At 42.8% G+C, this 57,671-nt stretch carries 54 protein-coding genes; 14 read left to right on the top strand and 40 right to left on the bottom strand.

The window, feature by feature from the left end:
* Window positions 1-345: 345 nt before the first annotated feature.
* Both L2I46_RS24380 and L2I46_RS24375 read left to right on the top strand, forming a co-directional pair.
* Window positions 346-951, top strand: a complete 606-nt coding sequence (locus L2I46_RS24380; RefSeq protein WP_017900953.1) for a hypothetical protein — start codon at window positions 346-348, stop codon at window positions 949-951.
* A 571-nt stretch (window positions 952-1,522) separates the two neighbouring features.
* Entirely contained in the window at window positions 1,523-2,407 is an 885-nt protein-coding gene (locus L2I46_RS24375) for a RepB family plasmid replication initiator protein (RefSeq protein ID WP_014839932.1), read from the top strand.
* A gap of 896 nt (window positions 2,408-3,303) precedes the next feature.
* Here the strand turns inward: L2I46_RS24375 and L2I46_RS24370 are convergent.
* Both L2I46_RS24370 and L2I46_RS24365 read right to left on the bottom strand, forming a co-directional pair.
* On the bottom strand, window positions 3,304-4,365 hold the full coding sequence (locus tag L2I46_RS24370; protein WP_049593898.1) for a hypothetical protein: 1,062 nt from the start codon (window positions 4,363-4,365) through the stop codon (window positions 3,304-3,306).
* 86 nt (window positions 4,366-4,451) lie between these two features.
* Entirely contained in the window at window positions 4,452-4,706 is a 255-nt protein-coding gene (locus tag L2I46_RS24365) for an Hha/YmoA family nucleoid-associated regulatory protein (protein WP_017900677.1), read from the bottom strand.
* Window positions 4,707-4,879: 173 nt separating this feature from the next.
* Here L2I46_RS24365 and L2I46_RS24360 point away from each other — a divergent pair, with 173 nt between their 5' ends.
* A complete protein-coding gene (locus L2I46_RS24360; RefSeq protein WP_014839933.1) occupies window positions 4,880-6,013 on the top strand; it encodes a tyrosine-type recombinase/integrase in 1,134 nt (377 codons plus the stop codon).
* Window positions 6,014-6,073: 60 nt separating this feature from the next.
* Here the strand turns inward: L2I46_RS24360 and L2I46_RS24355 are convergent, their stop codons facing one another.
* The 19 genes from L2I46_RS24355 to L2I46_RS24265 all read right to left on the bottom strand — a co-directional run bounded on the left by L2I46_RS24355 (window position 6,074) and on the right by L2I46_RS24265 (window position 22,598).
* Window positions 6,074-6,391 (bottom strand): hypothetical protein, encoded by a 318-nt coding sequence (locus tag L2I46_RS24355; protein WP_024266348.1) that lies wholly within the window; start codon window positions 6,389-6,391, stop codon window positions 6,074-6,076.
* A gap of 35 nt (window positions 6,392-6,426) precedes the next feature.
* Window positions 6,427-7,485: a hypothetical protein gene (locus L2I46_RS24350; protein WP_024266349.1), complete on the bottom strand. Its 1,059-nt coding sequence runs from the start codon at window positions 7,483-7,485 to the stop codon at window positions 6,427-6,429.
* Between the two features lie 3 nt (window positions 7,486-7,488).
* The gene (locus L2I46_RS24345) at window positions 7,489-7,812 is read right to left on the bottom strand and encodes a hypothetical protein (RefSeq protein ID WP_014839934.1); all 324 of its coding nucleotides are present in this window, start codon (window positions 7,810-7,812) and stop codon (window positions 7,489-7,491) included.
* On the bottom strand, window positions 7,812-8,567 hold the full coding sequence (locus tag L2I46_RS24340; RefSeq protein ID WP_014839935.1) for a hypothetical protein: 756 nt from the start codon (window positions 8,565-8,567) through the stop codon (window positions 7,812-7,814). The genes L2I46_RS24345 and L2I46_RS24340 overlap by 1 nt, the downstream gene beginning before the upstream one ends.
* On the bottom strand, window positions 8,564-9,523 hold the full coding sequence (locus L2I46_RS24335) for a DNA replication terminus site-binding protein (protein WP_014839936.1): 960 nt from the start codon (window positions 9,521-9,523) through the stop codon (window positions 8,564-8,566). Before L2I46_RS24335 ends, L2I46_RS24340 begins: the two co-directional genes overlap by 4 nt.
* 458 nt (window positions 9,524-9,981) lie before the next feature.
* Window positions 9,982-10,425 (bottom strand): hypothetical protein, encoded by a 444-nt coding sequence (locus L2I46_RS24330; protein WP_017901130.1) that lies wholly within the window; start codon window positions 10,423-10,425, stop codon window positions 9,982-9,984.
* A gap of 68 nt (window positions 10,426-10,493) precedes the next feature.
* Window positions 10,494-10,736, bottom strand: a complete 243-nt coding sequence (locus tag L2I46_RS24325; protein ID WP_017901131.1) for a hypothetical protein — start codon at window positions 10,734-10,736, stop codon at window positions 10,494-10,496.
* The gene (locus tag L2I46_RS24320) at window positions 10,723-11,331 is read right to left on the bottom strand and encodes a hypothetical protein (protein ID WP_017901132.1); all 609 of its coding nucleotides are present in this window, start codon (window positions 11,329-11,331) and stop codon (window positions 10,723-10,725) included. The genes L2I46_RS24325 and L2I46_RS24320 overlap by 14 nt, the downstream gene beginning before the upstream one ends.
* Window positions 11,324-11,545, bottom strand: a complete 222-nt coding sequence (locus L2I46_RS24315; RefSeq protein ID WP_223226682.1) for a hypothetical protein — start codon at window positions 11,543-11,545, stop codon at window positions 11,324-11,326. Before L2I46_RS24315 ends, L2I46_RS24320 begins: the two co-directional genes overlap by 8 nt.
* Before the next feature lie 139 nt (window positions 11,546-11,684).
* Window positions 11,685-12,224: a hypothetical protein gene (locus L2I46_RS24310; protein WP_017901134.1), complete on the bottom strand. Its 540-nt coding sequence runs from the start codon at window positions 12,222-12,224 to the stop codon at window positions 11,685-11,687.
* Window positions 12,225-12,294: 70 nt separating this feature from the next.
* Window positions 12,295-13,539 (bottom strand): DUF7146 domain-containing protein, encoded by a 1,245-nt coding sequence (locus tag L2I46_RS24305; protein ID WP_024266351.1) that lies wholly within the window; start codon window positions 13,537-13,539, stop codon window positions 12,295-12,297.
* Between the two features lie 109 nt (window positions 13,540-13,648).
* Window positions 13,649-13,879: a hypothetical protein gene (locus L2I46_RS24300; protein ID WP_017901136.1), complete on the bottom strand. Its 231-nt coding sequence runs from the start codon at window positions 13,877-13,879 to the stop codon at window positions 13,649-13,651.
* Between the two features lie 72 nt (window positions 13,880-13,951).
* Window positions 13,952-15,763, bottom strand: coding sequence for a VWA domain-containing protein (locus tag L2I46_RS24295; protein WP_236948283.1), 1,812 nt, complete (start codon window positions 15,761-15,763; stop codon window positions 13,952-13,954).
* 63 nt (window positions 15,764-15,826) lie between these two features.
* On the bottom strand, window positions 15,827-16,903 hold the full coding sequence (locus tag L2I46_RS24290; RefSeq protein WP_014839940.1) for a DUF3150 domain-containing protein: 1,077 nt from the start codon (window positions 16,901-16,903) through the stop codon (window positions 15,827-15,829).
* A gap of 96 nt (window positions 16,904-16,999) precedes the next feature.
* Window positions 17,000-18,052: an ATP-binding protein gene (locus L2I46_RS24285; RefSeq protein WP_017901140.1), complete on the bottom strand. Its 1,053-nt coding sequence runs from the start codon at window positions 18,050-18,052 to the stop codon at window positions 17,000-17,002.
* 27 nt (window positions 18,053-18,079) lie between these two features.
* Window positions 18,080-18,901 (bottom strand): hypothetical protein, encoded by an 822-nt coding sequence (locus tag L2I46_RS24280; RefSeq protein WP_017901141.1) that lies wholly within the window; start codon window positions 18,899-18,901, stop codon window positions 18,080-18,082.
* Between the two features lie 61 nt (window positions 18,902-18,962).
* Window positions 18,963-19,316: a hypothetical protein gene (locus L2I46_RS24275; protein WP_017901142.1), complete on the bottom strand. Its 354-nt coding sequence runs from the start codon at window positions 19,314-19,316 to the stop codon at window positions 18,963-18,965.
* A gap of 129 nt (window positions 19,317-19,445) precedes the next feature.
* A complete protein-coding gene (locus tag L2I46_RS24270) occupies window positions 19,446-20,465 on the bottom strand; it encodes a hypothetical protein (RefSeq protein ID WP_100250026.1) in 1,020 nt (339 codons plus the stop codon).
* Between the two features lie 333 nt (window positions 20,466-20,798).
* Window positions 20,799-22,598: a UvrD-helicase domain-containing protein gene (locus L2I46_RS24265; RefSeq protein ID WP_024266356.1), complete on the bottom strand. Its 1,800-nt coding sequence runs from the start codon at window positions 22,596-22,598 to the stop codon at window positions 20,799-20,801.
* Window positions 22,599-22,869: 271 nt separating this feature from the next.
* Between L2I46_RS24265 and L2I46_RS24260 the strand changes: the two genes are divergently transcribed.
* On the top strand, window positions 22,870-23,721 hold the full coding sequence (locus tag L2I46_RS24260; RefSeq protein WP_024266357.1) for a hypothetical protein: 852 nt from the start codon (window positions 22,870-22,872) through the stop codon (window positions 23,719-23,721).
* Between the two features lie 39 nt (window positions 23,722-23,760).
* Here the strand turns inward: L2I46_RS24260 and traN are convergent, their stop codons facing one another.
* The 8 genes from traN to L2I46_RS24220 all read right to left on the bottom strand — a co-directional run bounded on the left by traN (window position 23,761) and on the right by L2I46_RS24220 (window position 35,727).
* Window positions 23,761-26,937 carry a conjugal transfer protein TraN gene (traN, locus tag L2I46_RS24255; RefSeq protein ID WP_024266358.1) on the bottom strand — a complete coding sequence of 1,059 codons (3,177 nt, stop codon included), beginning with the start codon at window positions 26,935-26,937 and terminating at the stop codon, window positions 23,761-23,763.
* A gap of 14 nt (window positions 26,938-26,951) precedes the next feature.
* Window positions 26,952-27,989 (bottom strand): IncHI-type conjugal transfer protein TrhU, encoded by a 1,038-nt coding sequence (gene trhU / locus L2I46_RS24250; RefSeq protein ID WP_014839942.1) that lies wholly within the window; start codon window positions 27,987-27,989, stop codon window positions 26,952-26,954.
* A complete protein-coding gene (locus L2I46_RS24245) occupies window positions 27,986-29,347 on the bottom strand; it encodes a TrbC family F-type conjugative pilus assembly protein (RefSeq protein ID WP_014839943.1) in 1,362 nt (453 codons plus the stop codon). The genes trhU and L2I46_RS24245 overlap by 4 nt, the downstream gene beginning before the upstream one ends.
* A complete protein-coding gene (gene lepB, locus L2I46_RS24240) occupies window positions 29,334-29,858 on the bottom strand; it encodes a signal peptidase I (protein ID WP_014839944.1) in 525 nt (174 codons plus the stop codon). The genes L2I46_RS24245 and lepB overlap by 14 nt, the downstream gene beginning before the upstream one ends.
* 138 nt (window positions 29,859-29,996) lie before the next feature.
* Window positions 29,997-34,238 (bottom strand): Ig-like domain-containing protein, encoded by a 4,242-nt coding sequence (locus L2I46_RS24235; protein WP_014839945.1) that lies wholly within the window; start codon window positions 34,236-34,238, stop codon window positions 29,997-29,999.
* A 127-nt stretch (window positions 34,239-34,365) separates the two neighbouring features.
* Window positions 34,366-34,902, bottom strand: a complete 537-nt coding sequence (locus tag L2I46_RS24230) for a hypothetical protein (protein WP_017901053.1) — start codon at window positions 34,900-34,902, stop codon at window positions 34,366-34,368.
* Window positions 34,890-35,288: a hypothetical protein gene (locus L2I46_RS24225; protein ID WP_125316040.1), complete on the bottom strand. Its 399-nt coding sequence runs from the start codon at window positions 35,286-35,288 to the stop codon at window positions 34,890-34,892. Before L2I46_RS24225 ends, L2I46_RS24230 begins: the two co-directional genes overlap by 13 nt.
* Complete coding sequence (locus L2I46_RS24220; protein WP_014839947.1) at window positions 35,269-35,727, bottom strand: hypothetical protein; 459 nt, start codon at window positions 35,725-35,727, stop codon at window positions 35,269-35,271. Before L2I46_RS24220 ends, L2I46_RS24225 begins: the two co-directional genes overlap by 20 nt.
* A 717-nt stretch (window positions 35,728-36,444) precedes the next feature.
* On the opposite strand from L2I46_RS24220, the gene L2I46_RS24215 reads away from it, so the two are divergent.
* From L2I46_RS24215 to L2I46_RS24200, 4 genes are read left to right on the top strand one after another with little or no spacing between them, the layout of a single operon-like run.
* A complete protein-coding gene (locus tag L2I46_RS24215) occupies window positions 36,445-37,248 on the top strand; it encodes a metallophosphoesterase (RefSeq protein WP_014839949.1) in 804 nt (267 codons plus the stop codon).
* Complete coding sequence (locus L2I46_RS24210) at window positions 37,238-37,954, top strand: hypothetical protein (protein WP_025999326.1); 717 nt, start codon at window positions 37,238-37,240, stop codon at window positions 37,952-37,954. Before L2I46_RS24215 ends, L2I46_RS24210 begins: the two co-directional genes overlap by 11 nt.
* Window positions 37,941-38,441 carry a hypothetical protein gene (locus tag L2I46_RS24205; protein WP_014839950.1) on the top strand — a complete coding sequence of 167 codons (501 nt, stop codon included), beginning with the start codon at window positions 37,941-37,943 and terminating at the stop codon, window positions 38,439-38,441. Before L2I46_RS24210 ends, L2I46_RS24205 begins: the two co-directional genes overlap by 14 nt.
* Complete coding sequence (locus L2I46_RS24200) at window positions 38,413-38,829, top strand: hypothetical protein (protein WP_014839951.1); 417 nt, start codon at window positions 38,413-38,415, stop codon at window positions 38,827-38,829. The genes L2I46_RS24205 and L2I46_RS24200 overlap by 29 nt, the downstream gene beginning before the upstream one ends.
* A 28-nt stretch (window positions 38,830-38,857) precedes the next feature.
* Here L2I46_RS24200 and L2I46_RS24195 read toward each other — a convergent pair whose 3' ends face one another.
* From L2I46_RS24195 to L2I46_RS24150, 10 genes are all read right to left on the bottom strand, one after another.
* Window positions 38,858-41,575 carry a TraC family protein gene (locus tag L2I46_RS24195; protein ID WP_017901057.1) on the bottom strand — a complete coding sequence of 906 codons (2,718 nt, stop codon included), beginning with the start codon at window positions 41,573-41,575 and terminating at the stop codon, window positions 38,858-38,860.
* Window positions 41,576-41,623: 48 nt separating this feature from the next.
* Complete coding sequence (locus L2I46_RS24190) at window positions 41,624-42,361, bottom strand: TraV family lipoprotein (RefSeq protein WP_014839952.1); 738 nt, start codon at window positions 42,359-42,361, stop codon at window positions 41,624-41,626.
* Window positions 42,362-42,370: 9 nt separating this feature from the next.
* Window positions 42,371-43,222, bottom strand: a complete 852-nt coding sequence (locus tag L2I46_RS24185) for a protein DsbC (RefSeq protein WP_024266363.1) — start codon at window positions 43,220-43,222, stop codon at window positions 42,371-42,373.
* 2 nt (window positions 43,223-43,224) lie between these two features.
* Window positions 43,225-43,695 carry a hypothetical protein gene (locus L2I46_RS24180; RefSeq protein ID WP_014839953.1) on the bottom strand — a complete coding sequence of 157 codons (471 nt, stop codon included), beginning with the start codon at window positions 43,693-43,695 and terminating at the stop codon, window positions 43,225-43,227.
* Window positions 43,696-43,697: 2 nt separating this feature from the next.
* A complete protein-coding gene (locus L2I46_RS24175; protein WP_169516757.1) occupies window positions 43,698-45,065 on the bottom strand; it encodes a TrbI/VirB10 family protein in 1,368 nt (455 codons plus the stop codon).
* Complete coding sequence (locus L2I46_RS24170; RefSeq protein ID WP_017901061.1) at window positions 45,025-45,552, bottom strand: hypothetical protein; 528 nt, start codon at window positions 45,550-45,552, stop codon at window positions 45,025-45,027. The genes L2I46_RS24175 and L2I46_RS24170 overlap by 41 nt, the downstream gene beginning before the upstream one ends.
* Window positions 45,549-46,718 carry a TraK domain-containing protein gene (locus tag L2I46_RS24165; protein WP_014839954.1) on the bottom strand — a complete coding sequence of 390 codons (1,170 nt, stop codon included), beginning with the start codon at window positions 46,716-46,718 and terminating at the stop codon, window positions 45,549-45,551. The genes L2I46_RS24170 and L2I46_RS24165 overlap by 4 nt, the downstream gene beginning before the upstream one ends.
* Window position 46,719: 1 nt before the next feature.
* Window positions 46,720-47,580, bottom strand: a complete 861-nt coding sequence (locus L2I46_RS24160) for a TraE/TraK family type IV conjugative transfer system protein (RefSeq protein ID WP_087549161.1) — start codon at window positions 47,578-47,580, stop codon at window positions 46,720-46,722.
* Window positions 47,581-47,598: 18 nt separating this feature from the next.
* Window positions 47,599-47,901: a type IV conjugative transfer system protein TraL gene (locus L2I46_RS24155; protein WP_017901064.1), complete on the bottom strand. Its 303-nt coding sequence runs from the start codon at window positions 47,899-47,901 to the stop codon at window positions 47,599-47,601.
* A gap of 101 nt (window positions 47,902-48,002) precedes the next feature.
* Window positions 48,003-48,368: a hypothetical protein gene (locus L2I46_RS24150; protein WP_017901065.1), complete on the bottom strand. Its 366-nt coding sequence runs from the start codon at window positions 48,366-48,368 to the stop codon at window positions 48,003-48,005.
* Between the two features lie 820 nt (window positions 48,369-49,188).
* On the opposite strand from L2I46_RS24150, the gene L2I46_RS24145 reads away from it, so the two are divergent.
* From L2I46_RS24145 to L2I46_RS24130, 4 genes are all read left to right on the top strand, one after another.
* Window positions 49,189-49,503: a hypothetical protein gene (locus L2I46_RS24145; RefSeq protein WP_017901066.1), complete on the top strand. Its 315-nt coding sequence runs from the start codon at window positions 49,189-49,191 to the stop codon at window positions 49,501-49,503.
* 141 nt (window positions 49,504-49,644) lie between these two features.
* Window positions 49,645-50,316 carry a hypothetical protein gene (locus tag L2I46_RS24140; RefSeq protein ID WP_024266371.1) on the top strand — a complete coding sequence of 224 codons (672 nt, stop codon included), beginning with the start codon at window positions 49,645-49,647 and terminating at the stop codon, window positions 50,314-50,316.
* A 52-nt stretch (window positions 50,317-50,368) separates the two neighbouring features.
* The gene (locus L2I46_RS24135) at window positions 50,369-51,133 is read left to right on the top strand and encodes a hypothetical protein (protein ID WP_024266372.1); all 765 of its coding nucleotides are present in this window, start codon (window positions 50,369-50,371) and stop codon (window positions 51,131-51,133) included.
* A gap of 131 nt (window positions 51,134-51,264) precedes the next feature.
* On the top strand, window positions 51,265-52,452 hold the full coding sequence (locus tag L2I46_RS24130) for a DNA-binding protein (RefSeq protein ID WP_014839955.1): 1,188 nt from the start codon (window positions 51,265-51,267) through the stop codon (window positions 52,450-52,452).
* A 156-nt stretch (window positions 52,453-52,608) separates the two neighbouring features.
* On the opposite strand, the gene L2I46_RS24125 is transcribed toward L2I46_RS24130, so the two are convergent.
* Window positions 52,609-53,556 (bottom strand): IS30 family transposase, encoded by a 948-nt coding sequence (locus L2I46_RS24125; RefSeq protein WP_031285326.1) that lies wholly within the window; start codon window positions 53,554-53,556, stop codon window positions 52,609-52,611.
* A gap of 414 nt (window positions 53,557-53,970) precedes the next feature.
* On the opposite strand from L2I46_RS24125, the gene L2I46_RS24120 reads away from it, so the two are divergent.
* Together L2I46_RS24120 and L2I46_RS24115 are read left to right on the top strand one after the other, a co-directional pair.
* Entirely contained in the window at window positions 53,971-54,429 is a 459-nt protein-coding gene (locus L2I46_RS24120; RefSeq protein ID WP_024266375.1) for a YuiA family protein, read from the top strand.
* 160 nt (window positions 54,430-54,589) lie between these two features.
* Complete coding sequence (locus tag L2I46_RS24115; RefSeq protein WP_024266376.1) at window positions 54,590-57,022, top strand: Ig-like domain-containing protein; 2,433 nt, start codon at window positions 54,590-54,592, stop codon at window positions 57,020-57,022.
* The last annotated feature ends 649 nt before the right edge of the window (window positions 57,023-57,671 follow it).

The following is a 57,671-nucleotide window of genomic DNA, read 5'->3' as shown; positions in this document are numbered from 1 at the left end:
AGCGCCACGCTCTGCGTGGGTCACGACTGTGCACATTATCGACATATTCTTTTTTTCTTTTTTTTTATTTTTTCTCTTTTTTTCACCCGCGCGGGGAGGGCGGCCTGGCACCGTAAAGGGCCTAAGGCCTAGAGGCATGTTGTCTTACGATTGGGTGCGGTTGTCGGCCACTCCCTTTTCGATGATTGTTTCGCCTGAACTCACGCTTTAACATCCATCGCTGGTGGCCCGCCGTCACGGCGAAATTTCTAACTGAGCGAGGTTTGTGTGAGCAACAGAGGCAGAGAAGACAGCGTTACCGATGTGTTTAAATCTCAGGTGCGGAATGCATGCCGTGAACACGGAATGAGTGATCTCATTGCCTCACTGAACGGCCGCGACCGGGATTTTAATGCCGATACCCTGTTCGGAGTATGCGACCGGTTCTTCCTGGTCGAGATGAAATCGTACAACCGTAATGTTCGTGATGAGGCCAAAAAACCTGCTGTCTGCCTTCTCTGCAATGGATTACAGAGAAACTCTCAGGTCCGTCGCTGGCACAAAGCATGTCACTTCATCATGTGGGGGCGTGTTGTTAAGGATTCGCTTGAAACCCGTTTCACCATCTACCAGGACAGTGTATGTCGGGATTCTGTCCTTCCGAACTGCAGTGGTCTCGGGGAGCCTCCTGAACCAACCATCTATCGGGGGGAAGACCTGGCAAGGGGAGCAGCTTTAGGTACAGCAGGCTTATCAAAACCAGATTTTTTCCATTACCTGTGGTGGCTGTTAAATGGCAGGGCTGTAGATGTAGACGAATTTAAAATCGCGCCCGGTAGCAGGTTAGGTTTCAGTTTGTTTGGTACATCGGATACAACTGGTTCGGTAATCAGTAAAACGTTCAGCACTTACGGTGAACTTGAAATGTGGGCTGACGAGGCATTAAGACGATTACTCAGCACCAGGAGATAACCATCTGAAGATATTGCGCCGGTGTGATCCACGTTTTTGCTGTCGGATACAGTAGACCTTATCCGTGCTTCAGCCAGCTCACGCGATTTAGCGTCAGATTCATTAAACCCGGGTCTGCGGTACCACCGGTTATTTTGCGTCTGATGCCACAACAGCGTCTCCTTTGGTCCTGGACATTATACCTGCTTCACCCTCCCCCCCATTTTCAGTCAGCATGATATCTGCAGACTGTACTTCTCTACCGGCGATGCGTGGTTTAAACATTTCTGCGATCCCCTGATTATTTTGGAGTTATCCACCGGATAGAATAATTAATTAAGATTAATGAGGTTTATACAAAGAACAACAAAGGATAAAAAAGATTAGCGATCGGCTTAGCCCTTTATTCATGCGGCTTTCAGGGGTTCTGTATCATCGCTGGCGGGTAGCTCATCAACGCTGGAGGGCAAATGCTCAACGCTGGAGGGTCAGTAATCAACGCTGGCGGGTTGTTTATCAACGCTGGCGGGTTGTAACTATCAACGCTAGCGGGTATTCTCCATAAGTATCCACAAGCGGGGCTTTTCTCACAATGAACAGTGAAAACAATCAATTACCGTTAATTATCACTGAAATGGAAAAAAGTACGGGCGAAGTTATACAGCTGATCCCCAACTCGAAACAAAGCATCCAACCTAAATCGCTTCTGCGACTGGGTGTATTTGTTCCGACCCTGAAAGATGGCTCTGATTCCATGTCCAGAGGACATCACATCGACGCCACCAGGGAGTTGTGCAGAATGTCCTCTCTCTCCGGAGAAGGTTACGAGAAGATCAGCATTTTCGGCCCGCGCCTTGATATGGATACTGATTTTAAGGTCTGGTTAGGGATTGTGGATTCACTGACCAATAAGTACCTGGAAAAGGACGGCACTGTACGAATGAATTTCATTGATTTTGCATGCAGCTGCGGACTGGCGACAAAGCGTGTCGACTCCCGGTTACGCAAGCGATTCAGTGACTCTCTGACGCGAATTCAGCATACGCATTTCCAGTTTATAAAGCCGTCTTCGGTTGAAGGCAAAAAAATCAAAATTGATATGAGTCTGGTCTCTACCTCTTACTATGATGAGGGAACCGATGAGGTCATCATCAGGCCAAACCCGGACCTGAACACCCTCTACCAGGTCGATGGTAAAACCAGGCTATACCTTAAAATTCTGAAAACCCTGGCACGAAAAGAGTCAGCACAGGCGCTGTACCTGTACCTTGTGGAGTTACCGGATAACTTCTATCGCATTGGCTTTGACCGACTAAGGGAACGGCTGCAACTCACTGCACACAAAGGCTCTCAGAATGCCACCATCAAACGGGCACTGGAGCAACTGGAAGAAGCTGGCTTCCTGAAGTATTCGATCGAGAAATCCCGTGGCGATTATGTGCTTGTCATTCTAAACAGAAATAAGAAAATAGCCTGACTACTCCCGCTCTTAGCTGGCTACCACATACATCCCTTCTTCTCGTGCCCCCCGCACAGATCTGATATCAGGTGGCAATCAGCCACCAGCGTTGATACCCGTGGGCGTTACAGGCCCCGTTTACCCGCCAGCGATGATATCTGTGGTCGCTTCAGGCCCGGTTTACCCGCCAGCGATGATACCCGTGGCCGCTTCAGGCCCCGTTTACCCACCAGCGATGATATCTGTGGTCGCTTCAGTACCCGCCAGCGTTGATACCCGTGGGCGTTACAGGCCCCGTTTACCCGCCAGCGATGATATCTGTGGTCGCTTCAGGCCCGGTTTACCCGCCAGCGATGATACCCGTGGCCGCTTCAGGCCCCGTTTACCCACCAGCGATGATACCCGTGGGCGTTACAGGCCTCGTTTACCCGCCAGCGGTGATACCCGTGGGCGTTACAGGCCCGGTTTACCCGCCAGCGATGATACCCGTGGCCGCTTCAGGCCCCGTTTACCCGCCAGCGATGATACCCGTGGGCGATGCAGAACCGGTTTACCCGCCAGCGGTGATACCCGTGGGCGTTACAGGCCCGGTTTACCCGCCAGCGATGATATCCGTGGCCGCTGCAGAGCCGGTTTACCCGCCAGCGATGATATCCGTGGCCGCTGCAGAGCCGGTTTACCCGTCAACGATGATATCTGCGGCCGATGCAGAACCGGTTTACCCGCCAGCGGTGATATCCATGGGTGTTACAGGCCCCGTTTACCCGCCAGCGGTGATACCCGTGGGCGTTACAGGCCCCGTTTACCCGCCAGCGGTGATACCCGTGGGCGTTACAGGCCCCATTTACCCGCCAGCGGTGATAACTTTAGGTTAAGTACTTGACAGAAAGGGGGGAAATGTCTGAGCGACCGTTTTACTTGTTCCGGTCATTGAGGAGAAACCAGTCATGAAAAGCCTGTTTGTCATCAAAGCCAGGCATGTTATGGATAGACATGTTCCAGTTGATTATTTTGACGATGAACCCTATGAATGCCAGTTCAGCATCATTCAGTTCACCATCACCTCTTTTACGTAAAAAAAAGTCGTACCAACGTTCGTAAGCCGGGACATTGATAGATTCTGAAGCCTCAAGCAGGCGTGGGATAAAATATACCAGCTCATCAAACGCTTTACTTCCTGGAGGTATATCGGCACGGCTTAAGCTACAGAGAAGGTTTATAGTGCACCTTAAATGATGCCACTGCAGAGACGGTGACGACGGTAATACATTCATGCTTATCGGCAATTCATGCGGGATCAGCGCAAGAAGCTGATTACCGCTGCTGGTGAACTCCCTCTTGTACTGGTGTAAGGCTTCAGGCTTAACCCTTTTCATCATTGGATGGTAGATCCATTTTTTCGCTTCCTCAGAAACGAAAAGTAACTTTTCTACCGCATCCATCAGCTTTATGCCTTCTCCCTTCTCCCGGTATGGAGCGACGATGCTTTCTATTCGAACCGCGTCTATCTCAACCAGCGCCAGCTGGCCGGTCTGGGCTAACAGGTCTGGATTTGGCTGGATGTCCTCAGCGGTATCATTGATGAAGATCCCGATAGTTGTGTCATTACACTGTCCGATAAGGTCAGCATTCAGCCCGCATACAATCCCACCAGCGGTGATGTTTTTCAGTGTGACAACACCTTTTTCCTTACCGTGCAAAAGGTGTGGAAGAGCCAGGAATTTTTTCTCCTGTATCTTCATCTGAATGTATTTTTTGAAATGTTGTAAGGTCAGTTCACTGCAAACGCCTTTAACATCCGTGGAGTGGCTGAAATGCCATTTTTTACTTTGTCCCTGTCTGGCTATCAGTGACGTGCCACAGATGAGGCAAATACAGTTGCACGAAAGACCATTTTCAACACTGGCAATATCAACAATTTGATTGGTGTCCTTATCAAAACCAAATGGGATCCACTTTCGTGCATTGCGTTTCATGTTGGCTCCTCGTTTTATGCAGATAAAATATTCTACATCAACTGGTTTACTCAAACCGGAGATAACATGATTAACTAAAGAATTATTTAAATATCATCAGGGATTAGACTCCATACAGAAGCAGGTATTTTGTCATATATTTTTTTCATATAAATTTCAGCTCTTCGGTGGTCATACGCACCATTCAGACTGGTAATTTCGTTTATTGCGCCGCCTTCATCATTTAATTTATCCAGGATACGTTCGAAAACTTTATCAAGGGTTTCTGTTGTGCTGCATTTTCTGAACTTCAGAAGATAAACTTCTCTGAGGTTGCTTTCAGCTTTAGGGCTTTTCAACAACGTTGCTCCAGGACATGTTTAGAACTCTCAATATGCTCGAAACAATAAATGAATCCCCACAGACTGGCAAGTCAGGTATTTATGGTTTTTTGTGATTGTTCCTGGCTTTGAACAAAAATACTGTTAGTATACTGTTTATAAAACCAGTACTGTTAAAAGACATGAGATCTTCCATGACAGATAAAACTAAGCTGATAGCCCTTTCTCGTCCCGATGACATGAGCGCACTGGATGCGCTTAAGCTGTTACGTTTCCGACGCTACAACACGGCAAGAAGCCAGTTAAGGACCACCCGTGTCTGGTCGTCATGGTGTGCCAAAAATGGCCTGACGCCCTTCCCTGTGACGGCTGTTGATGTTGAGCGTTATATCAACGGGCTGAATGGTTCCGTCAAAATGGCGACCATTTCTCATTTCATTGCGTGCCTTTCGAGTGTTAACGGGAGCCTCGGGTTCCCTGACTTCCGCAACGTTCTTATTAAGGCGCTTGTCCAGGTCTGGCGGGCGCGGGAAAATGAGAAAAAAGTGATTACCGGTCAGGCGCTCCCCTTTATGGTTGCAGACCTTAATATACTCCGTCGGGCCCTTCAGAAGAGCGACGACATCAGGGATATCCGCGATCTGGCTATGATCTGGGTTGGTTTTGAAACGCTGCTGCGCAACGTGGAAATCCGGAGGATTAAAACCGGTGACCTCAAATGGCAAAATGACAATGACTGTTACCTTCTGGATGTAATGCGGACCAAAACAAGCCTGTCGAGCAACCTGACGTTTCAACTTTCGCCACAGTGCAGCCGACACGTCAGGCGACTGATTGAAACGGTGGAGTATACGGATACAGAAACCTTCGGGAACCGTTACCTGTTTCAACCTGTCAACGTCCATACAAACCGGTATTTTCCGGCCACCAGCAGTAAGCTGTCCAGAGGCAAATCTATAGATAACATGCTCCTGAAGGCTGGCTTCAATCAGTCGTTGCTCACTCAGCTGCAGAAGGACTCACAGGTCACACGAGAGGATGTCGGTATTCTGTCCTCCAATTCACTGAACCAGGCATTTTCGCGCCTGTGGGATATAGCCGGTAAAGTGGGTGATAACCGGCAGTCTGGCCGGTACATTAAGTGGACAGGGCACAGTGTGCGAGTCGGGGGGGCTATTGAACTGTTCAGGGACGGATACACTCTGGAGAAAATTACGGAGATGGGGAACTGGTCTGATCCGAAAATGGTTTTCCGGTATATCAGGGCATACCTTGCCAGTGAAAAAGCCATGGTGAGCTTTATGCGCAATCATCTTGACGATATATAACCATAGCCCGGGGATGCCTGTAAACAGGTGTTAACGTGCTATGGGGTTAATGAAACGTCGTTAAATATTAATCTCCTTTAAACCGGTTAATACAAAATTACCTTTTTCAGATAGAGTGTCGAAGTCATTCAGACTGAACTCATGGGTATGAAACCAGACAACACGACACGTAGGACAGGTAACCGGTAATTCATCTTCGCCTATTTTCTCGCAATTATGGATAATTTCACCCTGCTCATTCCTGTCGATATTATAACCACTTGTGCAGAGTGTTTCATACCCATGTGCACCTGTGACAATATGAGTGGCTGTTCTTTCTTTAACCTCTCCATTTATTTTTATCTGTTCGCGGGTGGTAATTGTTCGTTTATTGTTCACTGTGCCTCCTGAACGAATGTGGTAATATTATGATACTAATCTTGTATTAACTCTTTCTTCGGTCGGGGAAACGCCTCAGGAAGGACCACGCGATCAAGAAATTTAAAAAGCTCATCACCTTTCAGAAACGTTCTTGAACGGAGTTCATTTACCATATCGTTGTGTACCGAGCGATTAATGTCAAAAAAAAGATCAAGCATTAACTGCTGCTCCGCTTTGAGAGCTATCAATTTACTCTCATTATGCTCTACCTGTTCTTTCGTTTTTGGATGCATGTGATATATGCCACGGGTAAGGTTAGACAGATAAGAGTCTGCTGTTTTCAACCATCGGGCATGATCATTGGAGCTCCCTAATGATTCATGACCGGTATGTGAGCGTTCCCCGGCATTCCCGGCCAACAGTAACAGCATGAACCATTCAGCCATTGTTTTTTCATCAAGGTTATGAGGCTTTAAGCCATCCTGTACATAACCCAGTGAGCCCGAATTATCCGCTTTAGCCTTAGCCACGACCAAAAGATTTGATGGGTACTCATCAAAAGCAGCGTATACCATCGCATGACCCGCTTCATGTGCGGCGATAAATAACCGGTCCTGAACCGTAACCCTGGTCGTTACAGGAGTGCCGTAAGAATAGTTGCCATGATCATGCCGCAAGGGATTGCAATATGATATGCCGGTTTTCGAACAGGTTAAAATAAATTGAGTGAGAGCAATGACAAATAACACACTAATAGCCAGGTTCGGTGTATCGATGAGCTTGTCACCGAAAATGCCAATGGCAGACAGAACAGCAATATACGCGGTAGACCCGTATAACAATGAGGGGTATGTGTTCGGGGAAAGATATAATGGATAAATAAGTATACAGAAAAGTCCACTAATCATAACAAATTTCTGGACTAACACCGCGTCATAGTGTTCTGGGGTGCGGAATAAATGCAGAGACACCCACATTATTAAGCTGCATGCTCCCAGCCGTCCTGTTTCCTTCAGTATGCGGCCGTAAGGAAGAAAGACAAAGAAATGCCTTAACTGTCTCCAGAATCGCTTCTGGCGAGTTTCACGAAGAAAATTTTCAAATAATTTCATTATTTATCGCTTTTGCTCTGCCTTTTCGGTTTTCCGTTGTTTTTTCATTCTCCGTTTTTCCTTGATACCCGCCAGGGTGTAAAGAACAACTGAAGCAATGAAATTTACCAGCGCAGCAAATTCTACCCCCAGATGAATCACTGCCGGTGTGATGGGTAAGAATAAAGCCACAAGAAGCAGAATAAATGAAATGATACACCGTAAGGCCTTCCCTTCCCTACCGTCACCCTGATTATTATGGTTCGCACCGGCACCGATTTTGCTTGTCAAAAAATTCAGGCCGTACGCACACAGGGCGGTTACGACCATGAAAATTGCATAATTCATTATTCCTCCTGGGGTTTTAATCTCAGCCTGACCACATTGACCAGTTTCTTAATGCCGTCCTCGCCTGGAACAAACACATAGCGATACCTCGGCCATGTAGTGTGAGTAAAAACCTCACCAGCTGTTTTCATATCAAGTGGCAAGAATCTTTCTGTCATGCTCTCTGGTAATTTATCTACGGAGATCATCCCTTTCCTGAAACTTTTAACCATCAGAGCAAGCGGGGTTTTGCAATTTTTATTACTCATGGTTTCTGTGTAACGGATCATCCCTCCCATCGTGACCTGAACTTTACCGAGTTCACAATCAAACAATGGCATCACAGGCCAGAAAGGAATTTCAAGACTCGTGCTGGTCAGAGCTTGTTCGTAGCCCTGCTCACTGGTTTCCACCGTTGTGTTAAGTCCCGGGAACAGAGCATGCATAAACCGGATGACCTTGACCACCCCGGGTGTACTGGCTTTGCGCTGATAGATATCAGGCAACCACGGCGATGTACTGGCCCATAAGGTAGTTGAGGCATAGACCTGTTTCTCCATATGCCACAGAAGGGAGGGATCCGACAGAAAATGATGGACTGTAAGCAACTCAGCCAGGAATCTGTCTTCACTCGGTTGTGTCATGGCATGTTTAAAACTGATCTGAACCCGGAAACGTTCCTTAGCGTTCAGAAACGATATTCCGCGACTGACCGCAACCTCGTATCGCCTGTTGGCCGGGTCCGCATGACAAATACCGGTTAAAATCCGGTTCATGCCAACTCCTTAATCACTTCTACCAGCCCGATGCGGGGCAGGACAGAACGATATTTTTCTTCAAAATTCCCGCGCTTCTGCCTTTCACCTTTTTCGTAATCTTTTAACGGGTTAAAGCGGCCCGGTTCACTGAACAAAATTAAAGGTAAAGGTGCCCGGAAGTTAAGTTTGTACGGTCCGGACAGGTCATCAGGATCATCAGGGCTGGTGTACCGGATATTGACGTTAACAGCAGGAAAGTTACTTTCCCGAATGAAACGAAACTTCCTCAGCTGCTCATCTTCATGACAGGCCTCTTCATTGAGCGCTGACAACATCATGATTTCCTCAATGCGCTCCTGCTTCAGTCGCTTAACATCCTGTAATGTCAGACTGATATCGGGCTTTAATTCCGTTAGTTCCCTGCGTAAGCGATCAATAACCGTTTCCAGACGAGTGAACTTATGAACGACCGGAATTTGCCAGGTGAAACCGAGAGTGCGAATTTTCTGAGTCACTATGCGGATGTTACGTGATACCTGCAGGGTTACCAGCCACGGGCAGACCTGATGCAGTATTTCTGACCGGGTGTCCTTATATTGAGTGATACCTTTGACCACATCAGCGAAGTTGTCACGAAGGCGGTTGATTTCACCCACCAGCTCAGTCACCAGGTCATGGTTGTTGTTGACTACAATATACCCGGGATATTTACGGGTGATTTTAGTTGAATAAGGTTCATTTTTGGCCTGGCTTTTATCAACCCGCTGCTGCCGGTAGATATCTACCAGGGTATCGAGATCGGGCTCCGAGTGAGACACTTTAATATACTGTGGCGGGTCATATTCCTCCACGCTACGTGGCTCCGGGAGCGAAGCAAGGTAAGTTGACCCGATATCGCTGTCCCGGAGCAAACTGTGCAGATCATCGAGTTTGCGTAGTTGCTCTTCATTGTAATGTGCGAAGTCAGTATTCATATCTTCTCCCGTTTCAGGTGACCAACGTTGGACGGTAGACGCTAAATGAACTCAGGTAAAGTCTTAAACGTGAGCCACACCGGAAGCCGACGTCCGTCCTGACACACCCGAATCAACCGGTATCGAGTTTTCTCCATTGACACAAGCCAGTAACCAGCAGGGACAGGCCGGTTAATCGTTATCAGCTTCAGTCCGTAAAACCCACACGAAATTAACATGCGCCCGTCGTGCTCCCTGAAAATGAAACTGAAGGAGGGATAAAGCAGCCAGAATGCCGTCAGGTAAATGTACCAGGTATAAGGGACCGTTAGCTGCAGGATTTCATAGTTACGCACCGTCGCTGTAATGAGTCCAAGGCTTAATATTGCCCCTATACCTGCATAGAGTTTAAACGATGGACTTTCGTAGTTCTTCCAGGTAATGCTTCCAATACGGTGCACTTTACACATCGTCTTGCCTCACTGAAATTGTATTTGGCCTTTCATACGGGGAATAATTTCCTTCTCCCACAAAGACCTGGAATTGCCATGCCCCCCCTGAAGTTGCATAGCACAGACTCTGTTAAAAACGGATATCTCTTTCCTGATTGCCTGGGTTTGACGATCCGTGAGTACAATGTATTCCGGTACCAGTTGCATGACACCGTTCATCATTTCAGCCTTCATTATTCCTGGGCCATCTTTTTTGTCAGCCTCATCGGTTTCCTTCACATTGAATCCAAATGAACAAAGAAGCTGACCCTGGGCCTTAGGCCCCATCTGGACACCCCGGCTGTCGACCGTAAAACGAACGATCGCGTGGTCCCCCCCTTCATCACTGGTTATGTTTCTTACCAACATGCTGATTGGAGTCATATGTAACCAGCTGTAGATTCCCAAAACAATTTCTTCTTTTAAAATCATATTCAATTTGTCGGTTCTCTTTTTCTCATTAATGAATATGAAAACATAAAAAACGGCTCTGTAAAGCCCTAATCTGTCGAAAGCAGAGGTTTTGTATTTTTTAATTTGTACTCAATAAAAATTCCGGCCGCATCAGCTGTTGTTATTTCAGACAATATGGCGTCAATGATTTCAGGCTCAGTGATGTTATTAAATCCCAGCTTACGGACCATTTCTTTGACGCGCTCAAAACGTCGAGCCGTGACGGTATCGATGACAAAACTATTTACTGGTACGTCATCAGATACGACAGGCATCTCAGTTAGTTTCATGTTCTTTCTCCAGATCCGGGATGTAAGCAAAATTGAACGCAATGGCTTTTTCCGGGGAATCACCCGCAATGAGCTTTAACCATGAGTAAGAGTCGTGCTGGCTCAGAAAAATAACAAGATAACCTTTGTCTGCACCGTTGCGCTCTTTGATAAACTTTATCTCTTTATCCATTCCGAAGCCCATTGGTCCGTGTATGACACACGATTGCTCAGGAAGCATCGAACTGAACATGGATATAACGACATCTCTTAGCTCTAAATTTTCGTGGGCAATGAAAGCTACCTTTTTACCTTCGTTAACCGAAGCTACAATGCTTTTCACACTTGATTTCACGTTATAGCGATAGACAATCAAGCGGAGGCGAGTCATGCAGAGGCAAATAATACCCGCGCAGCTGACCAGAGCGCCGTACACTGACCCCTCTATAAACCAGTTTAGGCCCCCAACAACCAGTAGCCCCAAAAAAGTAACTATGCTCAGAATGAAAATAAAAAAGTTAATTTTGTGGTCTTTAGGGTACCAGGTAGATGCAACGGCCATGATAGCCATTGCGCCGACTAATGCATACATTGAAAGGTCATACGGGTTACTCATCAACAGTCTCGCAATCGTGACCAGGGCAACCCCTGATAGTTGAAAAATTAGGACATTCCTGGGGAGTTATAAGTCGCTCACCGGCCTCATAACGCTTTTGTAAGTCCATACGTAAAGCTTCTGCGTTGTCACTCCCCAGGAGATAGAGAAGTAACTCGTCATCGGCCAAAAGTAACTTTTCCAGGTCGTAGCATTCGTGTTTGTAGTCCATCATCCCTCCTTGAAACTATTAAATCACAGAGAAAAGGTTAACTTTCTGGACTAAAGACCTAAAATTGCGCATTAGCGATAAATTTTTGATAAAAAAAAAGCGCATAAAATATGCGCTCTTTTTTATAGACAACAATGGGTAATTAATTCATACAGAGCATGTGATTCTTAACTCTTTCTATGAAGTTACTCATTGAGGGAAGGTTTAACTCGTCCCCTATGCGTTGACAGTCAAAAAGCGACTGTGCAGGGGAATAGTTAAATCCTTTATTATTGACAAACTCTAAAATCTCTTTCAGATAGGAGTTTTTGCTACCGGCACTGAAGGAGTTGAGTAAAGGCCCGCGATCTAAAAGTTCACCAGCTGCTTTTTTCGACAAGCTAATGCTTTGCTTGCTTATGATCTTACAATGATAGTAATCAAAGTTATCACTTCCTTCCCAGTCAAGATACTTAGAAGAGTGAAACTCCGAAAGCAAAAGCAACATTGTGCCATGATCGCGAACAACATATAAAAATTCGAAATTACCATTCATCAACGCTTGTTTAACTAAGCGCAAATCAATCTCTATGTCGTAGTCATACCACGGATTGTTAACGAGGGAAGCTGAATGCTTCAGAATGAAGTCTTCTTTTACCCAGTTAAAAACCGCTTCGATATCAAAATCATAATAAAAGTTCATAGTGGGCTCTCCTTAATAAAAAAGAGAGAGAGCCCCCACAGGGAGAACTCTCCCTGTATGGGTTATGAAATTAGTTAATCAGGTCAAAAAATCTTTCTTCCAGTCTGGCCGGGAAAGCTTCATGACCCTTGAGCATCAATACATCATTCCAGTCGACACCTTTTGCACCATCAGGAATGTCCAGTTCAGGTAAATGAACATTAACGCAGACTTTCGCATCAGGATACCGTTCAGCAAGTAAGGGCTCCATACGGCTCTTAAGAACACGTGCAGCGAACTCACCAGCTTGCTTACCGGTTTTGGGGTTAAGCCGATCTTTATCTGCCCAAATCGATAACTCAATGAATTGGCAATCAGAAGGTGGCATTAAATGCTCTGGTATTTCCAGCATTTCCATAAACGTTGAACTTGAAGATGCCCAGCACGGAATTGAGGTCGCCTCTGTGACAGATAACGCATTCTCAATACCTTCACTAATACCCAAAAACCATGACTTTGATTCTTCACAGTAAGTAGGCTTAAATAACTGCATCGAACCACCATTCATCTGGTAGACCGGTTTCATTATTAATTTAGGAAATTGAACATCAGCTTTTTTATGTCCATCATCAGTTAGATGGGTTTTATGGATGGTGCAGTTGCGACCATACTTGTCGTTAAAGATAGTAACCATCGTTGGGTGAAAACTAGCTGGTTTATTATCACCAGGCCAGTAACGCATTTTAGCATTTACCCCCAAACTGGCTGGTAGTTTTGTGAGCATCCTTTTTATTCCGCGCCCTGATAGATAACGAGCAACTAATGAATCGGGTGTCACAAATTTCGTGTACTTATAAACAGCTTCTAACTTGTTTATGCGACTAAGTCTTTCTTCCTCTCCAATATCTGAAAAGGATTGAGCCTTTTTCTCATAAAGAACAATGTTAACACGGTCGGCTTCATTTAACTTTCTATCCTTGGAAACTCCAATCATATCTAGAATGTCTTTTGCAGCCTGCGTTTTACTAAAGTTTTTAAGTTCAGCAATTAAATCGATGCCATCAATGAAAGCATTATGTGGATAATCCTCATGAATAGCATGAACACTTTCTAGGGTCCTATCTTTAAATCTGAATTTCGTTTTGCCACCACCAGTAAACGGGCATTTGACAGAACGCGGTGCTTTTTCCAAAGCCTCCTGAAACTCAGGATAGTACGTTAATACATTACGCCAACCACCCAGCTGCTGCACATGAGATTTGACTAGGTCAAAGGTATCTTGTGCGTGCTGCATAGGGGATTTAGCCGATGAATTATAATTTGTAGAATGACTCATAATACTCTCCTAGCTGACATTGTGGGTTTCACAATGCCTACTGCAATGCAGATAACATTGAGAAACCCACAACGCAGAATGAAGATGTGCCACGAGGTGGCACAATCATTTATAAGACTTCGAAACCATTAGAACGATATTTATTCACCAGTCTTTCAACCGCTGAATCCATCGCTTCGGAGTTAGCTTCTGAAAATTTAGTATCACGTACTAAACGTTCTACTGGCATAATTCCATCAACAACTTCACCTTCAGTGATGTATACCTTGGTTCCAAACATCCCACTGTCTAATTGACGAGAGTCAACACGTACACGTTTAATATATTTATTACCTTTCATATGTTTGCTCCTTAAAAGGCGAGCAAACATACCCAGGCGGGTATATAAGCCCGCAGGGGAAGATAATTAAATTTAAATAAGGCTTCTGATTAGATCTCGATACAAAGAGTTCAATTCAGAAATATCGTTTATTTTTTGAAAATAAACTCCATCAAAGCCTTGAGGTTTACTTATGCCATAACCGACACAAACGATTTCTATGCCATGTTTTTTAGCATTTTTAACAGCTGCACAAACTTCCTCTACTGTGTCTGATGGATCACCATCAGTAGCAATAAAGATAACTTTTCGCGAAAAATTCAAACGATTGAAATATTCAACACACGAATTAATCGCTTTGGCAGTTGGTGTATATAATCCGCTAGAGACATTTTCATAATTAGAAAAGCTTGCAGATACTGTTTTATTAAAAGATTTAATAACATCAATACAATCTACTTGTTGAACTGGATACACAATATCAGCAACATCAATATTGTTTACCGTTTCACAAGCCAGGGTAAAAGCAAGGTTTGCGTTTAAAGCTAAAACAGATACATCACACATAGATGCAGAGATATCACGAAGGTTAATTACACCGACATCAGACCTCTTGTATCCTTCCCCGCTTTTCCTAAACACAGATGTGGCACCCATTGGGACTTCAACAAGCTTTCTATCATGAAGACGAACTCCGCGATCGCTTAGCCTGTTGTTACGCCGTACATTCTGTTTATTCAAAGAAGAAAGTAACTTTCTTAGCTCACGAGAGTTATCCCGTGCGTTGTTATAGTCCTCTTCGGTGAGCGAGATAAAACCAAATCGAAAACCGAAGTGTTTTACATCAGCATCGCTGAAACTAGATGCCATTTGGCAAATAGCTCGTTTAATAGATTCATGAAAATCATGGGAATTATCCTGTTCAAAATCTGTATCCAGGTAATTATCAAGATCTTCAATAGCCTTTCTTAGCTGTGCCGGTGAGAAACTTGGTGTTGAACGTGAAGAAGAATCAGAGTCATCAGAGTCGTCTGACTTATCAGAGTCATCAGAGTCATCAGAGTCGTCAGAATCATCAGAGTCGCCAGAATCATCAGAGTCAACAGAGTCATCAGAGTCATCAGAGTCATCAGATTTGTTCTGCTCCTCTTTATCTTTTAGATCATCACGTAACTTTTCAAATTCTTCATGTAGTTTTAATCCTAACTCGCACGCCATAAGAGTTGAATTAACTCCAGTAGCTTCGAGAATTAAAGAATCAAACCTGTCTTTCATGTCGAACAGAACAGTATCAGCAAGTGCAAAAAAATCATTCAGAATCTCAGGAATACCATCTTGCCCAAGTTGATTAACACGAAGTTTGTTTAAGATATACATTTCAATGTATGAAACGATATTTGAACCATCACCAGTCATACATCCGTCACTAACCATAAATGAATACATTTCTGCCAGCATGGTTTTTGAAAGCCGAAAGAAATTTCCAGTTTTCTCTTCCATCTGAATGTCTTCAAAAAGATTAATGCAGCGATGAAGTCTTTTAAGCTTAATTAGCGCTATTCTTTCATCATTTTTTGATGAAAAACTAGGGTTGCCATCAGGTAGAATACTTTCGAAACCAGGTTGTTTTGATAAATATTCATTTCTAAAATTTTCATACGTTTCAAGTTCAGTATAACGATTATGACCACCTTCATGACATATCCAGCCGCTACATAACTTCCAGTATTTGTCATTACTAAAGTCACCATTTGGTAAAAAAATAGCCTTTGTCTTCATGTTAATGCGTGGTGTTGTATTTGGCCCAAGAAAATGAACATTGAGATCAGGATCAGCACCAATAACACGAGCCATATTATCTACAGCTAACTTACTACGAACTGAGTTGTTAAGTTTAATCGTCATATAGCACCCATAAAAGTTAATGGGCGCACCCATGTGGGTTTGCCCACAAGGGATTAGAAGGAATCAAAAATTCAATGGAGTAGAGAAAGTTACTTTTTTCTGTACCGCATCAGTATTCGAGACCGGGGGTAAAGTAGAAGCCGGGGTATTAGCCTGGGTTACTTTTGTAGCAAAAGGATCAACAAATTTGGATCCAGTTTTATTAGCTAATTGGTCATCTAAATCGTTAAAACGATTTTTGATTTCGCTGATAAAACTAGTCACAAGATCGTCACCATCCATGATTTTGTTCAAACGATTAGTATCACTTAACAGTAACAACCATTCGCGGAACAAACTCATATGAAGTGGTGAATCCAGATTACCAGAAGGAAGATGGTTTAGTACGCTTTGGATAGAATCCGCAATTTTAGTTGCACGATTATCCAGAAACATAAAACTCACAACCTTATCTTTTAAATTAGACAACTTTTCTACAAAAGCCTGGTCAATCTTAGGCTTGGTGCAGGAAGCATAAATAGATTCAGCAGTCAGAGCAATATCTTGAATTAATCCGACTGAATAGCGATCACCTAAATCGTTTCCATCAATTGACATTGGTGTAAATGGAATTGGGTGACTAATCTGGAAAAGAAATGAATTTTCGAAATCCGTTCTTGTCATTCTTAATTTCTCAATTAAGTCTGCGAGTTTTGGACTTCTATCTTTTTCCATCTGAATGTAATATTCATAGTTATCTAGAGCATTCTGAATTCCTTCCTTGAAATATTCGCGGACGGCTTCAACTTCAATTAAATACTCTTCCAGCTTAGAAGTTGGGAGTATATTCATAGAGCTGAACGGAATGCAGTATTTACGTTTGAGTGTACTCAATCGCGTGTGAACAGCGCTTTTAAAGTTCAACGCTTTAGTTGAAATCCATTGGACTTCGACCTTGCTCACACTCGACTGGTCTGATACTTCATCTTCATCAAGAAACTGTCGTATTTCATCGGTTCTACGACGACCCTGACAACCTTCGACATCTACCTTAATAATAACGGCACCATCTTGTAACTCAGGATTACGGTCGATAAAATCTTGAACAGATTTACTGATTTCAGAGGTATCAGCAATAGCAGTGATTTTGACTTTAGCCATGATATTTCTCCAGTATAAACCGGAAAAATATCTCCCAGAGGGAAATATATTTCCCGGTGGGGGTAGGTTAAATTGTTTGTTTAAAATAGGTATCTATTACAATTGCGAAACTGAACGTGATACTTCTTCCGGGTACAGTTGTTCAAGCAAAATTTCAGCTCTACTACATGCTTCAGAAGATAACTTAGAAGTGAATGCAATTTTAAACCCAACAGAAATTTCTTCATCAAGGACTTTGGAGGTAGAAATCCATGAAATCAATTCACGAATATCCATCACCAGTTCGTCATCTTTGAGATTGTTAAGTTCAAAAGCAACTTTTGCAAACATTCTTAAACATGAAGGTTTTAAATCAGGAAAATGGGCTTCGGCTGCACAATACATAGTTTGTTCATCAGGTCGAATCATCGGCAATATTAAAAAACGCTTAATAAATGCAGAGTCCTGGGACTGTGATGAAGCGAAACGCATATCCTCTCCACTCATGTTGGTATTAGCGGTACCGATAAAACGGGTAAAGCGATTTGCATAAATCAACTCGCCACCTTCTTTACCAGTTGCCCACGGTTTACGTTCAAGCGGCATATGAAGCTTAGCGGCCGTATCTGGGTTTATTTTATCAATCTCATCAAGAAGAATGATATGCCCATCACGATAGCCTTGCACAAGGTCACTATAGACATAATGTGTATTGCCATTTTCTAACGTTCTCATACCTTCAAGGTCATCAACAGATAATTCATTATTAATTTGCTTGATGGTGATAGGCCAGTTCAGCATATGGCTGATATATAATGCTAACTCCGTTTTACCAGAACCAGACTCTCCTTGCAGGCAGATACCAGCAGTTACCTCATTATTTAAAAGTAACTTCACCGTACGGCGTAGGGTGATCGGGTTCGGACGATATTTAATGTTTAACGGAGCACGATAAGGCGTAACTTTTTTGAAAATGGGTATAAAATCATTTTCGTTAAAGCAGTCTACATTAAAATGTTCGTTTGCACGGACAACAATATATTCCTCCTCATCCATGTATTCCTTTGCTTTGGTTAACTCATGAGCTTTGAAATATTTAATTTCTAAATCAGAGTTTGCGTTCAAAGTCAGAACATTAGCATTGGTGTTAGCAGCAGTAGCGTGTGTCATATATAACTCCATTAGATATGTATAAAATTAAATGTTTTTGATAATAGCTTTGGAAGTGCTGAAAAGTAATCCGTAGTCAAAACCGTATGCATGAGATATGACCTTACAAGCATCAGAATGTAACCACAGAATATAATCAACAGCTTCTGTTTTGAGAACGTATGAATCGGTACTTTGATCCAGTGTCCAAGCGCCATTTTCACTTAAATAATCAAGGATAAGCATTTGCTCGTCGAAAATCTTTTTTAAGATTTTCAATCTGTCAGCTATTGACCATCGGATTATCAATGATCTCCTTGTGTCACAATATCTTTCATCCAGGAAATATGTCCATTTAATCGGCCCTTTGATGGGATGAGAAAATGTTAAGTTATCAGTTTCCAATGATTTAATAAGATTTTGCATTGACTCTCTTGTTCGTATCTCAAGTAAAAGTCGCGACTTAATAAAACTAATAATTTCATCAGGGTCATATCCAAAACGATGACACACAATTTGAAATTGTTTTGTACAATACCAATCTAACTCAATTTTTAATTTGGGAGTTAAATATCGAAACCCATGGGCATCAATTTTATAAACCATAGACTGGTCTATATGGTACTGAACAGTTACAAACGATGATTCCATTATTTTGTAGAAGAACGTGGAGATATGTTCATCGGACCAACTGAAATCATCGAGCTCTTGGTAGTTATGGTACGATACGTTGTTACCATCATCTTCATCGATTGAGCTTGACTCCACAGGTATATATACCTTTTCCTTAACCTCTTCATCTTCAAATAAGAATCTGAAACTAAGTTGGTTTTCATTCACAATCTTTTTAAATTTACTACTTAAATGCATGATAGGGTTCTCCAAAGGAGAAACCCAAATGGGATTTCTCCCAGTAGGGGGTAAAAAATTATTAACGTGTTAAGAACCGGGAACCGCCGAAACCTTCAATAGGCTTAGGAGCTCTGTGAATCAATTTCTGGGCCTGGACTCTTACAACAGTCAATTCACCAGAGTGAACTTTATCCGTCACCAGACAACCAGATATCATCAGGTTATCGCCTCGTATAATCTCTTTAAACTCCTTATCATACAGGTCTTGAGGTATTTTCACCTGAATCGATGAAACTACCATTTCTATTTTACCATTTCTATCCATTTCCTGTTTGTTATCCAGTATTAGCATAATAGTGTCATATTCAGGACGAATAATAACCTTATTAACTTCACCGGATACGCAAACGGTATTAATGTGATTTGTATACATATTAGGTCTCTTTTAAAAAAGTAAAAAGAGACCCAGAAGGAGTCTCTTTTCTCCTTACGGAAATGAAATAACAAAACTAAATATTAATGCAATCATCTTTAATCACCTTCCCTTGAAACAAGAAAGGAATTAAAAAAAACCAGAATAACTAAAAAAATTATAAAGACTAACAGAGATACCATATGCAATAAGAGCACAAGCAGAACCTTTCAGTACTCTTGAAACTGTTACATCATAGAGTTTACCTGAGTCTTTAAGATCGTCTTTCTTAGCTTCGATCATAACTTCATTATCTTGATTCTTTTCCATTGCTGCTCGGGCTTTCAATTCATCATCTTTCAATGATGCTTCAAGCTTAAGCAGGCGAGGCATTAAATCAGCAACAACAAAATCAAAACCATTTACTTTGTGGATCATCATTTCTTTGAAAGATAAGTCATAATGCTTATCCTTAAGGCCAAACTCCTGCATCAAAGGCTTCAATTTACCATAAAGGTTATTGAGGTCCTGATGAGGGGATTCAACAGTCTCAATAAAGTGCTGACGTTTATAAAAAACATGCACCTCATCTAAGACCATTTCAAGCCATTGACCCACTTTAACAGCTCCAAGCTTAATCAGTTTTTCTTTACCGAAGTTAAGATTTTCTGATGTGATGATAGAGCTAATATTCAACTCAACAAATTTTTTATCTAGAGATGACAAAAAATCTTCGAGGTTTTTTTCACGCGGAATATCAGGAAACTCTTCAAGAAGTTGCTCAGCCTCATCGAGGTCGATCTCCTTAATGAATGCATCACCAACATTAACGCTATAGATTACAGAACGTTCACAACCAACTAAATGCTTCAGTTTAGAACTTTCTTCAAGCGCTTTTAACTCGATTACGCGGCTGACAGATTCTGTCATGTACCAGACGTATGTCTTATCGTTATCAGAGCCCTTTTCTAATTTAGATATATCACTACCAGTATTTGATGGTGGGATTTCTTCACCATAAAATGCTTTAGCATGAGCCATCAAAATTGAGTCTTTATCAATTTTGTTAGCAGCCGGTCGTGAAGTTCTAGCAGTAGTGGAGCTTTTAGCACGAGTAGCAGCTGTAGCATTAGATTTAGCAGTAGATTTAGCAGTAGTAGAAGTAGTCATTTTATATACCTTTAAATTTAGTGTTAATTCAATTGAACCGTGTTTACAGTTTTGTTGAAATTGGCGAATGCCGTCGTTTATCACCCGGAAGCAACAAACCGCCTGAATTTATACTTTTCTGGCATTAAAAAGTCCGTAGAAAGTCACTTTTAAAAAAGTAATTAAGCTACGAGTTGTGGAAATACAGATGTGAGAAATCGCACCAGCGCCACTTTTTTTTGGAAGAGGCTCTGGTGTCGAAACTCAAAATTGAGCTATCCATTTATGGATATCTTAGAAGAGATAAAGGTATTAAAAGTAAATCTATTGAGAAGTTTATACATCATTCGTGTTTCATTGTAAACACAAATCTTCATTACCCTCGATAACTGCATTTTCTTCTGATAACTCAACAACTTTAGGGAACGACTCAGTTATAAATTCTGATGGTTTGCCATTCCAGGTAATGTAAAGCTCTAGCTCTGCCCTGGTCATCCCAACAAAAAACAAACGTCTCTCCTCTTCTATTCCTTCCTCACCAATAACCTTCGGTGAAGGTATTTGATCATGGTTACAGTTAATGATGATTACTTTTTTCCATTCGAGTCCTTTTGAGCCATGAAGCGTACAGAGGCAGATCCCGTTTTGCTCTGTTTCACTGGTTTCCTTTTTACTTCCCATGGTCATTCCAGCTGCAATATTCAGCATCTTGAGCCATCCATCTTTTATGGCCCATCGGTAACAGGACATTAAAGAGATACGGGTTACAGACGGGTCTCCTTTTGTATTCGACATCTTGTAACCGGCCATCCCCAGCCAATCTTTGATTTTTTTAAAACGGTCTTCAATTTCTTCTTTTATCAGTGTATCTGTCATCATCGATACCATGTGCTTATGAAGCGTTTTTGTAAGAACAGATACATCATGAGGGAGGTCAATTTGTTGAAAAGTTACTTTTCTGGTGCTCATGGTTTTCCAGACCATATCCAGAATTTGCTCATCCTCATTGAAAAAGGACAGCACTCTTTTCATCAGCCCAATGTTGCCAGGCTGTCGGAAAAAGGAGAACAGGTGAAGGATGTTACTTGGCTCTAACCCTTCCCAGAATGATTTACCCCCTATCCTTGTTACAGGCATTTCAAGGTAGCTTTCCATCTTGTCTAGGGTTGTGTTGTTTCGGCTGAGGATTGCCCAGTCATGAGGGTTTCGCTCCACCAGCTCCTTAATCACATCGAATTGGTCCTCAGCGTTAGCTGACCGTATAAAAGTTACTTTCCCCTTATCACCTTTTCTGCCAGAAACGAGGCTCTTCTCATAACGGGCCTTGTTCTTCCTGATAACGGTATCTGCATACTTGAGGATCAGCGGAGCGCACCTGAAACATTTTGTCAGGTGAAAAACGTTAGGGTTGTATGCTTTGTCAAACTGACGAAAAATCTTTACACCACCGGCATCTCTGAAACTGTAGATGGTCTGGTCATCATCTCCAACAATCGTTGTGTTGATTCCCCTCTTTGCATGCTCAGATATCCAGGTAAATTGAATACTATCGGTGTCCTGCACTTCATCAACAATCAGATGCGTGATGCTTAATGGTCTCATCTTGTCGGCACTCAACATGCCCACTACATACTTTGATAGTGAGTTGAAGTCAGCAACATTATCCTTTTTGCAAAAGTTCATGTACTCGTTGTAGAAGGCCACCTGTTCGCGTGTATATTTAATCCTGATAATGTCTGGGTTCAGCTCACGACCAATCCCGTCAATGAATGGCATAATGTCGTAGACACCTTCATGGTAGTTAAGGTGTTTTTGAACTCGGGAAACCATTGCCATTTGCTTGTGACCAATCAGCAGCCCACCGTTCCAGCCTGACTGGTTAACCATTTTTTTTATAAACCCGTGGAAAGTATCTACCTCTATCCTACTCATAAACTTAGGCTCTATCATTTTCTGGAGGCTATTTTTTAATGAGTCTGTCGCTGCCCGGGTAAAGGTGACTAGAGAAACCCTTGCCAAAGGATGGCGCTGAAAAATGGACTTTGTACCTTCTTTCATCGTGAATGATTTCCCACTTCCTGGGCAGGCTATAACCATAGTGTTTTTATCCATGTTTCGTATAACACGGTCTTGTTCTTCAGTACTCGATGCCATCTTAGCTCCTATATTTCCAAGTGTTTATCATGACACAATCAGGAGGATTTTTTTGGGAATAGTGTCTATTTAAGAAGGTTGTCAATTTTTATTCATTTTAATGTTTGCTCATCTGTAATTAACTTGCACATAAGAAGATCAATCTTAACTCAGTTCACTCTTATAAACTCTCACTGTTTATGACAAAAACAAAGCTGGAACAAAAAATACCCCCTTGCACAATGAATTTTATATGGAATAATAAAATTAAATAAACCACTGGGACACTTAAATGAAAAAGACACTGACCACTGTATTGGCTTGCACACTTCTTGCAGGTTGTGCTACGCAACCAACCAGTCCGGAAAACCGCATGTTTACTAAAATGCATGACGTCTACTGGCACTCAGATCCTCAGAAATCCCTAGCAGTAAACGCGTATTCGTTGGCTGGGGTTCAGGTAAACGTCGAAGAAGCTGAGAATGCCTCTGGAGGCGTCGATGAGGGGCTTGCCTCTAAAATGCTTTTGAACACGGCGACAGGAGCTATCACCGGCGGACTCAAAGCTGGAATTGGGATGTTTACCGCATCACTTTATAGTGAAGCAGATGCGGAATACATCCAGACCCCACAATTTGTCGTTTTCGTGCCAAACCCAACTAAACTTCCATACAATGATTCGGCACTTGTAAAAAATGGGGCAAAAATAATTATCGATGCTATCAAAGATCATCCTAAACTAAACAATGCTACTTACTCACAACAAATCAAAGCTCTTTCTGAATGTACAATAAGTAAGTCCTTTATGGGGCCTTGGGATACGTGTGAGACTAAAACTGAAGTACCGCAATCTGGTAGTAATGGAACAACCTTCTTTAAGTATCAAGTAATCCGTCCAGCCACTGGGTCAGAACTAGATGAATTACATATGAAAGCTGGTAATTATACAGTTATACGATATGTCTACTTTATGGTGAAGGGACTATCTTTTGATACCACTGGTTTCCCTGGGTTTACACTAATGCCTCAAACACCAAAAACGGCCCCGGGCTATGCAAGTGTATCTATAAATGGCGGAGAATATTACTTTATCAAGGGTGGTTTAGGATATAAAAAATTCCCTTTAAAAAAAGGCATTGATTAAAAATATTATAATCTGACCGGGCTATACCCGGTCAGATGGTTATTTGATAATAGCTCCGGTAATAGGGTCCGTGTAAACTGAACCTACATCGCAGATTGCTGGTCTTGGTAAGTATGAACAGTCAACATTTTCTGCTTTCAAAGCCTGCGTATTCTCTTCCCTAGCTTTTGTCATGTTGACATCACCACCCATTGACTCTAATGCTCTTTCAGAAGGTAACTGTGCATTGTCGTTCTTATAAGGACCCATGTTAGCAACTGAGCTTTCTGTAAATGTTGCATATTCATCGGGGACCTCCCCTGCTACAACGGCAGACTCAATATACTCAGTCATGTCTATTTTATCCCAGTCAAGTTGCTGAACCTGAGATATGGTTAACCCTACACAACCACTTTCTATGGGATTAATACCTAATTGAGGATAAGCCTGCTGCATTATAACTCGCGATAATAACGAGTTGTAACAACACATATCAGTTGCTTTTTTAATACATTTCTTTGTGAATCCAACGTTCAGATATTTAACACAACGGTCGGTATCAATTACAAAACATGCTCCTTGATTCTTGTGTATTGATGCCTCCATTTCCTTTTGGTCACAGGCAAGAAGCATTTCGAGAAGCATTTTTGTTATTTGATAAGCTGTATAAATCCAACCAATAACATTCAAGGCCAACATAAAGTTGGTAACAGCTGAGGAAAAAACAGCCTGCCCGGCTGCACTTGCTGTTTTATCAAAAACAAAGTCCCTAATTGCGTCGGGTAACATGTCGTAAGCTTTATTCATTAACTGCTGTTTAATTGCAGCGAGTCCTCCAGTCTGTAACCCGTCTTTGGTAAGCTCAGTTGCGGCTGCGGAACCACCCCCCTCTACTGTGGTTGATCCAATCAGTTTAGAAACGTTGCCTGTAACTGACTCATACACTGACGTCAGGGGTTCGGTCACTCGTTGCCACATTTGACCCACACTTGACGATACTCCGGACGTCCATTGCCCTACTGAATTAGTCATAGAGGCCCAGGTACCGGATTCGCCTCCAGTCCAGGTCGTCAACTTAGCTGAGATTTTACTCCAGTTTGTATTTCTCAACATGGTACCTGCCAGGATAATGGCTTCAAGCTTACCAGCTGCTCCTTCAGGAGCTTCGCAGCAGTCAGTTTTTGCGAGTCCATTAACAAAACCTACAGAGCGACCGCACCATTGCTTCTCACCAGAAAAAACAATGCAGGAGTTTGAATCATTTGGGTCGCTGCACATTGCGTCACCCTGCATATTCTGGACCATGCTTGTGTAGGCAACAACTTTTCCAAAATCTTTATTTTCCTCATTTGCACCAGTATTACACGTACCACCAGAACATGGGATCATACCTATGCAAGTATTAGACTCATTAGTAATAGTAACGGTTCTTGTTGTGCCTTCATCGCAAGTCCATTTTTGTTCATACATATAGCATTGATTCGTGCCTTCATCGAACCATCCTTCTGCACACGATTGTTTTGACATCGAACACGACGAGTTTGTGGAGTATTTGGAGCATGCATCTGGCATGGTCTTTATATCATCGTAGTTGTAACAGGCATCATTCCCATCAGCATCTTTCAAGATATTACCTGATGCGTCATACTGACATAATTTTTCTTTTCCTAGTGGGTCACAGAAATAACCTTCTAGGTTTGTTTTCCAGGTTATATTGTTTGTGTCTCCGTCATAAAGAGGTGACGCATATTGCAGAATAGACTGTGGTAGTCGTTTTGTTCCAACATCCAAATCGTTAAATCTATCAAAGCGACAAAATGAGTCTGTTTTTTTTACAGCTTCATAGCACCCTGCTGGTTCTTGTATGTGTTTGTCTTCAAGTTTAATATTTTCAAATATCAATTCTACTTCAAAATACCCTTCGCCTTTACCACCTACCCATACAGTGGATGACATTTCAACTTCATTGTCTGACTCATCGTATACTGATTTTTTGACTTGTTCAGTAACATCAATAGGCTCTTGTAGTTTATTTGATGTTTTTCTCTCAAGACCATTTCTTGGCGAACCATAACCCGGATCACGATATTCACCATCTATATGTGCGAAAATTTGGGTGTTATCTATTTTGACCTGCATGTGATCATCCCATTCTGCAGAAACTATTTTGGCAGATTTAATGACAGCATCCTGGTGAAAATGAAGTGACATACTATTTTCATGCACGCCCTCATCAAAATAGTCATCACCATGTCGTCCGAACCAGACTCTTATACAATTGTCACCACATACGCTTAGGTCGCCATTTCCTCCTGAAATGTATACAGGAACACTAAATTCACGAGTTATCGTACAACTGCTGTAATTATCCTTTTTAGGTGCATTACAGTAATACTCCTTATAATCTGGAGTGTGTTTGTCAATTGTTGAAGTAGTTGTCTGCGTTGAGCAATTCTGTAGCCACTGCCCTGTTCCGGCTGCTGCATTGGCAATCTCGCTTCTTCCACTCGTGAACATAGGGTCATTTGGTGAAATATTAGGTATAGGATTCGACTTGGTAGCAGACACCAGCGACCGGTAGGCCTGGCCGTCATAGCTGTTTGCTGTAAAAAGCTGACTTTTCCTGTTTTTAATATCCTCTACAAACCCCTTCTCATCCCCATAACTGTCATCTGCATTAAACTGAACATCAGCATTATTTTGCTCTGAACTGTACATTTCAGCCGTATTGGTGCCCGTTATTCTGCCACCAGCATTAGGGTTAGGTTTAATTGATATACTTCCATCTTCATTCCGGGAAAGTAACTTTCCTCCATTTTCAGTTCCATTAATTGTTATGTTATTCCCACTCATCTTTGGAAGTGAAACTGTTCCTGCTATATCAGCTCCGTCTGTTTTTGCAAAGTTTAATACATCCTCATTAGAAAACTGCTTACCACTGTACTTACTCATATCAACACTTGAAGAGCCAGTGTTGTCGTATGAATTCAGTTTCTCAGTGTATGAACCCCCTTCACTACTCTTATATTTTTCCAGAATATTATCTGTCGTAACCGTTGCGGTTCTGTTTGCAGCGGGGTTACTTAGGTCAAAGGTATTTTCAAGACTCTCATATATTTCGTTTGCGGCATAAACCCTTGGGGTCAATACCATGTTTATCAGGGTGACATAATATGCCCAACTCAGTGTGTTAGTTATTATGGATACGGATAAAATCAAAGAAATAATTTTTTTCATATGTTTTACCGTTATCAAGGGATATATCTAACGCAACAGTCATTATATCTCCACAGCATATATACGTAGTTATTAACACCTATTCGTTTACGCCCGCCTTTTCTAGTGGACCAGTCATGGACTGAATCACCTAATCGATGGCAACACTCAGGCCCTTCTGCTTCCGGAACGGGGTATAACATCGACAAACGATATTGCGATCTTGGCATGAAGTAACTAAATCCTCGCTCACACATCGCATCCTTACCCATCGTTTGCATCAGCATTCCTTGTCTGTGAAGTTTTGTTATCATTCGTTGTGTCAGCAAAGATGAAACTCTGACTGAATCGTCGTTCGCAAATACGTGGCCCGTTAACGGATATAGATTGCCATCGCATCCGGCGCAAAAGTGTGCACTCAAGTTATCTGCCCCTGCAGTCACTTTGACGCAGTCTGCTGCACACCACATAGAAGCAATAGGGTTTGCAAACACTACAGCCTCTGGATTCAGAACGAGCGTAAGAAGGTCATTTTCCCAAAGAGGGTCTACCTCACTTATATATGTCAGAGACGGATCAATGTATGGCTCGGCCGTACAATCCCCCATGATGAGAAGCTTTAGCATGACCAGTATCGGGAATTCCCATAAATGAACATCATAAAACCCCGCTTCGTTACCACCTTTCGGTTTATTGGTAGCGCCTTTGCCCATATCAAAACTCGATGCCTGCAGGCTTACACCTTCGAGAACTGGTGAACACCACGGGGACTGAACTACTTCAACCATTTTTACTGGTTGAAAGAACGAAAGCTGCCAGCCAACCTCAGGAACCCCGTTCTGGTCAGTACAGAAACAAACAGGTTCTGAAGGGGCTGCTCCTTCTGGTGCTTTACCTACTCCCATAATTCTCATAGGGAAAATACAGCTCCAGCAAATATTTTTGATTAGCCCTTTCCATACGCCAGCTGATTGACAAATACCACTACCGTTTTCAGCACCTATTGCCATACGAGGGAGCGCCAGAGAAAGCATAAGGGCAGTAAATGCGGGCAAAAGTAACTTTTTAATCATTCCGCAATTCCTTTCTCTGATTGTTTGTTTACGCGGGTATATTCACGCACATCTGCCTGAGCAAATTGCTGGACTTTAAAATAGGCCCCTTCAACTGAAATTATTGATGGTGTGGCTTTAATGAGAAAACGATTAATGATTTCAGGATTAATTTTGTACATCTGGCCGTAAAATTGACCCCGTAGCTCTTCAAGGTGTTTCCAGCCGTCATCCCGTTTCAGACGAGTAAAGATAGGCATAACCTTACCTTCCCCAAAACGATGCATAAACTGTATTTTTGCCCAGTCGAGCTGCTCAGAGCTCATTGGATCAAAGATAATCATCGTCAGTTTTTGCGGGAACTGTGCGAGCGGGTTGCCTCGCTGCCCTGCTGCGGCCAGCAGGTTGCCCTGGTTGTCTTTGATGTCCTGGTTAACCTGAATAGTCGGGTCGATGTACCAGATTTTATTTTCATCAGTAACGGGAAGTGATGCCATCCACTGATTGTTCCAGGTGTCTTTAATGGCGTTTCTTTTTGCCGCCTCCCAGTCATATTTGCTGCTTCTTTCTTCGAGTTCCTGAATAATGCTTTTCTCTTTAACAGGGAATGTTTGAGCTGTCACCGGGAAGGTCGTCCTGTCTGGATCTTCCTCAATCTGTTTCATGAAATATTTAATGTTAATAGAACCACTGATTTTGTAGGTCTTATCATCTTTTCTGTAAACCATCGTAGGAACTTCTTTCACACCGTACTGGGTGAAGCTTTCTGGATCGAGGGTTACTAACGGCTCTGTTTTAACTTTTGAATTGGCGATATAGGCTTTCAAAACTACCTGCATCTGAATGAGGTTATCTACCCCATCTTTAAGTCCACGGAAAACAACACGTGCTTTATTCTCAGATGCCGTCTTTATCAGGTCATTTAATACGTAGTCTGGCATACTAAATGATGCAAAAATTGTTAACCCGTTATCTGTCGACAGCTCTTCATTTCGGTTGTTATCTAATTTACGTTCGAAATCCTGTGCCGTAATACCCGACTTCCCAAACATTTTTTCAACGTTAGAAGACTGGGTTCGCATTGTCTGGTTTTTCGAATTGTTGATAGTGTCGGCTTCTTCTGCATAGGCCTCAGTAGGCTGATTCTTTTTAATGTCCTGCGCTATATCACTCATTGCATTAGATTCACGCATCTTACCAGTGTGCTCTATTACTGCACGAACACTGTCAGAAACCGAGCTGGGATTGTATCGAGGTGTACCGACAATAGACTCCATGCTTTGCGGTTTCGAAGGGTTAATCGCGTCATCTGCATATGACAGAGGGGTGGCTAAAAGGTAGCAAAAAAGTAACTTTTTAAGGCATTCAGAATACGGCATATGCTTTTCCTGTGATTGTCGTTTCTGGTACTGTTCCCCAAAAACGGGAATCCCATGAGTAATCGGTTTGGCCTACAACGAAAATGTGACCTGCGGGAACCGTAATTTCACGGTTCAATGTCTGCGAGTCAATCTGATATTTTTTGGCAATACGTCTGCCGTCCACCGGGAAAATACGTTCTCCGTTTTTGACGAATGTTTCTGTAATCTGGATTTTGTCCCCACCTTTACCAGCAACGATTTTTATTACCTTATCACCTGGTTTAATGAATCGAACATCTCTGTCCATGGTGAAGTTAATCATGTCCCCAATTTCATAACTCTTATCATGGTTATCCACCATGTAATACTCAGCAGGAATACAGCCGTACAGTAGCCCGTGGCCCAGGGTGAAGCGTGAAAAGAACAGGTGCGTTAATACCGCTATGATCACAAGGTGCAGAATAAGAGATTTATCTACTCTTAAAAAACCCCTTTGGTGCGGAGAAAGATATCTTAGGGACATCAACATAAGATGGGTCCTGATTGATTATTTCTGAATATTATGCCCCAAAGAAAAAAACCATTTTCTTAATAACAGGATGATTTTAATGATTTACCCAAAAAAAATAGCCCCTGTTTCAGGGGCTATAGTTGTTAAGGGCTCAGGCTAGTTATTCAGAGTAATGTAGCTTGTCGCCGTATCTCCGCTGTCGTCGTATGCCGTGATAGAAACCACCAGCTTACCTTTGTTTTGAGCCTTGGACAGTGTTGCAGTGCTTCCGAACACACCACGAACCTGTCCATTTACCTTCCAGACATAACTGGAAATCTTACCGTCAGGGTCACTACATTTCGATGTAAATGACCAGCTCAGCGGGGTCTCAGTGTATGTCAGGTTACAGGTCGGCGGGGTGTTCGGTATCACGTCAAAGTCTACCGTGACAACCCCTCTCTGGCCCTGCTTACTGACCACGTCCATTTCAAGCTTATATGTGCCTTCCATGATGTTCTCAAACGTCTGTGACCAGTAGTTTTTCCCACCATCAACAGGCTTACCATTCAGCTTAAAGGTTACATTATCAATTGAGTCTGCCGAGTGGGCCAGCTTCACACTTGACCTCATGGACAGATCCAACGGTGCCCTCATAAACTTGCTGGAGTATTTCGGGTTAACCGTTATTTCCATCGGGCTCTGTTCGTTCACGACGAAAGTATAATCAACCCGGGCCTCATTATTCCGGTTATCCTTCAGGACATAAGTGAGTGTATGGGTACCTGATTTTGTTACCTGGAATACCTTGTTACCGTTATTGTCGCTGGACAGCGTCATCGCATCTTTGTTGTACTGCCAGTCCTGGGTGAACACAACACCCGGATAAGATACATCCACGTCAGAGACCGATACAGCAAGCTCTGAGGGGATCATGGTGTATTTCAGTTTTGTATTCAGGCGCGGTTGCGGGAATTTGTATACCCAGGATTTCACGCTGATTTTACGTTTCGCAATGGTCCTGTCCTGTGCCTCCGGCATGTAGGCCTGATAGGTAAAGGCTGCATACCCACGGGCATCTAACATGTCTTCGGTCAGGACAGTATCCAGCAGACCACCTTGTTTAATGCTGCCATCAGGGAGCACCCACTCCTCGACAACCTTAGCATCAGATGAATACTCGATATTTGGGTTCGTATAGGTACCCTGCAAAGTTACTTTTTTACCTACCTCAACCTGCGAGTTCCCATCGACCCTAACAGACAATTTCTTGTGCTTAATGACGGTTACTCGGGCCCTGGTTTCTTTCCATGCCGATGTCCCGGCCATATCGTCGGTCTCGGTATACCGTACTTTTGCAAAGATATATTTTGGAACCTCAGAGGACGTGATCATGTATTTCACGCCGCCCTCAGTCCATTCCTCTCCATCCTCGGACCACTGAACTTCAACTGCACTGCCCTGTACATCTTCATTGTTGTCAGTCAGTGTTACCGGGATGCTGTGGCCCTCAAGAACCTTGCCCACTGAAATAACCGGTTTCGGCTCTCTGTACGCAACGACTGTGAGATTATCGGTATAGGAGACCTTACCGGTGTACTTGTTGGTCAGTTTGGCACGGTAAAGCCACTTACCAACCTCTTTTTGTTTAATACTGACGCTTCGAAGACCCGTCATATCTTCAATCGTGTTCCAGGTCGAACCATTGTTACTGGAAATCTGCCATTCAGTTGGGCTCAGGGAATCATAATCATCGGTACTTTTCGTCCTGAATGAAACCATTGCCGACAGAGGAACACGGCCGACAATAAGCGATTTAGACAGACCACCTTCGAGGTCAGCCCCTTTATAAACCCTTATATTGGTTGTTGACGTCTCACGTTTGAGAACAAAATCTTCAAACGGGCTGCGAACCGTTGCAACGGCGATAATGCGGTGGCTACCCAGTGTCAGATCATCCATGTTGAGCTCACCAGTCGCAATCCCCTCAGAGTTGACGGCCAGATTACCTGTCAGTGGTGTGCGCTCTGATACCGATACATCTTTACCGGTTTCTTGATCAGTCACCCATTTGGAAGTGACTTTATACACCACCACATCCCAGTTACCCATAGTGGAAGCATCGTACAATGTACAGTTACAACTGTTATTCCATTGCCCAATGTTAACCGACACCGGCACCTTGAGGCTTGTCGCTGATTTACGCTCTTCAACCTTCATGTAGGCACGAATACCGAAGTTAGGAACTGTATAAACCTTAAGCACACTGGATGAATTTATGCTGGCTTCATTTTCATAGGCCGCATCGATATTGACATTCGTTTGCGTCCACAAAGGTGCTGCCGGGACCTTTATACGCTCAGAATAAGTGACCGGTGTATCACCCCCCGACTTATTCTTGTAGGTTTTAGTTTTAGCGTCCTGGCCCTCTACCTTAGTCGTAAGGACAATGTTTGCAGGAACTGATTTTGCCAGTACCTTAGCAGCGTCCCCGCCAGTGATGTAAACCAGAGCTGTATTCTTACCGAGGGTATCTACGGTTTTACTTAGTTTGTAGGAAATCTCCGGTGCAAACGGTTCAACGGCATTAAGCGTTTTACGGTTATGGGTGGCTAGGGCTTTGGAGCCTTTTGTATTAATCACATAGACGTTGTAGTCAAGGACGTTATCGCCAACTTTAGAGAAGTAACCTGTCAGGCCTGGCGCCTTAGATTTCGAGTAAAATTCGAGACCTGATGGAACGTTGTTCCACTGAACATAACAGGCTGTGCCGTAAACGCCTGTACCGAACTGGCTCAGGAGCGCCTGTGCATCTTCCTCAGTGGAGAAAATCTTACAAGTATTCCCTGATAGCTGTGTAACCAGTGAGGTATAAGGACGCACGTAACTGTAAATTGTGGATGCAGAGTCAATGGACTTCAGCGTGAAAGTCATCGGCATATAGGTGAAATCGATGTTATACGTTTTCGATATACCGTTAACGTTCTCAGCCACAACCGTCAAAGTATGGACTTTGTTTGTTTCGAGTGACGGCATCGCCTGCAACCGGTAGATCCCTTTGACGTTGGTCGGGCTGTAGGAAGCCATGACATTGTCAATGACGACACTCTTGATATCGGCCACGCCCTCTTCACCCTGGAATGCAGCAATAACGATTTCATTCAGGAAGTAAACCTGATCACGCTTAACAAGCTCTGCGCCCTCCTTATAGACGGAAACAGATGGCTCATCAGAAAGAATAAGTTTTGCTTCAGGCTCTGTGTAGTTCGAGTCGTTACCCGCTGTATTCGAGACAGAATACGTCGCATTGTAAGACGCGCTAGCCAGATCGCTTATGTCAAAGAAATAGACAAATTTACCCGCAACTTCCTGGTACCCGGCAACCGGCTGAAGAGTTCGGCGGGATGGTGATGACCAGATTTTGTTGAAGTTTAGCTCCGTACCATCATCTAAAGTAACTTTTGTGGTTGGAGAGAAACTACCATCAGGTGCAAGTGTGAGCGACATTGCAGCCGGTTTCCACCAGTCACTGGTATCTGACCGGGCCGGTACCGAAACAGCGACAGCGATCGTCTGGGGAGCAACGTAGATATCTTTATCGCCGACTTTGAATGCGCGAGCTTCTTTAGAAACGTTCCAGAAAGTGGTATCTACCGCTGGAGCACGATAATCCCAGCTTAGTCTGACGTTAGACGTCACGGGTGGTGAGAAGTAATTATTGAATGAATTTAAGGTAACACCTACATCCCTGGTGCCGAAATCTGAACTTCCATCGGTAATACCCACACTGCCGGTCGTAATGGTACATTTTGATGCACCAGCAGCAATGGCGCATGAGGTTCCGGAGCCGACAGAAGCGACCATATCATAGTCACGCGGTTCGACGGTGATATCAATATTCGAGAGCGTTTCATTTTTAATGTATGAAGTCAGCGATAGACCGGTAGAGCCGTTGCTCATTGAACCTTTTATAGTTGAAATCACAGGCGCGACTGGGGCAACAGTCTTGAAGATGTACTCCCCTTCCCTGACGATGACTTTTTCTCTTTCTGTCCCCGAGTAGTAGGCGATTTGCCAGGGCAGTTTGATATCACCAGCTATCGCAGGAATACCTTTTAGAGAAAATCCATTGGCAACCGGCATACCTGAGTTATTAGGCAACCATTCAAACACACATTTAAGGCTACCAGTGGTACTTTTCACATTGGGATCAGAAGAAACGTCGCAACCATCCGAAACCGGAATGGCAGTCACCGTGCTTTGTTTTACGAATGCAGTATTTACAGCTGGGCTGGTCGAAAATTTGACATCAGGTAATGACGTTTCCAGTGTTCCAGAAACCATTATCGATTCTGCGTTTGAAAAAGCACTGAACACAGAACAGAACATCAGCAAAGAGATTTTGTTAATTTTAGTCATGGAACGCTCTGAACGTAGTTATGCCATAGTTGCACCTACTGTATCCTATGAACACAGTGTATTTTCCCAATTAAGAGAAGTGTTTTTTTTGAAATTTCGTGAAAACTGAAAGGGGGACCCGAAAAAGTTACTTTTGAAATTGCGCGTTGGCATTAAGACGCATACACGTTAAAAGCGTGTCAGAAGGAACACCAGGATTTCGTGCCAGTATGACGGACAGGAGGAAAAGACCTAACCGAAGGCATGCGGCCGGTGCAATGCTAATTTTATGTATAAAGTTTGCATCTCGTTCATCCCTGTTAATGGCTACGACTCCAGCCTCAAGCACTGCAGTGGGCTTGCCATCAAAAGTAACTTTTACGTTTTTGTACACCTGCTTGTTCAGGTGCTTTGTTTTCTTATCTTTAAGGACAGCGTCATGAGTAAGGCGAAGGAATGCCATGCACAAGGTGATCACTTCATCGTCACTCAACTTTGTTGAAAAGACCTTTTGACCCGTCCAGTCAAATGCACCCGGCTTGGATTGTAGTGGTCCAGCCAGGATTAGATTGACAGCATCATTGGACTCAGAAAAATTCAGCTCAAGCGCTGATTTACCAGAATTAAAAACCTTTTCATTTCTGAACTTTTTTTGCGGAGAGTCATAAGGAGTTAGAGTTTCCACCAGATATTTCCCTCACCTTCGTTAATTAAATCCTTAACCAGGCCAATGTAGGTGTTTCCCCCAGATTGCTTCATCGCGATGATATAAGCGCTGGTCTCAAGCATTAGATAATTTCCCGAAGGCGCTCCGGGAGGAACCTCATTAGCACTAAGGTTTTTATTGTACTTTTTTTTAACGACCGAAGGGATGTTGTTAATCATTATTGTTTTTTCGTCAACAACCTGAAAATTCAAACTGGTTTCAGCACCTGCCAGACTTACGGCATGAACCGAATCTTGCTTGAAACTCACCAGGTCCGGTTTATTCATAGTTACTAAATAAATACCTAGAAGAGTAATGCATGGAATTATGAATAAACTAACTATTTTAATACTCACCTTCTTCATCTTCATCATATCCCCCGTGGGTCTGGCAAGCAGTAATGTAAAGAATCCTAAGCTGATGTAGAAAATTCTCTGCTGTTGCTCCACCTACAAATGTTATCATTCTGTTGATTCTGGTACCGGCATCCTCAAGCTCAAACTCAGCGACTCCACAATCTGACATAATAGTCATAGTGTTTTCGTCTGGGTCATCATCAAGCGAAGGGGGGATAATAATAGATAGGATAACAGTATCTACTGGTGCTATTTCCCAGTCGTGACCTTCACGTGCCATAGGAATTATCTGAATAAAATACCCATCCAGAATCAATGAAAGTGGATTTCGCGTGCTATCAGCAAAACCAAATGTATTGGCAGCTTCTTCGAAGTTTAAGCCAGAACGCTCAATAATCTTGAGAAGTTCCTGCTTTCGTACCCCATGGTAAATCATGCCATCTGTCATCTGTAGTTACTCATGTGCTTTGATGGATAGTGTGTTGCTAAAAATCATATCAAAAACAGACTGCTCCTACCTTAACCAGAGCGAGTAAAAAAATTTAACCTTCGCACTGACTCTATAGGTTTATCTAATCTTAGCTTAACATGTAAGCAACCATCCCTCGAAGTTTTTAAACTCAAAAGCTCAACGTAAACGAGCTGAAACCAGCAAATGGCACGTATTATTCACTTGTTCAACAAAATCATCAATCCAAAGACACATTTTTAAATGCAACAAAAGTCACTTTTTTCAGAACTGGCCTAATTTAACCCGTATTAGAAACTGGGACTGGGATTGAATAGCGAGACCTTAAACTGAAGCATTCAGGAAATGCATCGCTTTGATTTTGATGTACCGCCTTGTAAAACAACACGTTAAACTTACATGACGATACAAAACGTTATGCTTTCTCTTCGGTTCTTTATCGTTTGATGTGCCAGTAAGAGAGCGATTAAACCCTGACGGAGAATGAAGGCAACGCACAAGGGGTCTGACCTCTGATAACTTTTTAGCCACGCCTGTTTTCACTCTACTTAGTAAGGATTCTCATAAATAGCTAAAAAAGTCACTTTTACAGAAATCTGACTATGTCATGAAAAAAAATAGTAAAAAAAGAGCATTTTGGCTCGCTGGCGACCTCATCTCCGCACGCATAAAGGTATGATCTAGCAGAGGTGATAAATGACTATTCTTTCAAATCTAAGTATTGACCTGAATGATTTCACTGGACGGATTCTAATCGTCAGTGACCTTTTTGGTCACTTTGAATTATTAATCAAAGGGCTTTCAAAACTGACACGGCCCGGCGATGAAGTGGTTATTATAACAACCGGTAATTTATTTGACTGGGGCCCGTCTGCCCCCCAACTGCTTGAAGCGGTTGTTTATAAAAAATTTGGTGACAGAAAAGTACACTTTTTCACGGTGGTAGGTTTTCATGAAATGCTTATGACTGATGCTATCACTCAAAAGAACCTGAAAAGCTTCCGGTACTTTCCAGATACGCATACTCGTAAACACTGGAGAAGTTTAGGTGGTAGCTGGCATGACTCATACGATCAAATTTTGCTTGAGCGTGATATTTACAAAATCGACTACCCACTGTTCATCAATCTCAAAACAAGGCTTGGTAATTACATAATCGGCTCCTCCGATATCCCTCAGGATGGCCGGGACTGGAGCGATATCATAGCTACCTTAAACAAAATGGATAATCAGAGTCTTCGAATTATGGCGAGCAACATCACCAGAAGCCGGTATTTCCTTGAATCAGGAAATTCAATAGAAGGCATATCACTTGTCGTTTTAGGTGCGCATCAACCCGATCACATAGGACAGATTTTCAAAGGTGAGGCTGCATTAGCTAAATCCACTGTTTGTCTTTTCCCTAACAACTGGGATGGGTTATCAGCTGCACCACTGGACTTCAAAATTCGATTTATTGACATTACCGAAACAGAATCCGGGAGTTGCTATGAATTTTAGAGCTTTAGCATGTCTTTTCTTGTTGCTACCCACCGCAGGTAATGTTATGGCCGATTCTCAGCTTCAGCTCAGTTCGGATGTTATTGTTGACCAGCACCAGGAAACCGTAAAAGGCAAAACGAGTTATTTTAAGAATAAAGTCGACGATGCGAAATACATCCGGATTAGCAATCAGGCGGCATCGTTCCCATTAATCCTTTCGCTACCAGAAGTTAATTATTCTGTCATTGTTAAGAATGGACACGCAACGTTGGCATCTGAAGGCAAAGATCTGATTTGGGTAGAACCAGGCAGCTACGTTATACTGCACATTAAAGAAGGCGCGAAATTCTATGATTTCATTCCCGTGGTCTACATCATTGGGAAAGACACCCCCAAAGCTCTTACCGTTATACCAGGTAAAGAAATAAGCGCTGCAAAATTGACAGAAATAATTGATTATAAAAATTCTCCAGTGCAAAAAACACTGACCAGCAAAGACAAAGTAACTGGCTTATCGGATTTTAAAAACATAAAGAAACTTAAAACAGGATTTTATAAAATACAAGTCAATCAATTTACATCCGTGAATTTTGATAAGGAAATCTACATAATTTCACGAAACAATATGCTGGCAGGTTCGCAATACTTCACTAGAAAACTGATTGCCTATCCACGCGAACAAATAATTATAAGCATTTCCGGAGAGACTCATGTTAAAAAATAGCCTGATGCTTCTGGCCGCGTTATTTCTTACCGCATGTCAACAGTCACCGGGCTGGCATAAAACGCTTCCTGCAATAAGCTATAGCCCTGTTAAAACTATTGATATGCCCGGAAAAGTCTCAGGCAATTATACTGTCCGCGTAGTTAATGCTGGAATAGAAGTCTATGTTCTAATTGAAAATGGTTATAATGAGTTTATGACTGTCAACAAACTGTCATTATACGGTAATCGATGCGGGTATGAGTCTCAAGAGGAGTTACTCATTCCTCCCGCCTCAGTCAGTACCTATATGGTTCCTAACATTGCATTATTAGGTCTGTGCTATACAGATGATATCAAGATGATTTTCGTAAACAATAAATTCAATGGGTTATCCAGGAATAAAAAGGATACACCTGTCCCTCTCGAAGTGTTGATGCAGTTTAAACTTACTTCTGCAAAAGAAAATGAGGAATATAATGACGTTATTTATAGCTCGTGGAATTAAGAAAATAAGCGTAGCTGCATTCGCTTTAGCAATGACAACTGTCCCAACCTGGGCCTTTACCTACACCATTGATTCCAATCCACAGGGTGCAGCGGTCATTAATGTGATTACAAAGGAAAGAGTCGGTGTGACTCCCGTTAAAGTGGAGATACCAGATACGCAGGAAGGAAAGACTTTCGGTATCCTGTATAAAGACTACCGAAATGTAGCCCTCATGATTTACAAACCAGCGCCAACAGCAGAGAGAGCCTTTACGAACAGTCCGCCGGTTGTGGTCACAAGCGCTCTTCCGGGAGAGTATCCGTTAGGTGTAAATATCGATGAAGCTCGGGATAAAGTAGTTGTTGATTTGCGGCCAGTAATGTCACAACCAGTAATCCTGCAATAAAAAAGGGGCCTTAGCGCCCCTTTTCTTTTTAAGCTACCTGCCGTGTTTTCACACCTAACTGAATCAGTTCTTCTTCGTAAACCCTGTCAATTGCTTCCGCATATGTATATCCGTCACTAATAAGGTCCCAGATTTTGCGACGGTCTGCCGGGTCAGTTGTAAAACAAAGTTCCATCTTACGGTCAACATAAAGACGTACGATTTGCTGTACATTCTCAAAACGGATCATAATCTCCGAAAAAACAAACTTTTCAGTCCTGATCAACTTCATTCTTTCGTACTCTGCTGAGGATGCTGAAATGTATTTGTTCTTCTCCATGGAATCAATCGCCTCTGGTGACTGCTTCATGATAAATTTCCATGGCGAGTTGTTGGCAATTGCGATACCAATTGGAGACTTGTAGAAATCTTCGAAGCTCTGTGTAATACAGATACCAGCACAGTTTGTTTTACGGAAACGACGCCATGCTGCTTCAAGGAATTTCGTAAAGAAATTCACAGCAGCGTCATCACCGTTACTTTCACCGATATATTCCCACGCTTCATCAAGAATGAATAACCGCCGACGTCCATCCTTCTTAATAAACATAGCATGTTGAGCAGCCTGAATAATCGACATCAGCACAACCCACTGTAAATGAGGGGTAGGTTTAAGCTCTTCCAGCTCAAGTACAATAAACCGGCTATCAAAATCAATTGGTGGCAATGATGTGGTGAACCTGCGCCCATAAATACCGTCCTCGCACCACGGCCCCAACTGCACACCAATATCTTTAATCTCTTGTTTCGAGTGGTTTTTACACTTTATGGCAAACCCGGTGACAGATGGTAAATAATTATCCTCAGGTGATTTAGCCTCTTCTATAATTAGGCGAAGCATTTCAGCTTCCTGGTAATCTGTAATATTACCACTACTGGATGCCATCAATTTAATCTGATTAAGAACCATAATAGTTTGTGAAATCAGATCCGATTCCTTGTTTGTGTCATCTTCCCCTTTCGCGATTCCATCCAGATTTTCATCACCAGTGTATTTCTTAACCATAAAAGCGAATGGGTTAAGAGAAAAAGTAGCATCAACGCCAAAATCGATAAACTGGGAATCTTCAAACTGTTCAGCAAGACCCTGATATGAGCGACCTATATCGACGACAAACACCTGAGCGCCATCTGGTGACGCATTAAATTTGCCATTCAGATCCAGCGGTGGAGCGAACTTGTCGGAAGTAAGTATTTGACGCACATCATCAAAATGGTAGAGCGGGTTTATATGCTCACCAGAACACAGATAGTTAAGAATAATGTTGTTTGCTGCAAATGATTTACCTGCCCCGGATGTTGCGCCTACGCATACGTTGTAACTAGCAGATGTTTCAAAAATATCAATCATGACCAGCTGCCCTTCGCGTGTTACAAAGGGTATAACCGGATTCGCAGAGTTTCCTTTCCACGGCCCGAAAATAGGAGCTAAGTGAGCAGCGCCCGTGTTCGTCATGACATCTCCACGATCCATATCTCTGAATGTAGATGGGTCATTACATAACGGTAAAGCTGACATTACGCCTGAGAAGCAAATATAACTGTCATCTGCTACAATTATTTTTTTCTCACTGTAGTAGCTCATCAGACTTTTTGCAGCCGTTTTCACTTTTTCCAGAGTGTTGTCCATGACAATAAATGTCATGTACGTCTGTAGTAATTTTGCTTTATCTTCCAGCTCTCTTGTCAAAGCCGAGTAATCTTTATCCATATCGGCGAGACGAGGTAGATATTTTAGGACAATTGGAATTTTTGACTGGTTATCTGTAATTGCCTTATAACGCAGATATTCTTTCTGTATTTTCTTTTGATATGGAAACTGGACGCAGTAATTGATAATGAATGGTGAAAAAATGGTTTTACTTCCAGTCATCCAGTCAACCACGAGCTCATAAATGGCCCCAAAATTGACATATTCAGGAAATTTAGTCATAGACAGGTGCTTGAAATAACGCTGAGCCGTTTCATCACCATCAGAGGTCAATGAGGAAAAATAATCTTCCCCTACCTCATACTTCCGGCCTGGAATGTTGACCTGTTTGTTAAGTGGCATTAATGAACTGGATTCAAGACCGCCATATTTCCATCTGGAGTCTTTGCCTGGGTTCAATATTTTATCAACGCTGTATAACCACATATCAGCGTCACCTATAATTGGAGAAAGGGTTAACCCTTTCAGTTTTGCCAGAAGGTCTTTAAACAGTGCATCGAGTCGCATTGCTTCGGATTCGCTTGGCGAGAAACCCTTAATAGGTATCCGCACGGTTACCCATAATTCGAAATTCCTGAGCTTTAACTCATCGGCCTGAGTGATTTTTATACCATCAGCAACCTTCAACGGATCATATTGGCTTTTCGTCAGATAGTCGAGTGAGTATACAGTCAGCAGGTCAGCTTTTTCGTTATCCCGCCCCCCCATTCTGTTACCGCGTCGGCGTAACCATCGGGACAATGAAGTATTGACATCAGGTAACGCTGTCAATGTCATTTGCATAATGGACTCAGCAGGGAAATCCATTTTAAACAGATCCGTCATCAGGTTTTGTTGGTTATCATATAATCCAGGTGACGGGTTGCAGACAAAAAAGAAGCCTACTGCATTATCTTCCAGCAAAAAATAAGGCGCATCCACCATTCTGTCGACCACCGGAATGAAGTGACCTAAGTTATATCTTTCCAGTTCTTTTGCGAGACGTGAGTTGTTCATACTTTTTCCTTACATTCCGTGGAACTCTATATACATTCATTGGATCGGCTAGAAAGAACTACCGGTGACTCCGTTCGCCGTTACGCCTTTAGTGCTGCGTTGCTGCTGCTGCATGTTGTTACGAGCGCTATCCTGAACTTCCAGCGGCACAATTCGGGCCGGGTTTTTCAATGCTGAATCACCAGCAACCCACGTTTGAGGTTTGACGTTGACATATACATAACCAGGGAGGTTAAGTGCGTCGTTATCGTCAGTGTAAGGTGCAATAAGAACACGCATGACCTTCCCTTGCCTTAACACGGCCAGAGGTTCCGGAGCGATAACAGCCTGTCGGGTCCCCTGTACCTGATACTGACGCTCCTGATATGAGCTCAGCGTTGGGTTTACAGGCTTACCGTCAAACTCTGAATACAGGCCTTTACCTGCTGGTACCTGCTGTTGCGACACATAACTTGCCGTTGTCAGTGGTTTCACCGGCTGGGGTGTTCCGGAGAACAACGGTTTAGGGCCAGTGCTAACCACTGGTTTTTGTGGGTACTGAACGCCTGGCGGTGGAGTTAAGGATGTTGGATACTTACTATCCGCAATATCCTGCTTTCCCCCATCACCTTCCTTTTTTAAATACTTTAGATCGTCGTGATTGTTAGTGGCTTCCATAATTGCCCGGGGGCCCATACACAGAACGCCTTTTTCAATACCCGGGCATGAGCTCTCAGATTGACCGATGCAACCAGATAAAGTAGTCACCGCAGCAACAGACATGAGTAATTTCGTGATGTTATTCATATGTACGCCTTATTTATCAAAAGGGTTTTTAAGCAACGGTTGTAAATTCAATTTCAACCATCCCTTATAATCAGTCGGTAAGCCATTGCCCAAAAGTCCGTCTTCACGGATCACAGAAGGCATCCCCTGAACGTTATAGACAGAGGCCAGATATAAACCAGTTACGATTGGTTCTACTGAACAATCTTTCAGGCTTTCATGAGGGATAAGACGGCTATTTATATCCTGTGATTTACCTAATAACGACTGAAGAATATCGTAATTAGATACCTTCCCCGCTTTTACAGAACACCACATTTGCTTAACACGTTTAGCCGCTTCGCCGGGACTCGGTAGGATGACAATATCAAAACGCACTGCTTGCCTGTCTTCATTCATCTTTTTCAGGAAATTAATACAATCAGCACAATCAAGAGTAATGAAGATAACCGCCTGACGTTTAAGGGCAGGATTACCGAACTGGATAGTAAAGGCATCCTCAGGCTTAAACGGTGCTTCGCTCAACGGCAGAAAGTAACTTTCCCGGATATCAGCTATCGACTGTACCTGTTTTTTTCGGAGCACATCGTAAGCCTTACCTTCTGAAAAAGAGTAACGGCCCGTAGTGGTAACTAGTGTGAGACCACTACGTTGATCCTCAAACAAGAAAATCCCACCAGTCGGTAAGTAGATTGCATCAGTTGGTTTGTAAGAACCAAGCTGGCTGACTAATCCGCGTTGTGACTGATTTAAAGCCAGTCCGTTGTCAGCAGCTGCACGGGTTAACGCGGCCGCGTCAGCATCATATTTATCAGAGGCAATAGAATGAGCTGAATTGAGCAGTGCAATAAACGCAAGTGATTTGAAAAGTAACTTTTTCATGATTACTGCTTACCCTCAAAATACTTAGGGTCTATGCCAAATTCAGTCAGCTCACTTTCAAGTTCGGACTCATTTATGTAAGCAACTTCACTTACTGTTGATGGCCGCGTAATGACGTAACTCATATCCAGAACAAGGAAATCACGCGCCCTGTACAGCGCCATAAGCTTGCGGATATAAGGAAGGTAGCCTTCATTATTTCCGTTATGTGCCTTTAAATACTGTTCGTTTAATGCCGAAGGGTTAAGAACAGCAATTTTCACACTGTCATTAAACAGGCTGGTCCCCTTATTAAGGTGCTTACCGATAAACAGCCCAATGCATGTCAGGACAGCGGCAACTATGATGACTTTGACTGTCTTTTCGATGAATGAATATGAGACAGAAAATGTCATCTTTTTCTGTTCACTTTCAACTTCACTTTTTTCAAAATCAGCGTCATTTGTGTCATCATCTTTTCTTGGTTCAGTCATGTTTATTTCGCCGCTAAATTGGTTGGAATGGATGCACCGTTAAGGACGACAAAAGTCGCATTAATACCCGGAGAAAGCTCTACAACCGGCCACTGCTGATCAATTATGTGGGTATACCAGTCTGTCAGCTTGTTTAATCCTCCCGAGACCATACCACTTGCGCTCACAGCGCCAAGAGCACCAATGTTAGGTCCCTGGAATTGTGCTTGTGAGTTAGGATCGATATTCAGCTGACTAACTTTGCTTGGGCTCAGTCCCTGCGCCAGCGCGCTAAGGCCACCGGCTAAGGCACTACCCATAATAGCGTTACCGTTTCGGGAGATAAGCGTACCTTTGATACCGGCTTTTCCGTCGATTTCACTAACTGCGTATGCCTCCAGTTTGATATCAAAGCTTTTCCCTTTGGAATTTACACAGCTCAGACTTGTTGTGCGGATATAGACTCGTTCAGAGGCCATATCTCCACGAGCGGTACCCAGGAGGTTACAATCACGAAGATCCATTCTGTAGTTATTGGGTAAGAAAACATCGCGTTTAACCCTGAACGTTACTCCCAACGGTTCCTCCTGAGACGATAATGATGTCGGCGCTTCCACACCTGTCACCAGAACTGCATAAAGTTGGGAAGTAGCAGGCAAATACTGGTCTTCAGAGCGTTTTGAGTGACGTGCATTGCTATCTATTGGCTTAGTGCCATCACCTGCCACGGCAGGCGCTCCGGCTTTAACAACTCGCTTTTGGTTAGCGTTCGTAATGTTCTTTTCAACAATTGGTGTCACTTCAAGGACACCGTTATTGGCAGTGGTAATGCTGTTACTGGTAATTGTGCGCACCAGCTGGGTACGTTGAGGTGAGATACCGCCTGCGACTGGTATTTCCTGATTGCGATTTGCCACCGCATCACCATTAAGCTGATAGGCTGGATTTTGCTGCTGATTGTCATTGGCCTGCTGGCCTACGCGGTTATCGAGGCTACGATTACTTGCCGGGCCCTTACCATTCTGCATATCTGAAATTTGTTGGTTCAGCTGCTTAAGTTGCGCTTTTAGCTCACTTATCTCACTGGAATTTTCAGACTTATATTTCTCCATCTGCTTAACCTGATCCAACATGGATTGTTGGTCTTTACGGTTTTCCTGTTGAACAGTTTGCAGAAAACGCTTCTGTCCCTCTTCATCCATATTGTGGATAGAAGAAGTATCCAGAAGGTTAGTAACTGGCTTAATTTTTTTTGATTTCTGGTTTGAATCATCTCCCCCCATAAGCGTGAGAGTCGCCATCACAAGAGCCCCAAATGCTACGATGAGTAGAAAAGCCATTCGAATGGCTTTATTTTCTGCCCACAATTCCTTCAGCTTCAAAGTTTTCATTATGTTGACCTTTATTACCTGGAGGTAAATATCTCTTTACCCTCAATGACCTGATCTTTTCATCTATTTGCGGTACAGAGTAAGGAGGCTCAGCCCGTAAATTTTTGAACACGTTATTTTCAAGATGCTCATAGAACTGACTCTCACTCTCCAGTTCAATTTGAGGGTTCTCTCTTGCTTGTTCATGAGTCCTGGACCCATCCGGCTCAGTTAGAGTGATGATTTTTTCATCGGATTTTTTACCCTTGCTTAAGTCAATATTTTTCTCACGAGCTATAACTTCGTCAGAAAGCAATATGTCCGAGTCATAAACCTTAAAATCATCAAATTCAGGGAGTTCGGTTTCTTGCACTGTATATTCCGTGGGCAAAATCTGAACCAGCTCAGATCGTTCCTTTTGGACATTTCCGATAAAAAAACCAACGCCTAAACCAACACTGAACAAAATGACCCAAGCGAATACTGAAAAGTTACTTTTCTTTCTCATTCATTAATCAGACTTGGCCGTTTAGTTACACGTGACTCTCGCTCCTGGTAGAGTTTGTCACGAAGAATATACAGCTCTGTTTTTTCACCAGGTTGCAAGAATGCTTTATCAAAAATCGCAGTGGCAATAACACCTGGCGTAATGCATTTTTGGTCATCAACAACCGCTGGATAAGTCAGGTTATTTTGAACAAGAACGACATCTACAAGTTCACGAGCACCGATAAGGCGTTGACCAAGCTTCGCATAAAAGTTAAATCGGCAAGGTGATTTTTCGTTATTAGGGATAACCGAGAGTTTATCCAACTGAAGTGCAAAACCGGTTGGTACTTCACCATTAGCAACCGGATAAAGGATATCGATGATCCTCTGCTTACGATCATCCTGAGCAATCGCTTTTTCGTCAAGCTCACCAGATTGTGCTTGCTCCAGCAGCACTTTATTCGTGTTGGAAGCTATATGGCGATCACGTTCAATAGCCATGTTTTGCGTTAACTGAGTTTGAACACGAATCATGGCTCCGGGCACATCTATAGGAATCAGCGTCAGGTTATAAGTTGATTCTGGCACCCCTTCTTCGGCCAGCATAATGCCTACAGGGGCATCTTTTACTGTCGTAATGAAGACACTGCCACCTTCAACATAGATAGTTGTATCTTCTGAAGGTGCGGTTGTTGAAACACTTACGTTCTTAAATGAAGTCTGGATGCGGTTTTGTAAACCTAATGAAACAGGAAGAACAATATTTCCCCCTGGAGGTACAGTAACGTTTTGCATTGGTTGATAACGCTTCTTAGCCTCATTGACTGCCTTTTGACCAGGTCCTTCCGAGGGTGCATTGTTCATTAACGAATCGGTCATTGAACGAACAGCAGCAGAAGAAGCGCTAGTCTGGGATAGCCCTGGAGCAGCAGGAATAGCAGTAGTCGGGCGATTTGGATTAATCGGTGGCTGGTTACTGTTTATAGGAGGTTGGGTAACTGCCAAGGCTCCTGGCACTTGTTTAACGGCATTGGTCACAATATCCATTGCTTTGGCCGAGTCAGGCGGCTCATCAAAGGCTTGGGTATTTACTGCTGACGCAGGAATACTGAACGGTTCATCAGCATGAACAACTGGAGCCAGCACGTTTAATGTGATTAGTAGTCCTAAAAGTTTTCTTTTCATATTATTGGGCTTCTGCTTCGTTCTGTTGCTGGATCATGTCGGTATTTTCAGTAAACTCTTTTTCCAATACCTTCCCGTTAACTGTTACTTTTTTGATATTTGGGGTACCTGAATACTGGTTCAGGTAAAGGATTCGAGGCCGTCCGCTTTTGACGCTCAAAACCATCTCAAAGGTCCAACGCTCAGATTGTTCTTTATCAGAAACGTTAAGGAATTTCGTTTTACGGGTTCCCCAGACATAAAGAACGTTATCACCCGGAAGAAAGCTCACATCCTCTGCAACAAAGGTCTGATCAACTTTCCTCGCCAGCATTAAATCAGAGGCTTTTTTGAGCTCAGCTTCTAAAGCTGACTGCTTAGATGCTGGAAACATTTTTAAAATATAACCAGTAACGAAATTCACGTTCTTGGGGTTTATGTTGCCCAATGTGGTTGCTATAAATAGGCCCCATTGCGTCTTATATGACTCACTAGCTTTACTGCCAGCAACGGATACTTCCGCAGTCATATCTGGAGGTATAGCAATGATCTCTGTGGTTGAAAAAAAAACAACTTTGATAACCAAGAGACCAGCAATCACGGTCAAAAGTCCGTTGTTAAAAATTAACTTTTTGTCCCGTTGAATTAACTGGCTATAGGTCAGTTCAGCACCCGTTTTTTTCCCTATTTTGGGAGTTTCGAGCTCTTTTGATAAATTCAGGATCGACTTAGGACGCTGCATTTTGTCAGTGCTATAACTTTCTGCCTTTTCAACCTGGACATCATCAGCCTCATCATCCTTTGATTTATCAGCTACCTTCTTCTTAGGCACAAACCTGAAGAAGTTCATGACGTTTTCTAAAAGTGACTTTTTCTCGCTCATTACTTCTCCGGGATTAATTTAGCTGTACAGCACTCGCATAAAAGGGTCAGAAAAATATCGACTCTGGAAAACAGTTCTTCCCGGCAGAAAACCATTCCACCAAAGTTTGTGTTTCAGTCTTCCCCGCACCGCGCTTTCCTTTGCTTTGTTGTATGCAATCCAGTAAACAACTGCGGTAACTGATGCAATGGACATACATTCAAAAATATTCCCGAACGCAAGAAGGCCCATAACTACGCCGATCTGCTTGGCATCAAAAAACAATATCAGCAAAGGTAGATTAATCCGGTATGGAAATCGGTATGTGTAATTGTTATCCATTTACTTAGCACCATTTCTGAACATGGTCTCTATTGTACAGGTAATAAAAAGGGGACTTTCGTCCCCTAATTGTTGTTTTGCGTTTTTAGCAAAATTTATTTTTACAGCGCAACACCTGCATCCAGGAAACCGGAGATGATTTTTTCGCCATTCGCAAGGATCATCATCATGAGGAAGGAAACCAGCGCCAGGCCTGGGTTCGGACGACCGATAGAGAAATAAAACGCAGAGAACAGCATACACGCGGCCAGTGCTTTACCTGGCGCACCGCTTAATGCTTCAGACAGCTGGGTCCAGATTTCACCCAGAGCGCCATCGTCACCGCCCGCTAGGGCAATAGAGGAAAACAACGCAGCGCACAGCAGAGCTACAAATACCTGGAACACTTTATTGCTGACCATATTACGCAGGTTGTCAGACAGGGTGAAGGCAGCAGTACCGTTCATAGCCATAGATTTCTGGATCATTGTGAAACTCCTGAATGCAAAAATTGGTTTAGGTTTTCTGGCGCTAACCAGCAATTTGAGAATACCCAGGGTTAATTTTTAATTTCGAATCTATAGAACATTTTTTTTATAAAAAAACGGGGAAATGGCAGGACCCATTAAAGTCACTTTTTCGCAAAGCTTAAAAAGTCATCCTATGGGTGAAATAAATCCTTTCTATATGGGCATAGGTAACCACACAACCAAAGATAACCACATGATTTTATTGTGATTAATTTTCAACACCGACATCTGTTCAATTTTGCATCCAAAATCACCTTTTCGGTATTATGTTTCAAAAGGCACTTTCTGAAATGGAAAAATGCATTTTTCGCGTTCAAAAAAGTCACTTTCGTGTTGTTACAACCCAATCGAATTGAGAAAAGTCACTTTTAACTCACCTTTGGTCGGGGGCTTAAACCCAACTTCTGTAATTGCCTCAGTCAGGACAGCAACAAAAGTCACTTTTGTGGCTAACAAACATAGACGTCAGATATCAGGTTTACTACCGGGATACTATAATTGGTAGTTTTCATGTATTTTGGTCCGGTTTTCTCTGAAAAATGCTCAAAAAATTAAGAAAATGGAGAAAATTTGAAGATTCTGTGTTCAATATAACTTATTGAATTTTGGTGTTTTCATATCACAATCAGAGTAATTATCTGAAAGCAAGCGGTTGCATCTACCTTATCGGGATATAATCTGCTATATATGCCAAAAAATGCAACCTTTCCCTCTTCACAACCTTCATTTCAAAATGTAAATTTAGGAATACTCTGAAGTGTGTCGTGAATGGAATATCATGAAAATCAAGCTTATTTCGGTTTTGGGTTTAGACCTTAAAATTTCCTTAAATAACAATATCTTAACCATGAGCTGTAATCTTGACGGTCTTAGTATTTTCGTAACCCGTCGTATTATTCGCAACTCAAAACTGACCGAATCAGAAATTTTCGCAAAAATCGATTCGGATTGGGTCAGTAAAATTTTTGCTATAAATATCAGGCAGATAAAGAACGTCCTAGAATCAAACGTTTCCGTAATACCGGTACAGAGTCAACCTAAACAGGTTAGCGTATTGGTTGACGAACACGTTCCAGCATTCAAAAATTTTTGATTAATAGTCTTCAAATCTACAGGGTTAATCGGAATTATTTCCAATTCCAGCCAGCAATGTCGTTTTCTAATGTCAAAAAAATACCCCCTTACCTGGCGATCTTTTCCTGATAGGATATGGAATATCTGAGGGGAGATATATATGTGGATAACGACCAACAACGAAATCATTTGTGACACTGAGCCGAATTCTGCCGGATTTATTGAAATCCAGCGGCCCTGTCCGGACTGTCTAGGTTCTGGTATTAATTGCAATCATTGCTCTGGCACCGGCGTACTCCCTGCTGTATTGGAAAAAGTTATTCCTGTGTATGAGTGGGCTGCCAAAAATTCGCTAAAATTTCCATTTATATCACCTGAGCAGACCCTAATTAGAAAGTGGCTGGAAATCAGATTATCGACTTCCAATCAGGGTAAAAATCATTTCCATTCTTCACTGGTCCAGGTTTTGGATAAAAGTAACTTTCCTACCAAATTGCAATATAGGTGTCTGCGGCCAACTCAACAAGAACATAAAACGGTTGCCAGCCTGACGGTCAGACCTTATAACGCAAAAATCGGGGCCTGTTTAAATCTCGATCTCACCGTTAGAAAAATTGAGGTGCTAACTCGTAAGTTTTCTATCGAGAGCTTTTCCTCATTACTGTTGGAAACCACTGACCACCGGCATTTTATTGCCTATGATTCGAATCCATCCCGACATAGTCCCGGGGATATTCTACGTTGCAACATTCAGGTAGTTAAACGACTCTGGATCAATAATATGAGTATATTGCAGGTTAAAATTGTCAATACTTCACCTGGAGATTTATAAGTGGCTGACAACAGAAATCCCTCAAGCTTTACAGAGGTACTTGTTACTCTTTATGCTTCGAAATAATAAATTGCCAGAGATTCAGCTATTGCAGGATTTCTTTAGAAAAAACCACAAGTTATCCTTAACCTGTGACCAGACTAAAGTTGATTTCACTTCAAGTGAAATCACTCCCCTGCTCTCTAAAGATAAAAGTAACTTTTCTCAGGATAAGGTCTTTTTGACAGGGCCGATTATGCATGGCCGATATCAACCTTTGTGGTTTGCCATTTTGCTGGACTTGAACGCAAGACAACCAACCGAACAAGGCCTTCAATTCTGTTTTTCTCTTGGCGAACTGATAGAAAAAACAGACAGAGTTTCAGAGGCTATAGGTCTGCGTAAAATTTGTTATACCCCGGGTGAGGTTTTGTTCTTTTTGTTGATGATGATTGAGTTCAGGATAGAGATACAAACAGATAATATTCGTCAGACCTGCGCTGTATTTTCAGAAATCAGTCACAATGTTGATTGTGATGCGGTCAACCGGGTTAGTTTTACTGTTAATCCCAGGATTGTCACGACTCTGTTGGGACTGACTAATGCAGTATCAGTTTTTCTGACAACGCTTTTTTTTGCCAAACGGCCCGAGGTTTTTGACCTTCACCAAAAGTTACTTTCGGAAAAAGAAGTCAAATCCCTTTCCGAAATCGCTCCAGCAACATTTAAACACGTACAGTTACTAGGTCGATTTGGATTTATCACTTACACAAAGAAAAGAAAATTGTTTGATATTCATAGTATTAGCGTTTTTGTTGAGGGTGTTAGTCCATTGTGATTTTCAAAAAAAAGTAACTTTCGAAAAAAATCGCTCACTAGCAGTTTTAACCACCTAGCGAGAAGTTTTTACAGAAAATTACTGTAGAGTCTAATTTCTGGGTTGAATTGCTCAAAGGTCATAAAATGAAGATAAATAGAGAAGCTGATTTTTTTATCTCCACAGTACGGAGCGGTCGGACTGTCAAAAATTTGCGTGAATTTAGTGACGCAAACCCCGACATTTGCCATAAAGCAGTTAATGGTCAGCCATTTCTGATTGATCCCCGGGCATTAGGATTAGTGCCAAACTGGAACTGCCGTGAGATGGGCCTGGGAGAGGCTTACTACCAACTACCTAAACCTTCTCAACATATACAGAATCTGAAAGCCGCATTTTTAAGCGGGGCCGATATTGATCCTATTACAGTTGTGATTGTAGAAGGTCGGCCCTTAGTCCGTCAGGGGAACTGTCGTACACGAGCAGCCCTGCTAGCGCTAAAGGAATCTGGTCTGCCGATTCTAATTAGATTGAGGGAATTTCAGGGAGACGAGATCGAGCAGGAATGGCATTCATTGGATGGGGCGAAATCATTGCAGCTTTGTCCTGTTGGACGTGGAGTTGCCTATAGCAGACTAGTTAATGACGCCGGGATGTCGGTAGACATGGTAGCGCAGCGTGAGAATATTTCCGAAATGGCCGTGAGGCAACTTATTTCTCTTGCGACTATCGATGATGAGCTGAAAATTTTAATTACTCAGGAAGTTATTTCTTACACACTCTGTCTGGAATTAATTCGTGACCTGGGCGAAAAGGAAGCGCTGGAGAAAATCCGGGGAGAATTAAACGCAAAGCTCCAGGTCATAGCTAATTCAAAAGAGGGTGACTCACTTCCTCTGAATGTTTCTGAAGTAATGACTGCACCAAACTCTCGTAAATCTGTCAGGATCACTAAAAAATCATTGGGTTTTCAACCCATCCCTCGTAAATTAGCCCAGAATCTTGCGGCCAGTTCTAAAGAGGTTTCAAAAAGGTTACGGGCCTCGCTTCCGGCTGAGTTTGATCTTGAACAATTTGGTCCGAACGAAAAAATACCAATTGAGCTCGACAAGCATTTAATTGAGCTGATTTTACAGTCAGAAGCCTCAGTTCTAGATCACGAGGTGAAACTTCAAAGGAAAACGACTAAGGGCAAACTTTCACATTCGACTCAGGCAGCTGATGTTGAGAACAATACAATACCTGCTTCTGATGAAGCAACAAATGAACCCTTGAACGATCAACCTTCAAGCAATCAGAATAAAGAATTTTCATTGCTAAATTTGCATTCTGCTGTATGAAATGTGTTTACTGGGTATCACTAAATGCTGGAGGATCTAACTATGTCTGATTTTAAATGCGCTGAAATGGATGGCATTCCCCCGTTTCCTGAAAATGGCGAGCCTGTAGCTGTTACGGTCCCGCGAATTCAACTCCGAAGTGCAACACCCGCCAAATCAAGCAACCTGTCGTAGTTCATCAAACACGATCTGCGGTTGCCTGAAATCCAAACATTTGCGCGGTCTAAGGTTGAGTCGCCGCTCGAAGGCCGACAACTCATCCGGGCTGAGCTGGCTCAGGTCGCTGCCCTTGGGCACATACTGCCGCAACAAGCCATTGCTGTTCTCGTTCAGACCTCGCTCCCACGCGCTGTATGGATGCGCGAAGTAAAACTGGGCATTTAGCACCTTGGCTACTCGCTCATGTTCCACAAATTCACTGCCATTGTCCGCGGTGATTGTATGAACATGTGCCTTGTAGGGCTCTAGCATGCAGATGATGGCATCGGCCACTGCAGCTGCCGTCTTGGCAGGCACATACTGCACTAGGTAGAGTCGGCTCTTACGCTCGGCCAGTGTCACGATGGCACCACTACCTTGTTTGCCCGAAACGGTATCCACCTCCCAGTCACCCAATCGGCTACGAGAGTCGACTATCGCTGGGCGCTCATCGATCGATACCGGGTTGGGGATCACGCAGCGCTTGGCATTCTGTCCCTTACGGTAACGTTTGTGGCCTTGCCGCAAGTGACGGAACAGCTTGCCACCGTTGGCCTTATCCTGCGCCACATAGCGGTAGATCCACTCATGACTGACAGGGCAACCAATGCGCCTGCAGACCGAGCTTATCTGCTCCGGACTCCAGTCTGCGGCCAACGCCATGGTCACGAAAATAAGGGTATCTTCCGGGACACGATATTTGCTGCTGGAACATCGTCGCAGGGTGGCCGATTGATGAGCCTCTGCTGGTTGATAACCTTGCGCACACCGGTTGCGACGGAGTTCGCGACTAATGGTGGATGGATGCACACCCACCTTGCGGGCAATCATTGCTTGGCTCAAGCCATGGTCATGAAGGCAGGCGATCTGGTATCGTTGTCCTTCGGTCAACTGATGGTATCTCATGGTGTTCCGCTTTGTTTCTTTGGCGAGAAGAAGCGTACCAGAACCGGCAGTTGGCCTCTTCTCTCCTATGCACCATGGGTGTTGCAGTTATTATCTGAATTCGCGCCCTCCTGTCATCATGAATAATTTTCCTCTTGCTGATCCAGAAGAGGATTGAGGTCTGCCGTAATTTTTTCCCTTCATAACTGCAGGGGTGATGCAATCACCCCAAAATTCAATACATATCAATAATCTAGCAATCCTTCATTTAATAAACACTGGATAAATATTATATTTTTAAATTTTCTGAATGTTTATGACTAATACTAAAAATATAACCCCACCCTTCTCTCTCATGTTTTAAAAATAGGGTCTATACAAGGCGTTTTTATTTGATTTAATGGTGTCATCTACAAACGCTAGGGGGGGGATTCAATGAAACATTCAAATGAGCAATGGTTTTCTGTTGACGGTCAGTTAATTGATGAAAAATTTGTTTTCAATATTCATGAGTTCAATGGCTCCGCCCGGTATGAAAAAAGTTATTCATGTTCATATTGTAAAGGGTCCGGCCGTCATCGTTTGAGCTATGCAAACTCTACTGGTGCATGTACTTCCTGTAAAGGTACTGGTAAACAAGGCACCTTAATTAAAGAATGTTATACCCTGAAAGAGCTTTTCAAAAAGAATTATTCAGCAGCTCAAAAAGTTGTAACTTCAACCACCTGGCGGCGGCAAAGGATGGATAATTTAACTCCACTGGAGCATAAAATCATATCAGCAACTGATAAAAATCCATTCCTTAAGATTCTTACACTTACCATTCAAAGCGGTCGTCAACTTTCTGCTAAACAAATTGCAGTCGCTGAGCGAATCCTTTCAGAAATCCACTAACCCTCAAATGCACAATGTCACTGTCAAAAGATGGTGACATTTTTTTATTTACTCCCCTTATCGGGAAAACCCAAAAATTTTGCATGATATTATTCTCATATAGACCTATGAGTGTCTTTGAAAAGTTACTTTCGCGGCCTCCCTCATAAAAAGGTTCATTATGAATTTACCACTATTCTTAAATCGTACTGCTATAGCTGTAGGCCTTACGTTGGCTTCCGGTGTGTTATCCGTTGCGCACTCACGTGTATACGAGTACACCTTTACCGATATTAACGGGGTCCATAAAAGTGTCTCAGAAAGCGCCCCATATCTTAACCCCCAGGGCAATTTTAACGCCCTTCTCATTGGAGGGTTAGATCAACAAATCCGTATCTCCGTTTCTCGCGATGAAGATAACAGCTCCATTTATAGCACTACAACCGGCATCATTACTGTTGATGACCGAATCTCGTCTTCAAGCGGCAATAGTTTCTACGGTAAATCTGTCACGATCCCCCCTCTTAGTGATGGCCGCTACACCATCAAATCCGAAATTTTAGACTCAAAATCAGCTGTGGTATCAACAACAACTCACCCTGTTTTTATTGATACCGTGGGGCCTACGTCTGATAACTTTTCGGTTCCATGGGTACCAGGTTATGACATGGTGGTATCAGGTTCTCGATGGGAACTTGGACGTGGTCAGGAATCTATAATTTACCTCGCTGTCAAAAACATCAATGATTTGTCAGGTTTTGATAAAGCGGTAGTTCAGATCATTAAACCCGGTGGCTCCGTATACTCAAGTTATACAATGTCTTACGATGAAGGCTCTAAAGGTGCAACAGCCCCTATTACTAAAAGTGGCATGAATAAAGCTGACTGGATGCCTGTTTCAGACGCTGATACTGACTTTAAATTTCGCGGCTTACTCTATGATAAAGCTGGCAACGTCTCTCAGGTTCCAGACCAGACCTTTGTATTCGACTCATCGCCGGGAGAAAGTGAATTATTTGCAGTAGAAGATCCAACTGCTACAACAAGCGTCATACCTGGTTTCGAAAAAGGATATGTTAAATACACTGCTGGTATGACTGTAGATACAAACCCAGTTACTCTTATTTATAGATTACCAAGGACAAATTATCGTGCAAATAATAAAGCGGGATTATCTTTTGGTTCCCTATTAACTGAATCTAATGGTTACGTTTATATCAAGCAGACTATTCCTGTTGGAACATCATTTGTTATTCATAACGGATATCAATATGGCGGAGGAAATTCTTCATATAACGTTAAACTGGGAGAGAACGCTCCAAAATCACCAGTAATCAGATCAAGACTAATGACTTTCTCAACAGTAGGCAGTTTTGACTATGGTCAGAAGCTTTTTAAAAATGAAGAACTGCCTGGTGAATATCAAACTGCATCTATAACTGTTGACGCAAGGGATTATGTACAATCTTTTTACAATGCAACACAAGCAAGGGAAGTCTGCTCAATACCCGTTGGAGAAACAACATGCACTGGAACTTTTTCCTACAAAATTAATAAAGGAAATGGTTACATTGCGCATTATTTCTTAGTGCGCAGTCCTGATAAGAAATTAACTTCCGACCAATTTGAAATTAGAAGTATTTGGAATACAGATTTAATTCCAAAAATTACAGGATTTGATTATAGAGAAGCTAATAAATCTATTCTGGTCTATGTTACTCAACCTGGTAATGGTAACTGGAGAGAAGTATTGAGGTTAGCTAGTGTCGAACTTTTTGACACATTATCTGGAACGTCACTTTTAGCCGGTTCAAAAGTGGCAATGTCAGGTGATGATTATACCTATGCCCTTGATTTATCGAAGTTACCAGAAGGGAAGTATGATCTTGCATTCAGAGCAAAAGATACATTTAATAATACTTCCCAACTTCCTTTTAAGTCTATTGTTGTGGATAAAACGCCCCCTTCTCTCTCTATCTCTTATGATGGCGCACCTCTAATATCTGAAAGTACGGTGTACGGATTAGAAAACATATCAGTATCTGTAACTGATTCATTGAGCGAATCGAAGATTTACCAAATGGTTCTTCAAGGCGGACCTACATCTGATGATGTTGAATTAGGTTTTACTAAAAATACGGATGGAACCTATACCCCACTCTATCCAAGATTATTTCCGTCTCTCGATGAAACAACAGATAAATACACCCTTTTAGTTAAAGCTATAGATGATGCCGGTAACATGTCATCTAAATCTATCCGCTTTGCCTACTACCCTAAGAACCTTATTGTTCTTGATAAACTAAATACCCTGGCAGTCAATAAGGCGATAAAATTATCTTCTGGTGAGCCATTAGCCGTTCTTAAAGCAAGCCAGTTGCGTCGTAATGATGGTTCGCTTGCAAAAGGCGTCCAAACAGCACTAATTACTGTAAGGGGTGATTCAGCATTCCCAATTAGTGTTATTGGCAATGTTGTAGCCCCTGGAGAAACAAAGGAAATTCAAATAGATTTAGGTGCTGTTGGAAACGATGTAGTGATCCCAATATTCCCTGGTATTAATGGTGTTGTTGGTTCATCTGGATTTATAGTTGAATTTCCGCAACTCAAATAAACTTATATTCACTCATAAAAACCAGTTCATGTGACTGGTTTTTTTTATTTTTATTAACAGTTTTATTTCAATCCCTACCCTTTAATCGCTTTATGATAACCGCTCAGGCCCTCCCCCTGTTCGCAGTCCTGCTTCGGGAGGCCGGGCGGCTTTCTGATACCCCGGCAGGACAAAACAACCCCCTTGTTCGCAGTTCTGCTCCGGGTGGCCCAGCGGCTTTCTGATACCCCGGCAGGACAAAACAACCCCCTTGTTCGCAGTTCTGCTTCGGGAGACCCTGCGGCTTTCTGATGCCCCGGCAGGACAAAACAACCCCCTTGTTCGCAGTTCTGCTTCGGGAGGCCCAGCGGCTTTCTGATACCCCGGCAGGACAAAACAACCCCCTTGTTCGCAGTTCTGCTTCGGGAGGCCCTGCGGCTTTCTGATGCCCAGTAGGTCAACCCGACATCTTTGTTAACTGCTTTGCTTCAAGTAGCCCTGTAGCTTTGTGATCGCCCGGTGTGACAAAACAACCCCCTTGTTCGCAGTCCTGCTCCGGGAGCCCCAGCAGCTTCCTGATAGCCAGTCACATTAAAACAACCCCCTTGTTCGCAGTCCGGCTCCGGGTGGCCCAGCGGCTTTCTGATACCCCGGCAGGACAAAACAACCC

The organism is Klebsiella sp. 2019SCSN059 (assembly GCF_021739525.1).
Classification (GTDB): domain Bacteria; phylum Pseudomonadota; class Gammaproteobacteria; order Enterobacterales; family Enterobacteriaceae; genus Klebsiella; species Klebsiella quasipneumoniae.
This window is presented reverse-complemented; position numbering and strand designations above follow the sequence as displayed.

Bases quoted from the DNA above. Each gene is read 5' to 3' on its own strand.
- L2I46_RS24380 (WP_017900953.1), top strand. From the start codon at position 346: ATGAGTGATCTCATTGCCTCACTGAACGGCCGCGACCGGGATTTTAAT.
- L2I46_RS24375 (WP_014839932.1), top strand. From the start codon at position 1,523: ATGAACAGTGAAAACAATCAATTACCGTTAATTATCACTGAAATGGAA.
- L2I46_RS24370 (WP_049593898.1), bottom strand. From the start codon at position 4,365: ATGAAACGCAATGCACGAAAGTGGATCCCATTTGGTTTTGATAAGGAC.
- L2I46_RS24360 (WP_014839933.1), top strand. From the start codon at position 4,880: ATGACAGATAAAACTAAGCTGATAGCCCTTTCTCGTCCCGATGACATG.
- L2I46_RS24350 (WP_024266349.1), bottom strand. From the start codon at position 7,485: ATGAAATTATTTGAAAATTTTCTTCGTGAAACTCGCCAGAAGCGATTC.
- L2I46_RS24345 (WP_014839934.1), bottom strand. From the start codon at position 7,812: ATGAATTATGCAATTTTCATGGTCGTAACCGCCCTGTGTGCGTACGGC.
- L2I46_RS24340 (WP_014839935.1), bottom strand. From the start codon at position 8,567: ATGAACCGGATTTTAACCGGTATTTGTCATGCGGACCCGGCCAACAGG.
- L2I46_RS24335 (WP_014839936.1), bottom strand. From the start codon at position 9,523: ATGAATACTGACTTCGCACATTACAATGAAGAGCAACTACGCAAACTC.
- L2I46_RS24330 (WP_017901130.1), bottom strand. From the start codon at position 10,425: ATGATTTTAAAAGAAGAAATTGTTTTGGGAATCTACAGCTGGTTACAT.
- L2I46_RS24325 (WP_017901131.1), bottom strand. From the start codon at position 10,736: ATGAAACTAACTGAGATGCCTGTCGTATCTGATGACGTACCAGTAAAT.
- L2I46_RS24320 (WP_017901132.1), bottom strand. From the start codon at position 11,331: ATGAGTAACCCGTATGACCTTTCAATGTATGCATTAGTCGGCGCAATG.
- L2I46_RS24315 (WP_223226682.1), bottom strand. From the start codon at position 11,545: ATGATGGACTACAAACACGAATGCTACGACCTGGAAAAGTTACTTTTG.
- L2I46_RS24310 (WP_017901134.1), bottom strand. From the start codon at position 12,224: ATGAACTTTTATTATGATTTTGATATCGAAGCGGTTTTTAACTGGGTA.
- L2I46_RS24305 (WP_024266351.1), bottom strand. From the start codon at position 13,539: ATGAGTCATTCTACAAATTATAATTCATCGGCTAAATCCCCTATGCAG.
- L2I46_RS24300 (WP_017901136.1), bottom strand. From the start codon at position 13,879: ATGAAAGGTAATAAATATATTAAACGTGTACGTGTTGACTCTCGTCAA.
- L2I46_RS24295 (WP_236948283.1), bottom strand. From the start codon at position 15,763: ATGACGATTAAACTTAACAACTCAGTTCGTAGTAAGTTAGCTGTAGAT.
- L2I46_RS24290 (WP_014839940.1), bottom strand. From the start codon at position 16,903: ATGGCTAAAGTCAAAATCACTGCTATTGCTGATACCTCTGAAATCAGT.
- L2I46_RS24285 (WP_017901140.1), bottom strand. From the start codon at position 18,052: ATGACACACGCTACTGCTGCTAACACCAATGCTAATGTTCTGACTTTG.
- L2I46_RS24280 (WP_017901141.1), bottom strand. From the start codon at position 18,901: ATGCATTTAAGTAGTAAATTTAAAAAGATTGTGAATGAAAACCAACTT.
- L2I46_RS24275 (WP_017901142.1), bottom strand. From the start codon at position 19,316: ATGTATACAAATCACATTAATACCGTTTGCGTATCCGGTGAAGTTAAT.
- L2I46_RS24270 (WP_100250026.1), bottom strand. From the start codon at position 20,465: ATGACTACTTCTACTACTGCTAAATCTACTGCTAAATCTAATGCTACA.
- L2I46_RS24265 (WP_024266356.1), bottom strand. From the start codon at position 22,598: ATGGCATCGAGTACTGAAGAACAAGACCGTGTTATACGAAACATGGAT.
- L2I46_RS24260 (WP_024266357.1), top strand. From the start codon at position 22,870: ATGAAAAAGACACTGACCACTGTATTGGCTTGCACACTTCTTGCAGGT.
- traN (WP_024266358.1), bottom strand. From the start codon at position 26,937: ATGAAAAAAATTATTTCTTTGATTTTATCCGTATCCATAATAACTAAC.
- trhU (WP_014839942.1), bottom strand. From the start codon at position 27,989: ATGATTAAAAAGTTACTTTTGCCCGCATTTACTGCCCTTATGCTTTCT.
- L2I46_RS24245 (WP_014839943.1), bottom strand. From the start codon at position 29,347: ATGCCGTATTCTGAATGCCTTAAAAAGTTACTTTTTTGCTACCTTTTA.
- lepB (WP_014839944.1), bottom strand. From the start codon at position 29,858: ATGTTGATGTCCCTAAGATATCTTTCTCCGCACCAAAGGGGTTTTTTA.
- L2I46_RS24235 (WP_014839945.1), bottom strand. From the start codon at position 34,238: ATGACTAAAATTAACAAAATCTCTTTGCTGATGTTCTGTTCTGTGTTC.
- L2I46_RS24225 (WP_125316040.1), bottom strand. From the start codon at position 35,288: ATGAAGAAGGTGAGTATTAAAATAGTTAGTTTATTCATAATTCCATGC.
- L2I46_RS24220 (WP_014839947.1), bottom strand. From the start codon at position 35,727: ATGACAGATGGCATGATTTACCATGGGGTACGAAAGCAGGAACTTCTC.
- L2I46_RS24215 (WP_014839949.1), top strand. From the start codon at position 36,445: ATGACTATTCTTTCAAATCTAAGTATTGACCTGAATGATTTCACTGGA.
- L2I46_RS24210 (WP_025999326.1), top strand. From the start codon at position 37,238: ATGAATTTTAGAGCTTTAGCATGTCTTTTCTTGTTGCTACCCACCGCA.
- L2I46_RS24205 (WP_014839950.1), top strand. From the start codon at position 37,941: ATGTTAAAAAATAGCCTGATGCTTCTGGCCGCGTTATTTCTTACCGCA.
- L2I46_RS24200 (WP_014839951.1), top strand. From the start codon at position 38,413: ATGACGTTATTTATAGCTCGTGGAATTAAGAAAATAAGCGTAGCTGCA.
- L2I46_RS24195 (WP_017901057.1), bottom strand. From the start codon at position 41,575: ATGAACAACTCACGTCTCGCAAAAGAACTGGAAAGATATAACTTAGGT.
- L2I46_RS24190 (WP_014839952.1), bottom strand. From the start codon at position 42,361: ATGAATAACATCACGAAATTACTCATGTCTGTTGCTGCGGTGACTACT.
- L2I46_RS24185 (WP_024266363.1), bottom strand. From the start codon at position 43,222: ATGAAAAAGTTACTTTTCAAATCACTTGCGTTTATTGCACTGCTCAAT.
- L2I46_RS24180 (WP_014839953.1), bottom strand. From the start codon at position 43,695: ATGACTGAACCAAGAAAAGATGATGACACAAATGACGCTGATTTTGAA.
- L2I46_RS24175 (WP_169516757.1), bottom strand. From the start codon at position 45,065: ATGAAAACTTTGAAGCTGAAGGAATTGTGGGCAGAAAATAAAGCCATT.
- L2I46_RS24170 (WP_017901061.1), bottom strand. From the start codon at position 45,552: ATGAGAAAGAAAAGTAACTTTTCAGTATTCGCTTGGGTCATTTTGTTC.
- L2I46_RS24165 (WP_014839954.1), bottom strand. From the start codon at position 46,718: ATGAAAAGAAAACTTTTAGGACTACTAATCACATTAAACGTGCTGGCT.
- L2I46_RS24160 (WP_087549161.1), bottom strand. From the start codon at position 47,580: ATGAGCGAGAAAAAGTCACTTTTAGAAAACGTCATGAACTTCTTCAGG.
- L2I46_RS24155 (WP_017901064.1), bottom strand. From the start codon at position 47,901: ATGGATAACAATTACACATACCGATTTCCATACCGGATTAATCTACCT.
- L2I46_RS24150 (WP_017901065.1), bottom strand. From the start codon at position 48,368: ATGATCCAGAAATCTATGGCTATGAACGGTACTGCTGCCTTCACCCTG.
- L2I46_RS24145 (WP_017901066.1), top strand. From the start codon at position 49,189: ATGAAAATCAAGCTTATTTCGGTTTTGGGTTTAGACCTTAAAATTTCC.
- L2I46_RS24140 (WP_024266371.1), top strand. From the start codon at position 49,645: ATGTGGATAACGACCAACAACGAAATCATTTGTGACACTGAGCCGAAT.
- L2I46_RS24135 (WP_024266372.1), top strand. From the start codon at position 50,369: ATGCTTCGAAATAATAAATTGCCAGAGATTCAGCTATTGCAGGATTTC.
- L2I46_RS24125 (WP_031285326.1), bottom strand. From the start codon at position 53,556: ATGAGATACCATCAGTTGACCGAAGGACAACGATACCAGATCGCCTGC.
- L2I46_RS24120 (WP_024266375.1), top strand. From the start codon at position 53,971: ATGAAACATTCAAATGAGCAATGGTTTTCTGTTGACGGTCAGTTAATT.
- L2I46_RS24115 (WP_024266376.1), top strand. From the start codon at position 54,590: ATGAATTTACCACTATTCTTAAATCGTACTGCTATAGCTGTAGGCCTT.